This is a genomic window from Acinetobacter sp. ACIN00229, from assembly GCF_016106645.1.
Taxonomy (GTDB): Bacteria; Pseudomonadota; Gammaproteobacteria; order Pseudomonadales; family Moraxellaceae; genus Acinetobacter; species Acinetobacter oleivorans.
The window spans coordinates 1-49,285 of the sequence record NZ_JADWOM010000023.1; the positions used below are offsets into that span (position 1 = coordinate 1).

At 36.7% G+C, this 49,285-nt stretch carries 48 protein-coding genes and 1 tRNA gene; 34 read left to right on the plus strand and 15 right to left on the minus strand.

Translation table 11 applies throughout. The annotated features are described in order from the left end of the window. The first annotated feature begins 33 nt into the window (after positions 1–33). The 7 genes from I7H67_RS17240 (at position 34) to I7H67_RS17270 (ending at position 7,584) form a co-directional block, all read left to right on the plus strand. On the plus strand, positions 34–606 hold the full coding sequence (locus I7H67_RS17240; RefSeq protein ID WP_013198119.1) for a fimbrial protein: 573 nt from the start codon (positions 34–36) through the stop codon (positions 604–606). A 73-nt stretch (positions 607–679) separates the two neighbouring features. Continuing rightward, on the plus strand, positions 680–1,423 hold the full coding sequence (locus I7H67_RS17245; protein ID WP_198308426.1) for a molecular chaperone: 744 nt from the start codon (positions 680–682) through the stop codon (positions 1,421–1,423). A 134-nt stretch (positions 1,424–1,557) separates the two neighbouring features. Next, positions 1,558–4,020 carry a fimbria/pilus outer membrane usher protein gene (locus tag I7H67_RS17250; RefSeq protein WP_198308442.1) on the plus strand — a complete coding sequence of 821 codons (2,463 nt, stop codon included), beginning with the start codon at positions 1,558–1,560 and terminating at the stop codon, positions 4,018–4,020. Then, positions 4,017–5,036, plus strand: coding sequence for a fimbrial protein (locus I7H67_RS17255; protein WP_107880118.1), 1,020 nt, complete (start codon positions 4,017–4,019; stop codon positions 5,034–5,036). The genes I7H67_RS17250 and I7H67_RS17255 overlap by 4 nt, the downstream gene beginning before the upstream one ends. A gap of 555 nt (positions 5,037–5,591) precedes the next feature. Next, complete coding sequence (locus tag I7H67_RS17260) at positions 5,592–5,771, plus strand: hypothetical protein (RefSeq protein WP_034596619.1); 180 nt, start codon at positions 5,592–5,594, stop codon at positions 5,769–5,771. Between the two features lie 88 nt (positions 5,772–5,859). Continuing rightward, entirely contained in the window at positions 5,860–6,858 is a 999-nt protein-coding gene (locus I7H67_RS17265; RefSeq protein ID WP_192454209.1) for an AraC family transcriptional regulator, read from the plus strand. Between the two features lie 99 nt (positions 6,859–6,957). Then, positions 6,958–7,584 (plus strand): sterol desaturase family protein, encoded by a 627-nt coding sequence (locus I7H67_RS17270; protein WP_151987922.1) that lies wholly within the window; start codon positions 6,958–6,960, stop codon positions 7,582–7,584. A 63-nt stretch (positions 7,585–7,647) separates the two neighbouring features. Here the strand turns inward: I7H67_RS17270 and I7H67_RS17275 are convergent, their stop codons facing one another. Further along, a complete protein-coding gene (locus I7H67_RS17275) occupies positions 7,648–8,499 on the minus strand; it encodes a LysR family transcriptional regulator (RefSeq protein ID WP_198308427.1) in 852 nt (283 codons plus the stop codon). Between the two features lie 94 nt (positions 8,500–8,593). Here I7H67_RS17275 and I7H67_RS17280 point away from each other — a divergent pair, with 94 nt between their 5' ends. From I7H67_RS17280 to I7H67_RS17290, 3 genes are all read left to right on the plus strand, one after another. Then, positions 8,594–9,523 (plus strand): DMT family transporter, encoded by a 930-nt coding sequence (locus I7H67_RS17280; protein ID WP_198308428.1) that lies wholly within the window; start codon positions 8,594–8,596, stop codon positions 9,521–9,523. Between the two features lie 244 nt (positions 9,524–9,767). Continuing rightward, positions 9,768–10,232 carry a hypothetical protein gene (locus I7H67_RS17285; RefSeq protein WP_198308429.1) on the plus strand — a complete coding sequence of 155 codons (465 nt, stop codon included), beginning with the start codon at positions 9,768–9,770 and terminating at the stop codon, positions 10,230–10,232. A 245-nt stretch (positions 10,233–10,477) separates the two neighbouring features. Further along, positions 10,478–11,893, plus strand: a complete 1,416-nt coding sequence (locus I7H67_RS17290; protein ID WP_198308430.1) for a purine-cytosine permease family protein — start codon at positions 10,478–10,480, stop codon at positions 11,891–11,893. Positions 11,894–11,955: 62 nt separating this feature from the next. On the opposite strand, the gene I7H67_RS17295 is transcribed toward I7H67_RS17290, so the two are convergent. After that, entirely contained in the window at positions 11,956–12,393 is a 438-nt protein-coding gene (locus I7H67_RS17295; RefSeq protein WP_198308431.1) for a PACE efflux transporter, read from the minus strand. Positions 12,394–12,482: 89 nt separating this feature from the next. On the opposite strand from I7H67_RS17295, the gene I7H67_RS17300 reads away from it, so the two are divergent. Further along, the gene (locus I7H67_RS17300; RefSeq protein ID WP_005304566.1) at positions 12,483–13,367 is read left to right on the plus strand and encodes a LysR family transcriptional regulator; all 885 of its coding nucleotides are present in this window, start codon (positions 12,483–12,485) and stop codon (positions 13,365–13,367) included. Between the two features lie 1,182 nt (positions 13,368–14,549). Then, positions 14,550–14,626: transfer RNA gene (locus tag I7H67_RS17305), tRNA-Ile, on the plus strand. A 181-nt stretch (positions 14,627–14,807) separates the two neighbouring features. Here I7H67_RS17305 and I7H67_RS17310 read toward each other — a convergent pair. Further along, a complete protein-coding gene (locus tag I7H67_RS17310) occupies positions 14,808–15,671 on the minus strand; it encodes an iron-containing redox enzyme family protein (RefSeq protein ID WP_013198131.1) in 864 nt (287 codons plus the stop codon). Positions 15,672–15,949: 278 nt separating this feature from the next. Here I7H67_RS17310 and I7H67_RS17315 point away from each other — a divergent pair, with 278 nt between their 5' ends. The 3 genes from I7H67_RS17315 (at position 15,950) to I7H67_RS17325 (ending at position 18,152) form a co-directional block, all read left to right on the plus strand. After that, the gene (locus I7H67_RS17315; RefSeq protein ID WP_005304556.1) at positions 15,950–16,522 is read left to right on the plus strand and encodes a TetR/AcrR family transcriptional regulator; all 573 of its coding nucleotides are present in this window, start codon (positions 15,950–15,952) and stop codon (positions 16,520–16,522) included. Positions 16,523–16,695: 173 nt separating this feature from the next. Beyond that, positions 16,696–17,241, plus strand: coding sequence for a 1-acyl-sn-glycerol-3-phosphate acyltransferase (locus tag I7H67_RS17320; protein WP_016138428.1), 546 nt, complete (start codon positions 16,696–16,698; stop codon positions 17,239–17,241). Positions 17,242–17,402: 161 nt separating this feature from the next. Further along, the gene (locus tag I7H67_RS17325; RefSeq protein ID WP_005304550.1) at positions 17,403–18,152 is read left to right on the plus strand and encodes a YebC/PmpR family DNA-binding transcriptional regulator; all 750 of its coding nucleotides are present in this window, start codon (positions 17,403–17,405) and stop codon (positions 18,150–18,152) included. Between the two features lie 43 nt (positions 18,153–18,195). Here the strand turns inward: I7H67_RS17325 and I7H67_RS17330 are convergent, their stop codons facing one another. Continuing rightward, a complete protein-coding gene (locus I7H67_RS17330) occupies positions 18,196–18,666 on the minus strand; it encodes an Lrp/AsnC family transcriptional regulator (protein WP_004642558.1) in 471 nt (156 codons plus the stop codon). A 344-nt stretch (positions 18,667–19,010) separates the two neighbouring features. Here I7H67_RS17330 and I7H67_RS17335 point away from each other — a divergent pair, with 344 nt between their 5' ends. Next, complete coding sequence (locus tag I7H67_RS17335; RefSeq protein WP_192454204.1) at positions 19,011–20,324, plus strand: DcaP family trimeric outer membrane transporter; 1,314 nt, start codon at positions 19,011–19,013, stop codon at positions 20,322–20,324. 53 nt (positions 20,325–20,377) lie between these two features. Here the strand turns inward: I7H67_RS17335 and I7H67_RS17340 are convergent, their stop codons facing one another. The 5 genes from I7H67_RS17340 to I7H67_RS17360 form a co-directional block, all read right to left on the minus strand. Continuing rightward, positions 20,378–21,121 carry an amino acid ABC transporter ATP-binding protein gene (locus I7H67_RS17340; RefSeq protein WP_004792844.1) on the minus strand — a complete coding sequence of 248 codons (744 nt, stop codon included), beginning with the start codon at positions 21,119–21,121 and terminating at the stop codon, positions 20,378–20,380. A 13-nt stretch (positions 21,122–21,134) separates the two neighbouring features. Then, a complete protein-coding gene (locus I7H67_RS17345; protein ID WP_005304545.1) occupies positions 21,135–21,812 on the minus strand; it encodes an amino acid ABC transporter permease in 678 nt (225 codons plus the stop codon). Between the two features lie 2 nt (positions 21,813–21,814). Beyond that, on the minus strand, positions 21,815–22,657 hold the full coding sequence (locus I7H67_RS17350; protein WP_005304542.1) for an amino acid ABC transporter permease: 843 nt from the start codon (positions 22,655–22,657) through the stop codon (positions 21,815–21,817). 92 nt (positions 22,658–22,749) lie between these two features. Next, entirely contained in the window at positions 22,750–23,643 is an 894-nt protein-coding gene (locus I7H67_RS17355; RefSeq protein WP_005304540.1) for an amino acid ABC transporter substrate-binding protein, read from the minus strand. A 538-nt stretch (positions 23,644–24,181) separates the two neighbouring features. Next, positions 24,182–24,946 (minus strand): glutathione S-transferase family protein, encoded by a 765-nt coding sequence (locus I7H67_RS17360; protein ID WP_151822568.1) that lies wholly within the window; start codon positions 24,944–24,946, stop codon positions 24,182–24,184. Between the two features lie 344 nt (positions 24,947–25,290). On the opposite strand from I7H67_RS17360, the gene I7H67_RS17365 reads away from it, so the two are divergent. The 8 genes from I7H67_RS17365 (at position 25,291) to ychF (ending at position 33,773) form a co-directional block, all read left to right on the plus strand. Beyond that, positions 25,291–26,526: an SfnB family sulfur acquisition oxidoreductase gene (locus I7H67_RS17365; RefSeq protein WP_198308432.1), complete on the plus strand. Its 1,236-nt coding sequence runs from the start codon at positions 25,291–25,293 to the stop codon at positions 26,524–26,526. A 12-nt stretch (positions 26,527–26,538) separates the two neighbouring features. Then, complete coding sequence (locus tag I7H67_RS17370) at positions 26,539–27,762, plus strand: SfnB family sulfur acquisition oxidoreductase (protein ID WP_198308433.1); 1,224 nt, start codon at positions 26,539–26,541, stop codon at positions 27,760–27,762. Beyond that, positions 27,762–29,174: an LLM class flavin-dependent oxidoreductase gene (locus I7H67_RS17375; protein WP_057076090.1), complete on the plus strand. Its 1,413-nt coding sequence runs from the start codon at positions 27,762–27,764 to the stop codon at positions 29,172–29,174. Before I7H67_RS17370 ends, I7H67_RS17375 begins: the two co-directional genes overlap by 1 nt. 14 nt (positions 29,175–29,188) lie before the next feature. Then, positions 29,189–30,019: a MetQ/NlpA family ABC transporter substrate-binding protein gene (locus I7H67_RS17380; protein WP_005304526.1), complete on the plus strand. Its 831-nt coding sequence runs from the start codon at positions 29,189–29,191 to the stop codon at positions 30,017–30,019. 13 nt (positions 30,020–30,032) lie between these two features. Continuing rightward, the gene (locus tag I7H67_RS17385) at positions 30,033–30,866 is read left to right on the plus strand and encodes a MetQ/NlpA family ABC transporter substrate-binding protein (RefSeq protein ID WP_198308434.1); all 834 of its coding nucleotides are present in this window, start codon (positions 30,033–30,035) and stop codon (positions 30,864–30,866) included. A 5-nt stretch (positions 30,867–30,871) separates the two neighbouring features. Next, positions 30,872–31,948: a methionine ABC transporter ATP-binding protein gene (locus I7H67_RS17390; protein ID WP_198308435.1), complete on the plus strand. Its 1,077-nt coding sequence runs from the start codon at positions 30,872–30,874 to the stop codon at positions 31,946–31,948. Next, a complete protein-coding gene (locus I7H67_RS17395) occupies positions 31,929–32,588 on the plus strand; it encodes a methionine ABC transporter permease (protein ID WP_004792864.1) in 660 nt (219 codons plus the stop codon). Before I7H67_RS17390 ends, I7H67_RS17395 begins: the two co-directional genes overlap by 20 nt. 93 nt (positions 32,589–32,681) lie before the next feature. Next, positions 32,682–33,773, plus strand: coding sequence for a redox-regulated ATPase YchF (ychF, locus tag I7H67_RS17400; protein WP_004642544.1), 1,092 nt, complete (start codon positions 32,682–32,684; stop codon positions 33,771–33,773). Positions 33,774–33,819: 46 nt separating this feature from the next. Here the strand turns inward: ychF and I7H67_RS17405 are convergent, their stop codons facing one another. Further along, positions 33,820–34,341, minus strand: coding sequence for a DUF962 domain-containing protein (locus tag I7H67_RS17405; RefSeq protein ID WP_198308436.1), 522 nt, complete (start codon positions 34,339–34,341; stop codon positions 33,820–33,822). A gap of 91 nt (positions 34,342–34,432) precedes the next feature. Between I7H67_RS17405 and I7H67_RS17410 the strand changes: the two genes are divergently transcribed. Together I7H67_RS17410 and I7H67_RS17415 are read left to right on the plus strand one after the other, a co-directional pair. Then, positions 34,433–35,140 (plus strand): Crp/Fnr family transcriptional regulator, encoded by a 708-nt coding sequence (locus tag I7H67_RS17410; RefSeq protein ID WP_198308437.1) that lies wholly within the window; start codon positions 34,433–34,435, stop codon positions 35,138–35,140. A 171-nt stretch (positions 35,141–35,311) separates the two neighbouring features. After that, complete coding sequence (locus tag I7H67_RS17415; protein WP_004792870.1) at positions 35,312–35,638, plus strand: hypothetical protein; 327 nt, start codon at positions 35,312–35,314, stop codon at positions 35,636–35,638. Between the two features lie 74 nt (positions 35,639–35,712). Here the strand turns inward: I7H67_RS17415 and I7H67_RS17420 are convergent, their stop codons facing one another. Continuing rightward, a complete protein-coding gene (locus I7H67_RS17420; protein WP_176564279.1) occupies positions 35,713–36,183 on the minus strand; it encodes a hypothetical protein in 471 nt (156 codons plus the stop codon). 121 nt (positions 36,184–36,304) lie between these two features. Between I7H67_RS17420 and I7H67_RS17425 the strand changes: the two genes are divergently transcribed. The 6 genes from I7H67_RS17425 (at position 36,305) to dapC (ending at position 43,097) form a co-directional block, all read left to right on the plus strand. Beyond that, positions 36,305–37,027, plus strand: coding sequence for an AzlC family ABC transporter permease (locus tag I7H67_RS17425; protein ID WP_081402146.1), 723 nt, complete (start codon positions 36,305–36,307; stop codon positions 37,025–37,027). A 1-nt stretch (position 37,028) separates the two neighbouring features. After that, positions 37,029–37,370 (plus strand): L-valine transporter subunit YgaH, encoded by a 342-nt coding sequence (gene ygaH, locus I7H67_RS17430; protein ID WP_151767955.1) that lies wholly within the window; start codon positions 37,029–37,031, stop codon positions 37,368–37,370. A gap of 130 nt (positions 37,371–37,500) precedes the next feature. Further along, the gene (locus I7H67_RS17435) at positions 37,501–37,890 is read left to right on the plus strand and encodes a tautomerase family protein (protein WP_005304505.1); all 390 of its coding nucleotides are present in this window, start codon (positions 37,501–37,503) and stop codon (positions 37,888–37,890) included. Between the two features lie 103 nt (positions 37,891–37,993). Further along, positions 37,994–39,211, plus strand: coding sequence for a formate-dependent phosphoribosylglycinamide formyltransferase (gene purT / locus I7H67_RS17440; RefSeq protein WP_198308438.1), 1,218 nt, complete (start codon positions 37,994–37,996; stop codon positions 39,209–39,211). 27 nt (positions 39,212–39,238) lie between these two features. Beyond that, positions 39,239–41,902 (plus strand): [protein-PII] uridylyltransferase, encoded by a 2,664-nt coding sequence (gene glnD, locus I7H67_RS17445; RefSeq protein ID WP_005304499.1) that lies wholly within the window; start codon positions 39,239–39,241, stop codon positions 41,900–41,902. Between the two features lie 25 nt (positions 41,903–41,927). Continuing rightward, positions 41,928–43,097 (plus strand): succinyldiaminopimelate transaminase, encoded by a 1,170-nt coding sequence (gene dapC / locus I7H67_RS17450; protein WP_198308443.1) that lies wholly within the window; start codon positions 41,928–41,930, stop codon positions 43,095–43,097. Positions 43,098–43,155: 58 nt separating this feature from the next. Here dapC and I7H67_RS17455 read toward each other — a convergent pair whose 3' ends face one another. The 4 genes from I7H67_RS17455 to msrB all read right to left on the minus strand — a co-directional run bounded on the left by I7H67_RS17455 (position 43,156) and on the right by msrB (position 45,599). After that, on the minus strand, positions 43,156–43,788 hold the full coding sequence (locus tag I7H67_RS17455) for a LysE family translocator (protein WP_198308439.1): 633 nt from the start codon (positions 43,786–43,788) through the stop codon (positions 43,156–43,158). Positions 43,789–43,852: 64 nt separating this feature from the next. After that, on the minus strand, positions 43,853–44,698 hold the full coding sequence (locus I7H67_RS17460) for an AraC family transcriptional regulator (protein ID WP_198308440.1): 846 nt from the start codon (positions 44,696–44,698) through the stop codon (positions 43,853–43,855). After that, a complete protein-coding gene (locus I7H67_RS17465; protein ID WP_005304488.1) occupies positions 44,698–45,183 on the minus strand; it encodes a glutathione peroxidase in 486 nt (161 codons plus the stop codon). Before I7H67_RS17465 ends, I7H67_RS17460 begins: the two co-directional genes overlap by 1 nt. Then, positions 45,180–45,599, minus strand: a complete 420-nt coding sequence (gene msrB, locus I7H67_RS17470; protein ID WP_004792889.1) for a peptide-methionine (R)-S-oxide reductase MsrB — start codon at positions 45,597–45,599, stop codon at positions 45,180–45,182. Before msrB ends, I7H67_RS17465 begins: the two co-directional genes overlap by 4 nt. Positions 45,600–45,837: 238 nt before the next feature. Here msrB and I7H67_RS17475 point away from each other — a divergent pair, with 238 nt between their 5' ends. After that, entirely contained in the window at positions 45,838–47,268 is a 1,431-nt protein-coding gene (locus I7H67_RS17475; protein WP_198308441.1) for a pyridoxal phosphate-dependent aminotransferase, read from the plus strand. 476 nt (positions 47,269–47,744) lie between these two features. Next, complete coding sequence (locus I7H67_RS17480) at positions 47,745–49,052, plus strand: dicarboxylate/amino acid:cation symporter (RefSeq protein WP_013198151.1); 1,308 nt, start codon at positions 47,745–47,747, stop codon at positions 49,050–49,052. Positions 49,053–49,285: the final 233 nt, after the last annotated feature.

Below are 49,285 nucleotides of genomic sequence, written 5' to 3' on the forward strand. Positions count from 1 at the left end.
CTTACTTAAGCAGAATAAACTTGCTGAAAAGTAATGGATTTTATTTTAAAAGGCTATTCTGGGGATTTTATGAAAAAGTTTATTTTTATAGCAGCGGTTTCTCTCTTAAATATAACAAATGCACAAGCAGCAGATGGCACAATTACTATTAATGGCCTTGTTACAGATAATACTTGTACTATTGATACTGGAGATAAAAACCTAACAATTAATCTACCTACAGTTTCATCTCAGACTTTAAAAAATGCAGGTGACGTGGCTGGTCGTACCCCTTTTCAAATTAATTTAACGAACTGTGCTTCTGCTGGTAAAGTAGCCACTTATTTTGAACCGGGCGCTACCGTTGACTTTAATACTGGTCGTTTATTAAACCAAGCAACCTCGGGTGCGGCAACAAACGTGAATATCCAGTTGCTAGGCAGTAATAATGCTGTAATCCCCGTACTTGCTACAAGCACGAATAGCACGCAGACCAACTCGCAATGGGTAAATGTTTCAGCAGGTGGTGATGCTGACCTTAACTATTATGCTGAATATTATGCTACAGGTGCTTCTACTGCTGGTACGGTAACGTCGCAAGTCAAATACACGATTATTTATCAATAAAATTAAAACTGAAGCTTCTATTTCTAAATAGAAGCTATCTCCTATCTATTATTCATTATTGAGAATATGGCTCATGCTTTTTCGTGGTCGTAAGTTTTTTTGGGGATTAGTTTGCCTACAGGTAGCACTGACTACCACAGGTCATACTGAAATTGTTTTGCATGGAACTCGTGTCGTTTATCCTTCAAATGCACGTGAGATCACATTACAACTAAGCAATAACGGCACAGCTCCGTCTCTTGTTCAAGCTTGGATTGATGATGGAAATGCAAAATCAACTCCCGATGAAGCAAATGTGCCTTTCATTATTACTCCCCCGATTTCACGAGTAGAAGCAACTAAGGGCCAAACTTTAAGAATTACAGCTCTACCTAATTCGTCTCAATTAAGTCAGCAACAAGAATCAATTTTCTGGCTTAATGTTTTAGATATACCTCCTAAACCCGAAGGAAAAACTCAACAAGACCAAAGTACCCCAATTTCTAATAATTTTTTACAGCTCGCTGTTCGTTCGCGAATTAAATTCTTTTATCGTCCTATAGATCTAAAAGAAAATATTGAACAGCTAAGTGAAAAAGTTCAATGGAAAATAAATGATCAATATCTAGTAATAAAGAACCCGACTCCCTTTTTCCTCACTATCACTTCTATTTTACAAGGAACTGAAGGCCATAAAGCAGACTTGTTACAACAAGGTTTAATGGTTGCCCCTTTTTCTGAAGATAAAATAAAACTTAAAAATAAAAATGTAGCAGATATGAGCTTTGTGTATATCAATGATTACGGTGGAAGAGTTGAGCATCCAATAAAGTTCTAACCTTAATATATTACTTAAAAAAACCTAAATACCTATCATGAATAGGCTCTAAAACTATGTCTAAATGGTTTATACCTTATATATGTTTAAAAAGCCCTTTTACTTGTTATGTGGCCTCAAGTATTGCGTTATTTATGCCTTTGGCAGCATATACACAAAATAATGTTGATGTTTCAGGTTTCTCAAAAGCAGAATTTGATAGCAATTTTTTAGTAGGTAATGCACAAAAAATTGATATTGGTCGTTTTAAATATGGAAACCCCATCTTAGCTGGCGAATATAGCTTAGATGTCTATATTAATGGTCAATGGTTTGGTAAACGACGCATGCGCTTTAATGCCAGCTCTCCTAACGTAAATGCCGAAACCTGTTTTACAGAAGCCATGTTACTAGAATATGGCGTAAAAGCTGATGTGCTTAGCCAACATTCTCATACTTCCTCTCTTTCTTGTGATGCACTAGGTCATTGGATAGATAATGCTTTTTATCTATTTGATAGTTCTCGTTTAAGAATTGATATCTCTATCCCCCAAGTCACATTAGAAAAAAATGCGCAGGGCTATATTGATCCACATCTTTGGGATCGAGGTATTAATGCAGCTTTTTTGACATATAACGCGACTGCTTATCGAATAGTTAACGAACAACATGAAAGCGCATATGCTTTTATGGGGACTAATCTTGGAGCAAATTTAGCGAGTTGGCAATTTCGCCATAATGGACAATGGAAATGGCAAGACCATACTGATTTTCAATCTGATAATTCTTCTTATACTTCAACAAATACCTATATACAAAAAGCATTTCCGAAAATTCATGGTTTTGTGACTTTAGGCGATTATTTTACTAATAGTGATTTTATCGATTCTTTACCGTATCGCGGCGTAAATATTTCAAGTGATGACCGAATGCTTCCAAACAGTATGCTCGGTTATGCTCCTCGAGTGAGAGGTTATGCAAAAACCAATGCGAAAGTCGAGGTTAGGCAACAAGGCAATTTAATTTATCAGACAACAGTACCACCCGGAAACTTTGAAATTAATGATCTTTATCCAACAGGATTTGGGGGCGAGCTACAAGTTTCGGTAATTGAATCTAATGGCGTAATTCAGAAATTCGCTATTCCCTATGCTTCTGTCGTCGAAATGTTACGCCCGCAAATGAGTCGATACTCTTTCACATTAGGACAGTTTCGAGATTCAAATCTAGGTCTAAATCCTTGGCTAATACAAGGTAAGTATCAACGGGGAATTAATAATTACCTCACAACTTACACCGCACTTCAAGCAACGCAACAATATCTCTCACTCTTACTAGGTACGGCTTTTTCAACACCCATTGGAGCCATTTCTTTTGATGCGACCCAGTCAAAAACTGAGTTTGATCATCAACCTAAAATGACTGGGCAAAGTTATCGTTTAAGCTACAGTAAGTTATTTTCCCCAACAAATACTAGTTTAACATTAGCGACTTATCGCTATTCAACAGAAAACTACCTCAAATTGCGTGATGCAATTTTAATTCAAGATTTACAACAACAAAATATTGATAGCTTTTCCGTAGGCAAACAAAAAAGTGAATTTCAGATTACTTTAAATCAGGTGCTTCCAAAGCAATGGGGAAATTTCTACCTAGTTGGTTCATGGATAAATTATTGGAATCAACCCAAGACCAATAAACAGTTCCAATTAGGTTATAGCAATCAATTTAAAGATTTAACTTATAGTTTATCTGCGATGAGCAGCGAAATTGAAGAAGACGGCGCTCGCACAGGGCAAGATACCCAGTACCTTGCTTCTTTCTCTTTTCCATTAGATTTTAAGAAAAATTCTCTGACTTTTAATAGTGTTATTGGGGATGACAGACAGATTTTAAGCTTCAGTGGCTTTACAGGAAATCGCTTAAACTACGGCGCATCAATTTCTAATCAGGACCATGATCAAACCAACCTAAATATTAATGGCACCTATAAAACAAACTATACAACACTTGGTGCTTCATTCAGTCATGCAGATTCATACCAACAAGAAATGCTTAGCTTTAGTGGCAATGTGGTTGCACATTCTCAAGGAATTTTGTTTGGGCCAGATCAAGCCCAAACCATGGTGTTGGTCTATGCGCCGGATGCTACTGGAGCACAAGTCGGTAATACACCTGGGCTAAGTATTAACAAAAAAGGATATGCCGTTATTCCCTATGTTACGCCTTACCGTATGAATGACATTAGTCTTGACCCACAAGGCATGTCTACCCAAGTTGAACTTGCTGAAAGTAGTTTACGGATTGCGCCCTATGCAGGCTCAATCACTAAAGTCCAATTCTCAACAAAAAAAGGTTATGCACTTTTTATTAGTACAACAACATTAGATGGTTCACATCTACCTTTTGCCGCACAGGTATATAACCAGAATAACGAAGTAATAGGCATTGTCGCACAAGGCAGTCGCATTTATTTACGAACACCCTTAACCCATGATCGTTTATATGTGAAATGGGGAAATACGAGTACTGAAAAATGCGAGATTGAATACGATATAGCGGATCAAATAAAGCATAACAACCAACCAATTATTATGACAAAGGCAGTCTGTAAATGAATAATATTTTAAAAAAAATTGGATTTTTGGCAGTGAGTCTATTTGCTTATAGCCATACAAATGCAAATTGCAATTTAAGTAAAGGATTTACTACCGTCGATATTCCGATGACGATAGGTAAAATCGTAGTAAAACCAAACGATCCAATAGGAACGATCTTACAAAAGAATACTTTTACAATATCTCCTAATAATTCGACTGCAACTTGTAATCGTGCGAGTGATCAAATTATTGCAGCTCTCCCCTTAAATTATCCAATTAGCCCAATAGGCAATAATGTTTATGCCACCAATATTCCAGGTATTGGTATTCGACTTTATCGCGAAGCTGCCGATGCTTCAGATTTTTCAGGATATTATCCTTATAGACGTACATTAACACCTAATCAAACATATACACTTTCCCCTGGATATTTTGTTATGGAAGTTATTAAAACTGCCATGACAACTGGTTCTGGTGCACTAGTTGCAGGCCGTTACAGTACCTATTACGTATCAGGGCAACAGAACCGCCCATTTTTAACCACTACTGTATTAAGTAATGCCCCTATTCTTATTGCGTCTTCATCTTGTGAAATTCAAAATGGTGTAGATTCACCAGTTCAACTTCCAACCGTGATGAAATCAGGCTTTAGAGCGATTGGATCAACCCAAGGGGAACAGAATTTTAATCTATCAATCTTATGTAATGGTGGTGAAAACAACTCTGGTATCGCTACGAGCAATACGATCAGCTTAAGTTTTGATTATAATTCTGATACCTCCAATAATCAGGTAATTAACAACAGTGCTGCAAATTCAATAAAAGCTAACGGTGTTGGTGTTGAACTGTTATGGAATATGAGTGGAGCAAATAAGCCAATTCAAAAAGCAACCAAACTCAATATAGGTAGCGTGAGCTCCAACCAAACTGTTGAATATGATATTCCTTTAACTGCCCGTTATTATCAGACCGCCACCAATGTGACCGCAGGTGAGGTTAAAGCCACAGCGACGGTGACGATTCAATATGATTAACTATTCTCTATAAAACTACTAAACAAGTAAGCTTAATGCTATCAAAGGAACACAAAGGCTATTTTTTTAAACTTTGTAGTTCTATTAAAAAATCACATAAAAAAATGCTCATAAGCAAAAATAGCAAATGAGCATTAGTGATAACCACTTAACCTGAAATACAAATTGTGGGAAATAGATCACAATTTGCATGACTATAATTTCAAAAAATTGCTTAAAGATCAAGTCTTTTTTTTAACAAAGATTCTAATACCCAACATAACATATTGTTTTAAATAAATTAAAAAAATAAATTTAATTCATGAGCACTATTTTATAGTGTTTCTAAAGAATTATCATTCTATTAATTAATAAAAACTTAATTTTAAGAAAAATTAAAATTCACTCATCAAGCCCAGTAAAACAAAAATCTATTTATTTTCATAATGTTATATCAAAACCATAAAAATTAAAATTTTACTGAATTACATAATTTATAATAAAAAAAACATAAAAAAATTTAGAATTCCCCTTCAATTGCAAATAATATCTTTAGACTTTTTATCAGAACGTAACATGCTCATTTTTTGGAAAATATTATGTATCTTATTACTAAGTCTAGGCGCTACAAGTATAGGTTTTGCGATTAGTAACATTGATCTTTTTCTTTTCTTTATAGGTTTCCTTTTATTAATCTGCTTTATCTTAGCTTTAAAGCAAGCACGTGAAGATGCTGGTTTCTTTCCCGATAATTAAAATACTATGAATTTCTAGGATATAGCATCAATAGTAAAATCATGATTGAATGCACCATAGAGTCTATAGGGATGGTTGTAATCAAAATATGTCAAAAAGTTCTTCAGATGCTGGAATTTTTTTGTGGATGACTTATCAGACTATGCAAAAGATGGGCTTAGATGCAGCATCTATTTTTGCAAGTGTAAATTTACCCAATCAGCCTCCCGATAAAAATATTCGTAGAGATAATTCGACTCAACAACGGTTTTGGACAGCAGCTGAAGAAATAAGTGAAGACCCTGATATTGGCTTGCATGTAGGTAGTCAAATGCCACCATTCAGGGGATTGGTAATTGAATATCTATTTTTGAGTAGCTCAACTTTTGGAGAAGGTTTACAGCGTACCCTAAGATATCAAGCCATACTTACAGATGTATTTGACCTAAAATTAACAATTAAGGAAGATCAAGCAATACTGTCTGGTTTTAAGCACCCCGTAAGACATTATCTTGAATGTGCCATAGGTATTTTTCTTAATTTTTTTAAATATATTACAAATAAAGAGTTCAGACCTACTCAAATTATCTTGCCCCATCAAGAAGGTGCATCAGCAGAAATATATGAGGAAATATGGAATTGCTCCGTGATTTTAGGGCAAATCGAAGGTTCTATTATTTTTCCTAGCGTACTTTTAAATAAAGCTTCACCAGCTGCTGAACCAGAATTATTAAGAATTCATGAAACGCTTGCAGAACAACAGTTACTGACTTTAGAAAAGCATCAACTCGTTTATGCTATTGAGCGTTTGCTTAGCAATGGATTACTTGAATCTGGGCATTTTGATCAAAAATTTATTGCTGAACAATTAAATCGTAACCCTCGTACCCTTCGAGCAGATTTACAAGCAATTAATATAAATTATGAGAAAATTTTAAATCAGCATCGGGAAAAACTAGCCAGACGTTTACTTGCTCACACACAAGAAACAATTGATCAAATAGTTTATCTAACTGGTTTTTCTGAACCCTCTGCTTTTACGCGAGCTTTTAAACGTTGGACTGGTGAGACTCCTAGTGCTTATCGCCAGCGTAAACAAAATAGTTAAATTGATTCTAATGACACTTATTTAGCTGCCTGTTAAGTCAAAGGGATAAAACATTCTTCTTTTACAATCATTTTAAATTGTAATTAAGAATTTCCCAATATGCTTGGTTTCCCTGTAGGTGTTTTTGTTGCTAATGGTCTTGAATGGTACTTTCATAAAGTCTGGTTACACGAATATCCAAGTCAGTATCGTAATAGCCCATTTTTCACTCACATCGCTCATCATAAGCGCGCTCGCTTAAATGGTTTTCAAGATGAAGGTTATGCTGAATCGATGTTTAAAAATGCTGAAATTTATAATGAAAAAACAGCATTAATTGGATTAGCTGGAGCTGCTACAATTTTTTTGCCTGTCGCTCCATTTTTTACAGCTGGGCTCTATTATGGTTTATGGAATTATTGGCGTGTACATTCAAAAGCACATTTAGATTCAGAATATGCAAAAAAACGTATTCCTTGGCACTATGATCATCACATGACAAGTAATCAAAATGCTAATTGGTGCGTTACTAAACCTTGGTTTGACTATATTATGGGAACTAGAGTCACTACCGAAGTGTCTCAAACCGAGACCAATCCACTTGGTATTAAATTACCAAAGTTTTTAGAAAAACCAATTAATTTTACTGCTAGACGTATACTCACCAAATCCTATGCCAAAATTGATTTAAATTCTGTTCAGGATCAATCTAATTTACGCAACGGAATAGAAGTCAGTTTAACCTAAATATATCAAAATAAAAAAGCTGCGGACTCCAGCAGCTTTTTATATAAATCGATAGTTAACAGCTTAAACTTTAAAAGGTTCGAAACAGCTCACAAGAAAGTCCATTACTACTCTTATTGCTGGACTGTGCCGTAAATCTTCATGTGTAACTAACCAAATTTCAGCACTCATCGGATGATCATCTTGTAATCTAACTAAATTGCTAAGAGCGCCTAAAAAATCCGGTAAGACCGCTAAACCTACTTCTCCACATGCAGCTCTCCACTGTAACTCAGGATGGTTGGTCACCATAATGGGTTCTTTATGATTTAATCTTTCTTTTAATTTTTGCTGTTTTTGACCATGTACTCCCCCTACTTCCACACTAATCCATTCATAATTTTCAGGAGCCGTTGAAGCCAAATAATTTGGACCCGCATATACTCCAAAAGGAATTTCACCTACTTTACGAGCTACTAAATTTTCATCTTTAGGACGGCCAAATCTTACCGCAATATCAGCCTCACTATGCTGTAAAGAAACATAATGAACATCACCGAGCACACGCAATTTTAATTGAGGATAATGACGATAAAATCTGCCCAAATGAGGCATGATGAGATGTGCCGCAGTTAAAGGAGGCATACTAATAGAAACACTTCCCATCACTTCTTGCTGACCAGCCTGAGTTAAACGCTCAATAGAAAAAGTTTCTTCCATCATACGAGCAACCACCTGCGCAAGGCGTTCACCATCAGGTGTTAGGATGTAGGTGCGTGGTCTACGATCGACTAATTTAAGTTTTAAATTTTGTTCTAGCTGGGCAATTCTTCTAGATACAGTTGCATGATCTACTCCCAATTTGCGGGCAGCCGCTGACAGTGACTTTTCTTCTGTAAAAACTGAAAAGTAATGTAAATTTTCCCAATCAATCATTGTGCAAATTTTCACATTAGAAGTGTATTAATATGGAATTGTACACCTTTATGTAATTGCCCAGAATAAAACCTTTCTTGATGGGAGCCTATCCATGAACAGAACGGTGGCGTATGCCTATGCTGGTGTTGTCTTAACAATGTTTTTTTGGGGATCAGCATTTAATGCAATGTCTTATATCATTCAACATATGCCTCCGCTATCTGCTGCATCTGAACGGTTTTCAATTGCAAGCCTAGGCTTACTTCTGATCTTTTCAATAACCGGCCAATTAAGATGGGCAGCCTTAAGCCAAAATTTAGTTATCTATCTTGTGATTGGGGTAATTGGAATTGCAGGTTTCAACATAGGCTGTTTTTACGGCTTAAAAACGACATCTGCCGTGAACGGTGCTTTAATTATGGCAACTACCCCCTTAATGACTCTATTAATGACAATCATGCTAGATGGTGAAAAACTTACCACTAGTAAATTTTTAGGCGTTTTATTTGGCTTAAGTGGCGTATTACTTGTGATTAGTCAAGGCCATATAACAACTTTACTTCACCTAAAAATAGACATTGGAGATCTATTTATATTATTGGGTGCATTTGGATTTTGTTTCGCAAATGTCCTGTCTCGCCGTTATGTAAAAAATGCTACTCCGCTAGAAACAACGACTTTTTCTATGATGTTCGGAGCAATAACACTTGGTTTGTTGAGTATGATATTTGAAAATCCTCTTTCAGCCATTGCATCTGCACCTGTAAATGCACATTTAGCCATGGGATATGTTGTTATCTGCTCTACCATGATTGCTTATTTATTCTGGTTTAATGGCATACAAAAATTAGGTGCTGGCCGCGCTTCGGTATTTTTTAACTTTGTACCAGTGTTCAGTATGATCATTGCTCTGCTTGCTGGCCAGACGCTTAATATCTGGCAGTTAGTAGGAACCGCTTTAGTGATGCTTGGTGTAATGAGTAGCGGAGGTTTTTTAAAAATTAAAAGTACTCCACTTATGGCAAAACATTGTACAAAATAAGAAATATGCTGCTACATTAAAATTCTATTATTAATATGTAGCAGCATTTTCAAATATAAAATACAAAATCACCTCCCGACAATCTCTTTAAGTTCCTATATTTTCGAAAATATTTTTTACATTTTTGAAGTTTTATACAAAAGCTCATCTTAATTATTCCGTTGTAACAAATACTGTATGTTTCTTTAAAACTTAATAAAAGATTGCCATATATAGTTTTAAAACAACCAAAGGAGATATTAAAATGAAGCTAGATTTTACAACTATTGAAAAGCAAGCCAAATTGCTACAAGAAGAACAAGAAAAGATCGAGCAACGAGATCATGAATTTCAACTTGCTTTAGATAAACACCGAGAATCCCTGAAGAGTTTATTTAAAGATCTTTTCTCTGACCGAGAAGTTAAGACAGAAAATGGAGGCCACTTTTGTGTAAATTTTGGTGATTTCAAAATTTCTTTGTTGATTGAAACTGCTAAATTTGAAAATGGTGTTCCTGTAAAATTAAATTCGGTAAATCCTGTTATTATTAAATGCAAGAAAGATAAGCCCATTGCAAAAGCACAGTTTACTGATGCAACACAATATCTAGATAACCATTTAGAAACTCCAAATTATCAATATTATTTTAAGCAAGAAGATAAAACCCAACTTGTGCAATTTTGTGAACTTCCTACTTATTTCCAAATCGTTTTAGATGCAAACGCATAAAGTTGAGCCCTCTATAGAGGGCTTTTTCATATATTATTTTTCCATTATTTAACTTTTTAAAAAATAAAATTCGTCAAATACTTTTTCTATTTATCTATGAATTATTTAAGCCACTTTTAGCTTTTACAGACTCAAAAACTGTTTGATTATTTTTCAAATTACTTGTATATACATGTTTATATTTGTTTGTACAAATATTGAATTAATAAAAATAGAGTGGACTCTTAAAGGACAAGGAGAGTGAAATGGACTCATCGGCTGAGAAACCAAATAGTAGTTTTATTGAAAACCGAAGTATTGACTTTATTCCAGAAAATGAAAGACATGGCGGAGTGTTTGCTCAATTTACCCTCTGGTTTGGTGCTAATTTACAAATTACAGCCATTGTGACGGGTGCGCTAGCAGTTGTATTAGGCGGGGATGTTTTTTGGTCTATTATTGGTTTATTCGTGGGACAATGTTTTGGTGCTGCCGTTATGGCACTACATGCTGCCCAAGGTCCTAAACTTGGCCTTCCTCAAATGATTTCAAGCCGTGTGCAATTTGGGGTATATGGTGCTTGTATTCCAATCATACTTGTTTGCCTCATGTATATTGGCTTTACAGCAACTGGAGAGGTATTGGCTGGTAAAGCAATTGCACATCTAGCACATGTCAGCAATACAACTGGCATCTTAATTTACGCATGTTTAATCATTATATTTGCAACAATTGGATATCGTTTAATTCATTTGGTAGGCAAAGTAGCCAGTATTATTGGTTTGATCGCTTTTGTGATTATTTTGACTCAAATTTTAGCACTTTCTGATTTATCTGAACTCTTAGCAGTACGTCATTTCAGTTGGTCTTCATTTTTATTAGCAGTTTCACTTTCTGCTTCTTGGCAAATTTCTTTTGGGCCCTATGTTGCAGACTACTCCCGTTATCTTCCAACTAAAACGTCTTCATATCGTGTATTTTGGGCCGTTGGTTTAGGTTCTCTATTGGGTTCACAAATTTCCATGAGCCTAGGTGTTTTGATTGCTCAAGTCGCAAACGGCAATTTTGTCGGAAATGAAGTTCAATATGTTGTGGGTATGAACCCAATTGCCCTCGTCGTGACCTTTTTATATTTTAGTATCGCTTTTGGCAAAGTTACTCTGACAACCTTAAATGCTTACGGTAGCTTTATGTGCATTGCTACAGTTTGGAATAGTTTCAAATCGACAAATCAAATTTCAAAAATAACAAGATTACTCATTGTCTTAGCTATGGTTGTGATTTCGACATTTATTGCAATTATAGGTGAACATACTTTTTTAAGTGCTTTTAAAGCATTTATTTTGTTTTTACTTACCTTCTTTATTCCATGGAGTGCTATTAATCTGGTTGATTACTACTTTATCTCTAAAGAAGAATGTGATGTAGATGCGCTCTATGATCCAAATGGCAAGTATGGCCGTTGGAATCGAATTGGTATCACCTGCTACTTTCTCGGTATTTTGATCCAACTGCCCTTTATTGATAGTAAATTTTATACGGGACAAATTGCTGCAATGTTAGGAGGGATCGACTTATCATGGCTGGTAGGACTGATTTCTACAGCAGTGATTTATTATATTTTCGCCAAGAAAGCTCAACTTAAGTTTTCAAAGCAGTTAGTCATTGATCAAATCAAATAATTAAACTAGAGATAAGCTATCAGAATCACACACCTTGATAGCTTATTAAGTTGATTTAGTGACTATTCTTGCAATGCTTTAGCTTGTGCCGAAGCAGGCAATCCAAATAACTTATCAAAGCTCCAATTAAATATAAAAGTATAGATAGGAATAATGATAATAAAAGCCACATCTAACCAAAAAGCAGCAATCAGAGAAATATCCATCCACCATGCAATAAGAGGAATCAAAAATAGGACTAAGGTAAGCTGGAAACCAATAGCATGTCCAACTCTACGCTTAACTGTACGAACATTACTGCTCTGTCTAGCCTCCCACTTCTCATATAAAATATTGTAGATAAAATTCCAAGTTACAGCGATGGTCGTAATCATGACAGAGAGTGGTCCTGTATGTTCAACACTATCACCTGCCAAAATCGCTAAACCTATTGATGAAATAATCATTCCGATGACTTCATAAGAAGAAACATAGACAATTCGACGCTTTACACCTTGCATAATAGGCAAACTCTAATTAATTCTTTATATTTTAATTTCAGTCAAAATCATATATAAAGTTAATAGCTTTCAGTTCTACTGATATCAAAATGAATTTTAACAGCGAAAATATTGAACTCTTTATTACTGTACTCGATACAGGATCTTTCTCTGCGGCCGCCCGTAAACTAAATCGAGTACCTTCAGCAGTCAGTATGGCAGTTGCTAATCTAGAAGCAGAATTGGGTTACACCTTATTTGAACGTACTCCACGCAAGGTCATTCCTACACCTACCGCATTAGCTTTGGAACCTCAAGCACGAATTATTTCTGAACAACTTAGGCTATTTAGTACTCATGCCCATGAACTTTCTTTAGGACTAGAGAGTAAATTACGTATTGGTGTGGTCTCAGACGTAAATACAAAACTATTATTTTTTTCAATAAAGAAGTTAGCTGATAAATTCCCCTTACTAAATATAGAGGTTATTACTGCACCTCAAGATGACATTCTTAATTTACTTTATAGGGAAGAAATTAGTCTTTGCTTAGCTGGTTCAGACCTCAATATAAAAATGCGTGAGAATCTGCAATTAGTAATGACTGAAACAGTCGTTGCTACTATCTCGTCTAGTCATACTCTTCTACAAGAAAAAACAAAGCATTTTTCTATTGAAGAGTTAATCAATATTAGACAAATTGTAGTGGCGAGTAGCGACCATGAAATGACAGATTCTCGGTCAATTATTGGTGCTATGTACTGGAAAACGAATAGTCTACAAACAGCAATTAATATGGTTGAAGCAGGACTCGGTTGGGGAAACTTCCCGTTATCGTTAGTACAAGAAAAAATTTCACAAGGTCATTTAGTTCTTTTAGATTTTAAAAATACTAAAAATCATTTACCTCTATCCATTTACTTAATTTGGCTTCAAGACCGCCCCTTATCTAAAGCAGCTCGAGAACTCATTCAGATTATTCAAGAAAATTTATAATTTCTTATACTGTAGCTCTCTGAGCACACATGATCTTTTTATAGTTTTATTTCTAATTATATACTTACTTTTAAAATTCAGATTATTGCTCTTTCCTATTTTCTCTATATTACAAAAAGCAAGAAGCCTACTTTAAAAAGCAGGCTTCTTACTGTATTTCAGGACTAAGCAATAGTTTTTTATTTTGGGAAAATACATTTGTACTTTATTAAAACCTAGCATTTTAGTCAAGAATAAATTCAATAAAATACAATCATTTGTATCGAGCGTGAAAGTAGTCACACTTTAAGTTTTGTATAGAAAACACATGAGAAAAAGAAAGAAATTTCAATTAAAAAATTTCCAATTCTCCCACTAAAAAGTTCTAATTTTTTAAAAATCAGATAAAGGTCTTAATTTTAAGGAAGCTCACTTTACTCCCTTATTTTTGTATTTCCTCGTTAAAACTTATGGATTTTTTCCCTATGCGCTAAACAAAATTAATTTCATAAATATTATCTTTGTATTACTAGTTTTTTAAAAATTAATTAGAATTTTGGATTCACCTTACTCAAAAAAATAATCACTTTCACTAGATTTATTACAGTAACTATTAGACTGCAAAGAATAACCTCTCATTAAAATGATATAGAATTGACTATGATAAGAGTACATCATTCTATAAATAGGATTTTATAAAGTTATACGTTTTCTAAATATTTAGCGTAGATAAATATTTCTTAAATTAAGTTTATTTAGAATATTCTATAGTCGTTATTGAACAAATATTTATAAATTCTGTGTAAGACATAAATGTATAAATTATGTTTGTAAACTTTTTTGAAAAACCAATTTTGGTCACATTTCAAGCAATATTCAATCAACCTGAAATTTGATTACTCTTCAAACAAAAGATGTTTTTAAAAGAATTAACTATTCGAACTGATAATTAACTAAAACCCAATCACTATAAACTTCTGACTGACATAAGTTCTAATTGATCGATAAATAACTAAGTTCACTTTACTCATGAGCTACTCATACGCTAGAATCACTCTCGCTCGTAATATTTAACCAAAATAACACAATATTTTTTAGGTCTAGTATGTGCCTAGTTTAGAAAATGACTTGTGTTTGATTAAAAAATTGATTAGTATTGCACGCACTGAAAGGCCTTGAGATTTAAAGCTTTTCTGACTTATAGGGCCTATAGCTCAGTTGGTTAGAGCAGCGGACTCATAATCCGTTGGTCCCGTGTTCAAGTCACGGTGGGCCCACCAAATTCAAACCTCATAAACTAAAAAGTTTATGGGGTTTTTTAATGCTTATCTAAATAGAATTCGTTTTACCGTTATAAACAATATTCAAAATTTAATTATCAAAATGTAAATTTTATTTTATCTTAAAATTTTAACTGCTTTAAAATACGTTTTTCTAAACTTAATACTTCTATTTCTTCTATTAAGCTAAGATTCTCTTCCGCATAAGCTCTGTATGTTCTAATTGAGCGTCCCAAAATTTTTCCCATAAATCACAATACTCTAAGCATAACTTTTCGATATAGTTATAATCTTCTTCTGTACAAGCTTGCATTAAGACATACCATAAGTCTTCTTCATGATCATCATCTGCGGCTTCGGCACTTTCATCTTCAGAAATACCATGCACATGATAATAACCACCACCCTCTACCTCTAAACCTACAGCTTTAGTCGCTTTACGTAACGGTGGACTATAAAGAATCACCTCTTCTTCTGCGACTGCTAATAAGGCTGAAACAGCTTTATAGTCATCATAAGCATTTTCTAAAAACACTCTAACTTGATTTGCAATTTCAGTCGGCTGATAAGTCAGACGATCTTGTTCTGTAATACCAAAATCATTTAATACGTCTTCAAATAAAGGATAGTGAGCATATTCAGGATTTCCCTGATAATAACCATCTTTGTCTAAACCTGGACGAAATCCAAACTCATCAAAAATATTTAGGCTCAAAAGAAAGCGCGGAAACATTTTCGCACCGGCATGCAATCTTGGCTCTAGTTGTTTAGTTTGAAATTGGGCCATGAGCAATGCATCAGTAAAAGTTTGTACAATTGCATGGCGGTATTCTAAGTGTATTTTTTTTAAATTTTCTTTATTAATTTCTCCGTTATTTAAAATATCAATTGCAGGATGATGTGACACCGCATGTTTAGCAATTTTTTCTCTTAATTGGGTCAAAAAGTCTGAATTTTTTTCCCATAGTTCAGTAGAAATGCTTTGCTTCATCCCTGCGAGTGCTTTCTTTCTAGGATTATTAAAATTCTCAAATTTCTTAGGCATATCTACTCTCATTAAACTTATTGAAGCCTGATCGATTTTTACATATTTTATTATAAAAACAATGACTTAAATTAATATTTAAATATGTTCCCTTATCAATCCATATTAGAATTAAAATCGTACGAAATCAAATAGAAAATTAAAAAAAACTTATGTTAATGATTATCATTATCACAATATCAACTTGAATCCAATCCCTTTTTTTATTATGATCATTAATATTAAAATTTTAATTTTTTCGATTAAGTTATAATTAGTTCTAACTATATGGAATAGTAATGTCAAAAAAAGAAGATATTATAAATACTGCTTTAAATTTATTTAATCAGATTGGCTACAATGCAACTGGTGTTGACCGTATTATTGCTGAATCTAATGTTGCAAAGATGACCTTTTATAAATATTTTCCTTCAAAAGAAAATTTAATTATGGAGTGTTTGCAACATAGAAACTTAAATATTCAAAATTCAATTAATGAACAATTAAATTTACGTCAAGATGCTAACCCGCTTGAGAAAATTCATATTATTTTTAATTGGTATATTGAATGGATCAATAGCGAAACATTTAATGGTTGCTTATTTAAAAAAGCATTTATTGAAGTATCTAAACAATATACTTCAATTCGTGAACCATTTTATGAGTATACAAAGTGGTTAACTCATTTACTACAAGACCAGCTCACTCAATTAGGTATAGAAAACCCTACTCCCCTTACTCATATTATTATTTCTATTATTGATGGGATGATTATTGATGGAACAACAGATAAAAAACTAATTAATGCTGAAAAAATTTGGCAGTATATTGAGTTTTTAATTAATGAAGAAATACCTCAACAGGTTTCTTAATTTTAAAATTATCTAAGTTTATTATGTTTAAAGAAAAATAAAAAAGAACTTTTTAAATCTTCAAGCTTAGATAATCTTCATTTTTAATTGGCTACTTTAGCTTTCATAATTTTTCTAGGCTTTTTTACAAACTCATATTAGAATCCTGCAAATTTATCACCTTGCACTGATCTATGAAAAAATTTCTAGCTAACTCTATCTTTAAAGCTGCTGGTTGGACCTATAATGTAGATCCCGAAATTCTTGAAAAAAAACAAGTTATTATTGGATTTGAACATACCTCAAATCTAGATGCAGTGCTCTCTATTGCTCTCTTCCAAATTTTAGACATTAAGATTCATACTTTAATAAAGAAAGAACTCTTTAAGGGTCCCCTTAAGCCAGTTTTAGAAAAACTTGGTGGCATTCCCGTTGACCGCAAAGCGAGTAAAGATATTGTTTCTCAAATGGTTGAACAATTTCAAACTCATGAAACTTTTAACTTGGTGATTGCTCCCGAAGCTACTCGTGCGAAAGATGGCTCAGAACGTAAACCTATCCGTACAGGTTTTTGGCATATTGCGAAAGCCGCTAATGTTCCAATTGTACTCATGTATGCCAATGCTCGAAGCAAACAAGGCGGGATTCTAGGTAAAATTTACCCGACAGACTTACAAAAAGATTTGGAAACGATTAAAGAGCTATATGCGCAATTTGACATAGATGTCAAAATTAACTAGATCAAATTGGATTTGATTCGGCCTGATCTCACTCATTAGGCCTTAAGGTTATTATTCTTATTCAATTGACTAACAAAACGCAGGGCAACAGTTTTCAACAAAACCAAGCCTATGCTAATATTCCAGCACTTTTGCATTTTCTTTTTTTGGAGTTCACGTCCATGGCGGGTCATTCTAAATGGGCCAATATTAAGCATCGTAAAGCGAAACAAGATGCAAGTCGCGGTAAAGTTTTTACTAAATATATTCGTGAAATTGTGACTGCTGCCAAACTTGGTGGTGGAGATGCTGCTAGTAACCCTCGTTTGCGTGCAGTAGTTGAAAAAGCTCTTTCAGTTAATATGACACGTGACACCATCAACCGTGCAATCCAACGTGGTGCCGGTGGTGAAGATAATGATGATTTAAAAGAAGTAACTTACGAAGGTTATGGTGTTGGCGGTGTTGCTGTTCTTGTTGAGACAATGACAGATAACTTAAACCGTACAGTACCAGATGTACGTCACTGTTTTAGTAAAACAAATGGTAATCTAGGAACTGCGGGTTCTGTCGCTTATTTATTTACTAAACGTGGTGAAATTACTTTTGAAGATGTTTCTTTAGAAGACAAAATCATGGAAATTGCTTTAGAAGCTGGCGCTGAAGATATTGAAGTTTCAGAAGATGAAATTTTGGTAATCACTTCACCAGAAACTTTTGGTGAAGTTCAAGATGCTCTAACTGCTGCTGGTTTAAAATCTGACAACGCAGAAGTTGTTATGAGTCCATCAACTAAAGCTGAAATTACTGATGTCGACCAAGCAAAACAAATTCTTAAAATGATTGATATGTTTGAAGATCTTGATGATGTACAAAACGTTTATACAAACGTTGAGTTCACAGATGAGGTTTTGGCTCAACTTGATGCCTAAATCAAACATTTGAATTAAAAAACGCACCATTTGGTGCGTTTTTTTATAGTTTATTGAGTAAGTTATAGCAGTTAAAAACATTATATTTTTTAATCACAAAGCTGGAATGCAGCGCAACAACATTGTCAATTTTTCCAATACGTCTTAATAAAATTTCACTGTAGTCATCCATGTTGCGTGCTACAAGTTCTAAAATAAAATCGGCACTTTGCCCTGTCACAAGAAATGCATTGGTCACTTCTGGAATTGCTTCTATTTCAGAAAGAAACTTATCAAATGTTTCGGTGTCATGCTTACTCAATGAAACTTGCAATAAGATGTGTAAGGTAAATCCAAGTTTACTAAAATTAATTTCCCTTTTGAGCTGCCCCATAACGTTGGCTTCAATCAGATGCTTAATCCGGCGATGCACAGAACTGACTGACAGATTGATCCGTTCTGAAAGTTCATTCAAATTTAAGTCTTCATGAGACAAAATTTCTAGAATTTGTTTATCAAAACGATCTAACTCCATTCCTATCTCCAGCCAGAATTTTACAGTGAGGACAGTATACCCTATACAACTTACCTGTATTTAAAATACAAAGGTTTAAAAATAGCTAAAACGTTTAATTCTTTTACACATTTTATTGCAGACGTGCATTTTAACCGTGCAAATAATGGAGGATATGGCGCATTTTAGAAAGTCAATTTCATGCTCTCATTTATTTTTTTCAATATAAGATATTACTCGCCCCATTATTTACACATAGGACTATGATAATTATAGATATTTTACCATTTTTCTAAATTCTTAAAGTTGGCATTATTATTGTTATGTATTTGCAGGAAAATTTTTATCCATGTCGGGGAGTTCCTGTGAATAAGATCAAAACACTCGTGCTAGCAATGAGTTCTTTAGGCGCAATTAGCGTGACGATGCCTGTGCATGCCGCTACAGATGCTGAAGTTAACGCCTTACGTGATGAAGTAAAGGAGTTAAAACAACTCGTCCAGAAACTATCTGATCAACAAAAAACAGCTTTGTCGGTTAGTGCTCCTGCAACAATTCCCGTAGCACCAGCTACACCTACACCTCCTGTATCAAAACCGGGTTGGATGGCGATGGCAGATGGGCAAACCCAAATTAAGCTTTATGGTAGTGTCCGCGCAGATGCAACCTATGACTTTAAAGGTTCAAATGGCAGCATTTCAAATGGCGCTAACTACCCATTAAATAAAGATGATCCGAAACAAGACTCACTAAATGTATCTGCTGCAACTTCAAGAATTGGTCTAGACATTACTCGACCTACTCAGTACGGAGATTTAACCGGCAAAATTGAAGCCGATTTCATGGGTGGAAATGGCGATAATGGTAATGGTACTTTCCGTGTTCGCCATGCCTATATGTCTTTAGGAAAATGGTTAGCTGGTCAAACAACCTCACCTTTTGTAAACACTGATACATCACCAGAAACAGTAGATTTTAATGGCGCTATTGGTACAGGTACTACACGTACAGTACAGGTTCGGTACACTCAGCCAATTAATGCACAACAGAAAATATTGGTTGCCTTAGAAGGCGGTGATGTTGAAAAAGCCGGTAATGCTGCCGGTGGAAGCCGCTTTCCTGCTTTAACAGCACGATATGATTTCAAAACTACAGATAATAAAGGCCTATTACAGTTACACGGTCTTGCCCATGAAAACCGTGTAGCTCCCAAAGATAGTACTTCTGAAGAAAAATTTGGTTGGGGTGTAGGGATTGGCGGTAAATATGATTTAACGCCTCAAGATAGCTTGGTTGCTAATTACTATCATGTTAAAGGAGATGGCCGCTATTTACTTTATAGCAACTCAGCTTATGCCTATGACACAACAACTCAGGATATTAATTTAGGTGAATTTGATAGTGCCGTTATTGGCTATCAACGGAAATGGAGCCCTATCCTCCGCTCTACTTTTGCAATAGGCGGTATTCAATACAAAGATGATAGCATCTATGCAAATAGCAATTTAACCAGCACTAGCTATAACAAAGAAATTTATAATGCCTTGGTCAATTTAATCTGGAATCCGGTTAAAAATATTGATTTAGGTGCAGAATATACATATGGCCAACGAGAAACTTTCGCAGGCGATAAGGGTGATTACTCTCGTGTCAATTTATTAGCAAAATATAGTTTCTAAAAATTGGACGTAAAAAAAGAGCCTTTTTAAAGGCTCTTTTTTTATTAATGGTATTAGTGCATGGCTTGAATTTTTTCTAAGAAGAGTTTCGCGCGCTCGTGGCGAGCATCTAAATTATCAAAGAATTCATGCGTTGGACAGTCTTCTAAAATCTTACCTTCATCCATAAAAATTAGACGGTTAGATACTCTTTTAGCAAAACCCATTTCATGTGTAACACACATCATGGTCATGCCCTCATGTGCAAGTTGCACCATCACTTCAAGTACTTCCCCGACCATTTCTGGGTCAAGTGCAGAAGTTGGTTCATCAAACAACATACAGATTGGGTCCATAGACAAACCACGAGCAATCGCTACACGTTGTTGTTGACCACCAGACAATTGGCCCGGAAACTTATCTTTGTGCGCAAGCAAACCTACACGTTCTAAATATTTCAAACCTTTTTCACGAGCATCGGCAACTGAACGCTTTAACACTTTAACTTGAGCAATGGTTAGATTTTCCAAAACAGTCATGTGCGGAAAAAGCTCAAAGTGTTGAAAGACCATTCCTACTCGTGACCGGAATTTAGCAAGATCCGTTTTTGGATCTTTCAGAGAAACTCCATCAACAATAATATCACCTTGTTGAAATGGTTCTAACGCATTTACTGTTTTAATGAGTGTTGATTTTCCTGAACCAGACGGTCCGCAAACAACAACGACATCACCTTTTTCAATACTCGTCGTGCAATCTGTTAAAACCTGAAAATCACCATACCATTTAGAGATATGTTGGATGTCTATCATTGGCATTTAAAATCTCCAATTAGCGAATGATGGCAATTTTTTGCTGTAAGCGTTTGACTAATTGCGACAGCACAAACGAACTACAGAAGTAAACTACAGCGACGATTAAATAGAATGTTGCTTTGGTTTCAGGACCATATGTATTAGCCAGTGTATCTGCACGACCTAAAAAGTCTGGTGCACTAATCACATATACTAATGAGATATCCTGAAATAAAATAATTGTTTGAGTTAACAATACTGGGAGCATGTTACGAAAGGCTTGAGGTAAAACCACGTAGCGCATTGATTGACCATAGGTAAAACCTAGCGCGTAGCCTGCATTGACCTGACCTCTTGAAATAGACTGAATTCCGGAACGTACAATTTCCGAGAAAAATGCAGCTTCAAAAATAGCAAAAGTCACAACACTTGAAAACAATGGCCCCCAATACGTATCAGATTGAAACTCAAATATTTTTGGCAACAGAAAGTAGAAAATAAAGATTACCTGAATCAGTGGAATACCACGAAACAGATCGACATAAAATTTTGCGAAATTACTTGCGATGGCATTGTTTGATAAACGCATCATTGCCAATGGGGTTCCGATTAGGATACCGCCCATCATCGCCAATACAGTCACGGTCAGGGTAAAAATGAAACCTTCTTTGAGTGCCGCGATCACGTCAGGGTTATGTAATAAAGAAAAATCCATAATTACTTCCCTCCTGAGCCTAAGCCAGGCACAGCCATTCGTTTCTCAATCCATGCCATGATAAATTTAATACTATAAGTAATAATTAAATAAACAGGTGTAGAGAGAATAAGAATAATGATGTCCTGAGAAGTTTCTTCCCGCATGGTTTTTGTATAAGCGAAGAAGTTCAAAACACTCAAAGCATATAGAACTGCCGAGTTCTTGAAAACGTTCATTGCTTCAGAAGTAATCGTTGGCCACACTGTACGATATGCAACAGGTAAAATAACATAACGATAGCTTTGTGCAGTGGTAAAACCCATTGCAGAAGCTGCAAACTTTTGTCCACGAGAAACAGTATTAATACCGGCACGTATGTGTTCAGATACACGTGCAGCAGTGTAAAGACCTAATGCAAAAACACCAATAACTGCAGGTTGCTGATTTAAAATATTTTTCCACCATCCACCTGCAACAACGTCCCCACTACCTGCACTTAAGCTGTCCGGTAAAAACTCCGGAAAAACAAATGCCCAGAAGAATAGCTGTACAATAAGTGGAATATTACGGAAGATTTCAACGTAACAATTGCCAATAAATGCGAGAGGTTTGTTAGGTAATGTACGAATTACCCCTAGGAGAGAACCTAATAAAAATGCGATAAGAAAGGCTATAACAGCTGTCCAAACCATAGTAAAGACGCCTGAACCTAACATTTGTAACCATGTGGGCGCTTCAGCATGAGCATTGTAGCTTGTACTACCAATTGCTCTACAGACTGATTCTGCCCATGCGGCTTTATCGACACCATATTCATTAGACTCCGCACAGAATATAGTCCAGTTTAGCGAGCCGACTGACATGTTTGCCCCTTAAATGAATATCTTTAGGAAAATAGACCGCTTAAGCAAGTGAGTCTCACTTGCTTAAGTAAATTTAGGACAAAAAGATCTTGTTAGATCCCTGCATCTGTTGGGTGAGCTTTTAGTTTTTTATAAGATGAACTTTGTGGCATGTTCAAATTTGTATTTTTTGGTGGAATTGGCGATAAGAACCACTTCTTATATAAAGCGTCCATTTGACCAGTTTTCCATAAATTATTTACAGTACGGTCTGCAATCGCTTTAAATTTTGGATCATCTTTAGCAAGCATAATACCGTAAGGTTCAGATGAAAGTACTGGCCCTACAATTGCAAATGCCTTAGGTGTAGAAGACTTGGCAACCAAACCAGCTAAAATATTATCATCCATTACAAATGCGGCAGCACGGCCAGATGCCATCATGGCAAAAGAGTCTGCATGATCTTTACCATAAATATTTTGGACATTAATTGACTGACCCTTTTCATTCATCTTAATGTATTTATCAGATGTTGTGCCTTGAGTTGTTACAACCGCCTTGCCGTTTAAATCTGCCAAACTCTTAATGCCAGAGTTGGCTTTAACTGCCATACGTACTTCTGTTGCATAATAGTTAGTTGAGAAACCCACTTGTTCTTGCCGTTGCTTAGAGTTTGTGGTCGTACCACATTCCATATCGATATTGCCTGCTAAAAGTTCAGGAATACGTGTTGATGAAGTTACTGCCTTGTATTCAACTTTTAGCCCAGGCATTTTCAATTCTTTTTTAATGTCATTTGCAAACTGGTTACAGATATCGACTGCATAACCTACTGGTTTACCTGCAACAACATATGAAATTGGGTCAGAAGATTCTCGGTGGCCAATAACGATTTTTCCGCTGCTTTTAATTTTAGCTAATGTATCTGCTGCCTGAATTTGAGAAGTAGCACCAACCGTACAAAGCATAAATGTTGAAATAATGAGAGAGGTTGCAGAACGTTTCATAAGAACTCCTTGATGATCATTCTCTCTATTTATCTATAGAATCATTCATATAGAGCAATAGAGTGATTTATTATTAAATTGCAATTATCGCGCCAACTTTTCCAAGTAGGACACATCCATTTGCTTCACTTATTTTATTCAGTCTGTTTTGCAGAGTTAATACCTTTAAAACTGCTAACATGTTTCTACTTTAATCTATGTTTTAATCTTCTGTCTATTATTAAGCTCATCTATTTACACTTAAATGTGGCAATTATTGATTACAATGTAAACACATGCACAATAAAGTGGCTTAACTTCAGCTAAAAACTGTTTTTAGAAAAATAGGATTTTGCAAAAAATTATAAAAATTAAAATTATTAAGTATTTAGAATAAGTTTGAATAATGAACTAAATAAAGAAGTTGCAGGAGTAAAATAATATATGCAAATGGTTTAATAAAAATCATTTATAAAATTGATAGTAATATTTAAGTTAATGACTGAACTTAGAAATATTACAAAAAAGCCCTGAGAAAAATCAGGGCTTTTTATAAAGTTTAAATTCCTCGCCAATCTACGCGTGCGTTTCTTTCGGTTTGATATATTCTTAAAACATATTGGCCTAGAGGTAAATCAAGCAAATATTTTTGATAGTTGCTCCATTCCTCAGAAACTTCTTCTGCTTCTTCACGCTCCCATGGCGTACCCTTCACCTCTAACAATGGTGCAAGCATCGAACACACAGAAATATCAGCAAGACTTAAGCGATCACCCACCATGTAGCGCGCTTGATTTTCTATTAGATAGCGGTTTAATTCATTTATGAGTTTGTCCATCTGCTCTTTGGACTGACCCACCAACTCCTCTTCAAGTTTATAGTTCTTCTTTACGAGTGTTTTGAGAAAAGGTTTCGATATTTTTTCAAACTGACGTAAATAGCCTTGTTCACCCATCATAATTTCTAGAGCATGGTCTCCTTGTGCCAACGTATGAGCTAAAGCCCAACGACGCACATGTATACCAAGCTCATCAGCTAAACTATCAATTTTAAGAGTTTGTTGTCTAAGTTGCTCATCACGACGCAAAAGCGCATGTTCTGGGTAGGTATCATCCAGATAAAGTGCAATCTTGGTTGATTCAGCAATCCATTGATGGTCATCTTTCAAAATTGGCAATAAATTTTGGCCTGTTTTGAGTTGTGCAAAAGCACGATGAAACCCTGGAATTAAGTTATGAGCCACATAATCAAGTTCTTTATGGTCTAACAACCAGCGAGCTTTTTCACAATAATGGGACAAAGGAAACTGATACAAAACCCGCATAAAATCTCCACGTTTATTTTTATTTGACTATTTGTACAAAAATGGTCGATGGTAAGTAGATACTTTAGAAGCTATTTTTATTTAAAACAATGGATATTGTGCTCATTTTTTGCTGACAGTTAGGTCTATTTTTTTATATCTTTTTTTACCGTACTTATTGCTCTTTTTCATATTAAAACTAATTCTATTATCAATTTTTCGCATAAAACAGATAATTTATTGATTTATAAAAACTTTTAATATCTTTATTTCTCAATTAAAAATCAAAAAAAATGCTTTGCACTTTATTTCATAAGCTGAGCATAAGTCCTCGTTTAGTGGAAAAATATTTCTTTTGTAAGGTAATGACAGCAATACAAGGTGTCATTATGTCTAATTCTCTATCTAAAACGACGGCATACGTCCAAATCATTCAAAATGATCAACAAGCCATTAATGCTGCTTATCAAGTGGCTGATTATGCTTTAGAGGGTCGTAATACACGTGATCAACAACGCTTATTACCGCATGAGCAAATCGAAAGCTTTAGCCAAAAAGGCTTAGGCGGAATTCGAATTGCAAAAAAATATGGCGGAGCTTTTGTTTCCAATAAAACACTCGCTCAAGTTTTCCGTATTTTAAGTAAAGGTGATGCGAACGTTGGTCAGATTCCACAAAATCAGATTAGCCTTTTAAACCTGATCGAAATTATGGGCACAGAACAACAAAAACAATTTATCTTTTCAGAAATATTGGCAGGCAAACGTCTTGCTAACGGTGGGCCAGAACGTAATACACATGACTCAAAAACATTAAAAACCACACTCACCATTGAAAATGGTAAATATATTTTAAACGGCGAAAAGTTTTATTCGACAGGTACAAGTTTTGCGCATTGGCTCGCAATTAAAGCGGTTCATCCTGAAGGTCATGTGGTTTTAGTTATTGTGAATCGAGAAGCTCAAGGTATTGAAGTCATTAATGACTGGAATGGATTTGGTCAACGTACTACAGCGAGTGGTACAGTTAAATTAAATCAAGTTGAAGTTAATCCAGAACTCATTTTTGATGAACGCTTATTAACTAAAGCCCCTACTTATCGCGGTGCTTATTCTCAGTTATTACAAGTTGCCATTGATGTGGGGATTGCAGAAGCCGCTTTTGACGATACGTTATCGACTATTCATAAAGCACGTCCAATTATTGATGCAAAGGTTGAAAAAGCCAGCTTTGAACATTACACCCTGCAAGAAGTAGGTAAGTTAAATATTTTACTCGATGCTGCAATTTTACTGCTTGATGAAGCTGCTGAATATTTAGATGAACTTGATCAACTTGAAACTGTGACTGACGAACAGGTAGCAAAAGCTTCAATTTTGGTCGCAGAAGCAAAAGTCTATGCCAATGATGCTGCTCTACAAATCTCTGAAAAATTGCTGGAACTAGGCGGTAGCCGTTCAAGTTTAAGCCAACACAATTTAGATCAACATTGGCGAAATGCTCGTGTACATACCTTACACGACCCCGTTCGTTGGAAATTACATGCCATTGGCAATTATTACCTTAATGGTCATTTCCCTGCCCGCCATGCCTGGATTTAAGGAGAAATTGTCATGACTTCATATCAATCGGTTCAAACTAAACAAACATCGGCATCTGGCCAAGCGCACATTATTCAAAATGATGCTGAAGCTTTAGAAATTGCAAAACAGTTTGCTGAGCAATTTAAAAAAACCGCAGTTGAGCGAGACTCTAAACGAATTTTACCCTATACCGAAATCGATGCATTGAGCCAATCTGGTCTTTGGGCAATTACAGTGCCAAAGCAATATGGTGGTGCCGAAGTTTCAAGTCATACAGTTGCTAAAGTGATTGCACTTTTAAGTGGTGCAGATGGTTCAATCGGACAAATTCCACAAAACCATTTTTACGCTTTAGAAGTCTTGCGCAATACAGGTACAGAAGCTCAAAAACAACGTTTATATAGCGAAGTATTAAATGGCACTCGTTTTGGTAATGCACTTGCTGAGTTTAAAACTAAAACTTCAACCCATAAACAAACCAATATCCGTCCGCATGAAAATGGTTATCTCATTCAGGGTGAAAAGTTTTACTGCACAGGAAGTTTATTTGCTCACCGTATTCCAACCTTAGTTCTAGACGATGCAGGTCGAGAATATCTAGCCTTTGTAAAAAGTGGTTCACCAGGATTGAAACTTGTTGATGACTGGTCTGGCTTTGGGCAGAAAACCACAGGCAGCGGCACAGTTAAATTTGATCAGGTTTTTGTCGATGCAGATGATGTTATTCCTTTTGATACTGCATTTTTACAACCAACCTTAGTGGGCCCTTTTGCTCAAATTATGCATGCATCAATTGAGGTAGGCATTGCACGTGGAGCCTTTGAAGAAAGCTTGCAAAGAGTGCATCAAGCCCGCCCATGGATTGATTCAAATGTAGAAACGGCCAACCAAGATCCTTTAACGATTTATGAGCTAGGACGCATTGCTGTCGATGTACGGGCAAGTGAAGTGTTATTAAAGCAAGCTGCGCAATCAATTGATGCCGCAAAAATTGAAACCACGCCTGAAAGCATTGCAAAAGCTTCAATTGATGTGGCCAAAGTACGTGCTCATAGTAGCGATATTGCACTAAAAGCATCGTCTAAGCTGATTGAACTTGCTGGAAGCCGTGGTAGTCAGTCGCAAGATGGTCTAGACCGTTTCTGGCGCAATGCACGTGTGCATACGTTGCATGATGCCGCACGATGGAAATATTACTTTATTGGGAACTATGTTCTTAACGGTGTTCTACCACCTCGTCGGGGGACATTGTAATGGCAGATTTCAAAGCGAAAGAGATTTTACTCAATGCTTTTGATATGAACTGTGTTGGGCATATCAATCATGGCTTATGGACACATCCACGTGATGAGTCACACCGCTTTAATGAACTGAGCTATTGGACAGAACAAGCCAAAACTCTAGAAAGTGGTTTATTTGATGGTTTATTTATTGCGGACATTACAGGTGTGTATGACGTCTATCAAAATGGTATTGATCTGACTTTAAAAGAGTCCATTCAGCTTCCGAGCCATGACCCATCTACACTCATTTCAGCAATGGCGGCAGTCACTCAAAACTTAAGTTTTGGGGTCACTGTGAACTTAAGCTATGAGCATCCATATCAGTTTGCCCGCCGCTTTGCGAGTCTCGACCATTTAACTCAAGGTCGTATTGGCTGGAATATTGTGACAGGTTATCTAGATAGTGCGGAACGCTTAATTGGTCAAAAAGGTTTAAAAGACCACGATGCCCGCTATGAACAAGCTGAAGAATTTTTAGAACTTTGCTACAAGTATTGGGAAGGTTCATGGGAAAACGACGCAGTAAAAAAAGATAAAGTACAGCGTGTTTTTACAGACCCTTCTAAAGTTCATACCATTCACCACCACGGAAAATATTATCAGAGTGAAGGTGTTTTTCAGGTGTCTCCTTCTGTGCAACGCACCCCGACACTATTTCAAGCAGGTGCTTCACCAAAAGGTATGCAGTTTGCGACTCGTCATGCTGAGTGTGTATTTATTGGTGGCGACAAACCCGAAAAAATACGCGAACAAGTGAAAAAGATTCGTGCTCTTGCCGAACAGCAAGGCCGTTCAGCAGATGACATTAAAGTCTTTGTCGGTATAACCGTTGTTGTTGCCGAAACACATGATCTGGCTGTACAAAAACTTAATGAATATCGTCAGTATGCAAGCCCTGAAGCAGGCCTCGCGCATTATGCGAGTTCAACTGGTATCGACTTAAGTAAATTTGCCGACGATGAAGCGATTCCTTACCAAAAAAGTAACAGTATTGTTTCGATTACCGAAAAATTTAAAGAGCAACAAATCACGAAAAATGACTTAAAAGCTCAGCATGTTTTAGGTGGTCGTTATCCCCTCATCGTGGGTAGTGGCGAAGAAGTTGCTGAATACTTAATTCATCTTTTAGATGAAACAGATATTGATGGCTTTAATTTGACACGTACAGTTGCACCAGAGTCTCACCACGACTTTATTCGCTTGGTCATTCCTGAGCTACAACAACGTGGTCGCTATAAAACTGCATATAAAACGGGTTCACTGCGGAACAAAATTTTTAATCGGGGTGATCAATTACCAAAACAACACCCTGTTCAAGCATTCCGATGTAGTCCCTATAACAACAGCAAAAACCTAACAACAATTGAAGAAATAACCGCTTAAATTTGGAGATAGACATGGCTCAAACAGCCTCTAAAAAATGGCTAGGCGTAGGCTTAGTCGTTGTAGTCCTTTTTGTTGCTTTATTCTTTTGGAATAAACACCGTCAAAGTGGCTCAAATGAACTTGTGATTGGCATTAGTCCACCATTTGCAAAAACTTTACAAGCTGCTGCCGATGAAGCAAAGCAACAAGGTTTAAATGTGAAACTAGTTGAGTTTTCTGACTGGAACACACCAAACATTACTTTAAATCATGGGGATATTGATGCGAACTTTTTCCAGCATCAACCGTTCTTAGACAATGCAATTAAAGAAACTGGCTTTAAATTAAAAGCATTTGCAGTAGGTGCAGCATCACATGTGGGACTTTATTCAAAGAAATATAAAAGCCTTGATGAATTGCCACAAAACGCACGTGTAGTCATTCCAAATGATCCTGTGAACCAAGGTCGTGCCCTACTACTTTTACAACAAGCTAAACTAATTACGCTTAAAGATTCAAACAACCATTTATCTGCACTTAAAGATGTTGTTTCAAACCCTAAAAACTTGCAATTCATTGAGGTTGAAGGACCGCAAACGGCTCGTGCAATTGATGATGTTGACTTGGCTTTTGGCTACCCACACTACTTGCGCTTAGCAAAAACAGCTGATCCAGATAGTGCTCTTTTACTTGATGACAATACCAATAAACGTTATGCAATTTTGTTTGTAGTACGTGACGACTATCAGGACAAGGGCGACAAATTGAAGAAATTTGTTGAGATCTATCAAAACTCGCCAAAAGTTAAAGCTGTGTTAGATGCTGAGATTGGGCCAAAACTTTGGTTCCCTGGCTGGAAGTAATAACGGAAAGATTATGGCGATTCAGTTCAAACAGCATAAGCCTTGGTTACTCGGAATTACGATTGTTATCGTAGTTCTGGGTCTTGTCGGTTACCGTTATATTAAAAATAAACAAGCCGATGATGTTTTAACGATTGGCATTAGCCCACCGTATGCTGAGTTATTACAAAGCGTTGCCAATGAAGTAGAAAAGCAAGGCGTTCATGTCAAACTCGTTGAATTTTCTGACTGGCGAGCACCAAATGTTGCCGTACAAAACGGCGATATTGATGCAAACTTTTTCCAGCAAAGCGTATTTCTACGTAATGCTGTTAAAGAAACGGGTTATGACTTACATGCATTTGCCGTGGGCTCAGGAAGTCATGTGGGTCTATATTCAAAAAAATATAAATCACTTAAAGACTTACCTTCAAATGCACGTGTTGCTATTCCAAACGATCCCGTCAATTTAGCTCGCGCTTTAATTTTATTGCAGCGTGCAGGTTTAATTCAGCTTAAAGACATTAATAATGAACTTTCAACTACTCAAGACATTATTGCTAATCCCAAACAGCTGAGCTTTGTTGAAGTTGAAGGTCCTCAAACAGCACATGCATATAACGATGTCGATTTAATTTTCGGCTTCCCTCACTACTTAAAAATGGCAAAGGTAACCGACCCACATAGCGCATTATTTTTAGATCCAATCGATAAAAAATATGCAATTTTGTTTGTGACCCGTCGCGATTACCAAGATAAAAACCAAAAACTTGCAACCTTTGTTAAAGCATTCCAGAACTCAAAACAAGCACAAGATATTCTGGATAAAGACTTTGGCCAAGGTATGTGGTTTCAAGGCTGGAAATAAGGAGAATGACAATGGTGAGTTTTGGATCACAAGTTGATTTTTCTCTACCTCATATCAAAATTCGTGGTTTAAATAAGTTTTACCAATCGCAGGGTCAAAAACTGCATGCTTTAAAAGAGATTAACCTTGATATTCCTCAAGGTAAGATTTTAGGCATTATTGGTAAAAGTGGTGCAGGAAAATCTTCCCTACTCCGCACTTTAAATGGCTTAGAAAAAGTAAATACAGGCAGTATTCATATTCATCAACAAAACATTGCTGAATTGAGTCATGCCGAGCTTATTCAAACTCGCCAACGAATTGGAATGATTTTTCAACATTTCAATTTGATGTCTGCAAAAACGGTCTGGGAAAATGTGGCATTACCCTTAAAAGTTTCCAATTACAACAAAGCAGATATCGATCAACGTGTAAATGAAGTTCTAGCACTAGTAGGCCTTGCAGATAAGTCTAGTCATTATCCATCACAACTTTCAGGCGGACAAAAGCAACGTGTCGGTATTGCACGCGCACTTGTTCACCACCCTGAAATTTTACTGTGTGATGAAGCAACCTCAGCACTTGACCCAGAAAGTACTGCCACTATTTTGGCTTTACTTAAAAAGATTAATCAGGAACTTGGTCTAACGATTGTACTCATCACTCACGAAATGCAGGTCATTCGAGAAATTTGTGATCAAGTCGTGGTGATTGACCAAGGTGAAATTGTCGAGGCTGGGCAAGTCTGGTCTGTATTTTCACGACCAGAACAACAAATTACTCAAGAATTGTTGAACCTTGAGCAGATCACTCTGCCATTTAAAATCACTCCACTTCCCGATGAAGATTCGACTCATATTATTGTAAAACTGAAATATGAAGCTGAAGCACATCAAGTACCCGATATTCAAGAACTACTTGCTAGATTTAAAGCACCCGTCAATTTATATCAAAGTCAGGTCGATACCATTCAAGGGCACATTATTGGTTCTCTTTTAATCGGTATTCCTAACGTAGAAATTGATCTTTCATCTATACGACAAGACGCATCAACTGCAATTGCACAATTTGAGGTACTTGGCTATGCACGACCAGCTCATTGATTTATTAATTACTGGAACCGTAGATACCTTACTCATGGTAGGTGCATCTGCATTTATTGCTTTTTTAATTGGCTTACCTATTGCTGTTGTTTTAGTTAGCACTTCTGAGCATGGCATTCATCCGTCACAAAAGATTAATCAGGCTTTGGGTTGGGTCATTAATATTACTCGTTCTGTGCCCTTTCTTATTTTAATGGTTGCACTTATTCCGCTTACTCGCTGGATTGTAGGTACAAGTTATGGCGTTTGGGCAGCCGTTGTTCCATTGACGATTGCGGCAATTCCCTTCTTTGCTCGTATTGCAGAAGTCAGCTTACGTGAAGTCGATCAAGGCTTAATTGAAGCTGCACAAGCCATGGGTTGTAACCGTAAACAAATTATTTGGCACGTGCTTTTACCAGAGGCTTTGCCGGGTATTGTGGCAGGCTTTACCGTGACTATTGTGACTATGATTAACTCCTCTGCGATTGCTGGTGCTATTGGTGCAGGTGGCCTAGGAGACATTGCATATAGATATGGTTATCAACGTTTTGATATGCAAATTATGTTGGCTGTAATTTTTGTGCTCATTGTTTTAGTCATGTTAGTACAAGCAACTGGCGATGCATTAGCCCAGCAACTTGATAAACGTAAAGTTTAAAAGCAATACAACCCTGCTCTAGCCATGACTTTGTCATGGCTTTCATGTAAAATCAGCGACAATTTTTAATTTACACATTTGTGAGTGGTTTTCATGGGTTTTAATTGCGGTATTGTTGGTCTGCCAAACGTAGGGAAATCTACCCTTTTCAATGCATTAACGAAAGCAGCGATTGCAGCGGAAAACTTCCCTTTCTGTACCATTGAACCAAACACAGGCATTGTTCCTGTACCGGATCCACGTTTAGACAAACTTGCTGCGATTGTTAAACCACAACGTATTTTGCCAACTACAATGGAATTTGTGGACATTGCAGGTCTTGTTGCTGGTGCATCAAAAGGTGAAGGCTTAGGTAACCAATTCCTTGCTAACATTCGTGAAACTGATGCAATCGCTCATGTTGTACGTTGTTTCGAAGATGAAAACGTAATTCACGTAAATGGTAAAATTGATCCATTAGACGACATCGCAACTATTAATACTGAACTTGCGCTTGCAGACCTTGAAACTGTTGCTAAAGCAATTTTACGTTTAACTAAAGTTGCTAAAGGCGGCGACAAAGAAGCTGTAGCAACTAAAGCAGTTTTAGAGAAAATCCAACCGTTACTTGACGAAGGTAAACCAGCTCGCGCGGCTGATTTGTCTGATGACGAACGTAAATTAGTTCGTGGTTTTGGTTTAATGACTTTAAAACCAACCATGTATATTGCAAACGTTGCAGAAGATGGTTTTGAAAATAACCCGCATTTAGATGCAGTAAAAAAACTAGCTGCGGAAGAAAACGCAATTGTTGTTCCTCTTTGCAACCAGATCGAAGCTGAAATTTCATTATTAGAAGATGAAGATCGTGCTGAGTTTTTAGAAGCAATGGGCATGGAAGAACCAGGCTTAAATGTGGTTATTCGTGCAGGTTATGCGCTTTTAGGTTTACAGACTTATTTCACTGCTGGTGTACAAGAAGTTCGTGCATGGACAGTAAAAGTTGGCGCAACCGCTCCTCAAGCAGCTGGTGTGATTCATACTGACTTCGAAAAAGGCTTTATCCGTGCTGAAGTTGTTGCATATGACGACTTTGTACAATACAACGGTGAAAACGGCGCTAAAGAAGCTGGTAAATGGCGTTTAGAAGGTAAAACTTACGTTGTTCAAGATGGCGATGTAATGCACTTCCGTTTTAACGTTTAAGTTAAAGCTCATAAAAAAGCCCCATCATATTGGGGCTTTTTTATGTTTAATGACTTAAATCCATCGCCTCTCGTTTAATGCGCGCCTCTTGTAAAATACGCGCATGCAAAGGCTTTCTAAAACCTAGCATAAATATAAATTCTGCCAATACAAATAACGGCCCTATGGCGAGTCCAATCACATCATCAACAAAAGCTGGTTTTTTCTTTTCGAAATAATGCCCAACAAACTGAAAGACCCAACCCACCACAAAGAATCCAATACTTGCTGCTAACCATTGCCCCAAAGATAACTGGGCAATTTGGCTCGCCAGTGGATACACGGCGGCTAAAAGAATCAGCATAATTACGCCAAAAACTTTATCTAAAATGAAATAATAGATCGTACTAGCTGCAATCAACACAATGGCTAAAGTTAGTTTAAAACTGCCAATATCGACTCCAGCTCTCGCAGTTAAACATAAAATTGAAAACACGATGAGCGGAATACCGATAAAATGCGTCAAAATATTTTTATGATTTAAGTGGTAAGCTGCATATTTGCTAAGCTGTTGCTCCAGATTTGACATGAGTTGTTCCCTATTCATCTATCTATAGTCATACTGTACAAATAAGGAAAACTTAAAGTTGTCAGCTATTTGACAAAGTAATGATTTTTTCATGGATGGGCTGATATTGGATCTTATTTATATTAATCGACTAAGAGAAAATACATGGTTTAGTTTGCTTCCAGAAGCATTCCAAAACTTTATTCTAGAGCATGGTAAGCAAAGAACCTTTGAAAAAAACAATTATGTGTTCCGTGCCCAAGATGTATTTGATGGCATTTATACTGTGCTTGAAGGCTCAATTAGCTTAGGTTATGTCGATGTAAATGGTAATGAAGCTCTTTCTGCAATTGCTGAGCCAATTATGTGGTTTGGTGAAATATCGCTGATTGATCATGAACCACGTTCGCACGATGCGATTTCTTTGAAAAAAAGTACCGTTCTGCATATTCCTGCAAAACCATTAAATGAATTACTCAAAGACAATCCATATTACTGGTATTACTTTGCTCGTTTAACCAGCCAAAAACTCAGGTACGTTTTCTTAGAACAGATTGCTATCCAAACACGCAGTATTTCTCAAAGGCTTGCTCAACGTCTTCTATTTATTTTAGAAGGATATGGAAATCATACTCTTATTCAAGATCATCACATCCATATTTCTCAAGAACAATTGGCAAATATGCTGACCACATCTAGACAGACGATCAACCATGAGCTGAGTCTGCTTGAAAAACAGAAAATCATCAAAATTGCTTTTAGAAAAATTGAGATTCTAGATATTGAGAAATTGAAAGTAGTTGCTCAAGTCCATTCCTAGTCTTTGCACAACCAGCTATATGATAAAAACTTAAAACCAAATTAAAAAAATAGATAACGCTGCAAAACAACACATTGTTCAAACTCTATTTCACAAAATAAATGTTTTAAAGCAGATATTTTCATTTTACACTCAAGCTGAGCAATAATACTCAACAAGGCGCTGATTAACATGAAAAAATTATCAACAATTCTTACAGCTGGCGTATTGGCTATGTTAAGTGTTTCGGCATTTGCATGTCCAAAAGGAACTCAATTACAAGGTGGTACAGGGCCAAATCATAAAGGCGGAAAATGTGTTGCTGCACACGGCAAAGCAACTGCTAAAAAAGAAGCAGTAAAAGCAAAACAAGATGTTAAAAAAGATATGACTGAACAAAAGCATGAAGCAATGATGAAATCTACGCATGCTCAACATGAATCACAGCAAATGACTCATCAAATGAAACAAGATGCAGTGAAAACAGCAAACACAGCTAAAGCTGCGACAAAGCCGTAATTAACATTCACTCATTATCGTTTTAAAAGCAAAAAAGCGAGATTAATCATCTCGCTTTTTTATATTTATAAATTTTATTTTGGAGATGTGTTTCCAAGATTCGGCGTATTGATCGCATCCTTACATTGCGCTTTATCTCGCTCATAGTCTGCTTGTTTCTTAGCAACTGAATCATTATTTTCAAGCGTTTCACGAGCCCACACATCTAAACTTGTCAGGGCTTTACGACAAAGGGCATATTTCCCTTCTGTCACGGAATCAGTCATTTTCACATTAATGCGCCAGTCCGTACTCAATTGACGTAAAGGTTTACGAACTTTGTCATCGATTTGGCTCAACTGCTTTTCATAAACCAAATGCTCAACCGTATTAATCAATGTCCATGCTTTTTGAGCATAAACAGTTGCGTCATTGGTCAGTTTAGGTGCTGGCTTAATTTCTACTTTTTTTTCTGCCTCATGATTACCATTGTCACAGCCCTGCAATGTAAAAATACCTGCACTCAACATGGCGATATAAACTAAACGAATCTTTGCGTTGAACATAGCAAACTGCCGATTAAACATTTCGGCACTATGCTATTAAATTCGGCTACAATACTCAATCTTTCAAGTATTTTTATCATTTGGTTTATTGCCAAGGTGTATTGTGTCCGAACAACAATTGATGCCTGCCCAAACGGCAACTTTTTGGCAAGGCGCCAAAGATAGCCAAGCTATCGTACTCACCTATTTACCCGTTTCTTTTGCCTTTGGCGTTTCTGCATCTCAGTTTGGTTTTACACCATGGGAAGCATTTTTTCTATCTTGTTCAATGTATGCTGGAGCCAGCCAGTTCTTAGTTGTCGCACTTTTAGCCAGTGGTTCATCTATCTGGTTAACTGCATTAACAGTCATTGCACTGGATATTCGCCATGTGCTTTATGGACCAGCTTTATATAACCTGATTCCAAACAAATTAAATCTAAAAAAAACGGCGGTATGGGCTTGGGGCTTAACCGATGAAGTTTTTGCAAGTGGAATGATCCAACTTTCACAGCGTAGACAACAATGGTCCGAGTCTTGGATGTTAGGCTTGAGTCTATTTAGTTGGATGGCTTGGGCAACTGGCTCATTGTTAGGGGGATTATTTGCAGATCAAGTGTCTCATCTTCCAAAGTTTTTACAAGCAGCCTTAGACTTCTTATTGCCTGCTTTATTCTTAAGTTTTTTATTAGCAGCATTTGAGCGAAAGCATAGTCTTGTAGTTGCTGTATCTTTGGTTGTTTCAGCGTTGTCCTGCTATTGGATTAACCTATCTGCGGCTATTTTTATTGGTATTCTTTCAGGCATTTTAGCCGGCTTGTTTAAACATTATGTGCTGAAACAACAAGAAGAGGTCGAAGTTTAAAATGAATCTAGAGATTATTCTGGTTGGTATCATTGTTGGTATTGCCAATTTTGCCTCACGTTTTGGACCATTCTTTGTTATACAAAAGCTACAAGGGACACAGCAAAGACGTGGTTCAGTCTGGCTAAAAATTGCTTTGGGAAGCATTGGTATATCAGCAATTAGCGCCATGCTTATTGTTGCCACTCTTCCGCCACTTCTTGAGAATCCAGATAAAAGCTTAGCCATGCTTATCGGTTTTTTAGTGCTAGCAGGTCTTTATTTTAAATTTAAGAAAATTGTTCCGGCAACGTTAACTGCCGCAATTGTTTATGGTCTGATCTATACTTATTTACCTTTATAAATAGATAAACTGATCTTCCTTATATAAAATAAAACCTAGCCAGAAGCCTTTAAGATTGAAACTTCTGGCGTAAAAATCTAATTTTTGAATTGATTAAAAAGATAATCTTACCTACTTAATAGAGATAAAAATGTCACAAGTTAAAATTTACGCAAATGAACAAACGATTATGCAGTATCGAGAATTACTTTCTCATGCAATCCATCAAGCGCTCATTGAAGAATTGAAATATCCTATCGAGAAAAGATTTCAGCGTTTTATCAGTCTTAAGCCTGGAAATTTTATCTATCCTTCTGACCGCAGCCAACACTACATTATTATCGAACTCTCAATGTTTGCAGGACGTAGCGCGGCTACTAAGAAACAACTCATTCAAACTTTATTTCGCAATATTGAACAACAATGCAAAATAGCTCCGCAAGATATTGAAATTACGATTTTTGAAACCCCTAAAGAAAATTGGGGTATTCGCGGCAAAAATGCAGATGAGTTACTTTTAAACTATCAAGTTAATATCTAAAAAAGTCACATCTTAATTGTCCGACAAAATTAATTTTTTTATGTGTGATAAAGCTTAACTCCCTCATAAGTTCTGCTATGCTTAAAAAAATAATTTTGTCAGGATGATTCGCATGAGCGTGACACTCGGTACCCCCCTTCAATCTTCTGCATTTAAAGTTTTATTGTTAGGTTCAGGAGAGCTTGGCAAAGAAGTTGTAATTTCTTTACAACGCCTTGGTGTTGAAGTACATGCAGCCGACCGTTATGATCATGCGCCAGCCATGCAAGTTGCACATTTTTCTTATGTGTTAAATATGGCTAATCCAACTGAGTTAAAACAGCTCATTGAGAAAATTAAACCGAATTTAATTGTTCCAGAAATTGAAGCCATCGCTACAGAAGTTTTGCTTGAAATTGAAGCGAGTCAAACTGCAACTGTTATTCCTTCCGCTAAAGCTGTAAACCTGACCATGAACCGTGAAGGCATTCGTCGTCTTGCGGCTGAAGAACTTGGTTTACCTACTTCTGCTTACCGCTTTGCTGACTCACTAGAAAGCTTCCGCGCTGCTTCTGATGACATTGGTTATCCAAACTTTGTAAAACCAGTAATGTCATCTTCAGGTAAAGGTCAGTCTCGTGTAAAAAGTTTCGATGAAGTCGATGCGGCTTGGCAATACGCCATGCAAGGTGGTCGTGTTAACCAAGGTACAGTCATCATTGAATCTCAAATTGATTTTGATTTTGAAATTACATTACTTACCGTTCGTGCTAAAAATCCTGAAACTGGCGAAATCGAAACTCACTACTGTGACCCAATTGGTCACCGTCAAGATGCAGGTGATTATGTAGAAAGCTGGCAGCCTCAACCAATGACTGCAGCTGCACTTGAAGAAGCAAAACGTATTGCAAATAAAGTGACAACAGCACTGGGCGGTTGTGGTATTTTTGGTGTAGAGCTGTTTATTAAAGGCGACAAGGTCTGGTTTAGTGAAGTTTCGCCTCGCCCACATGATACTGGTCTAGTTACTCTAGCGTCACAATTTCAAAGTGAATTTGAACTGCATGCTCGTGCAATTTTAGGATTGCCAGTAAATACAGCTCGCCATAGTGTTGCGGCTAGTGCAGTTATTTATGCTGGGGTCGATGCCAACAATTTAAGCTACAGCGGCTTAAATACGGCATTAGCTAACCCAAATACCGATTTACGCCTGTTTGGTAAACCAGAAGGTTTCAAACGACGTCGTATGGGTGTGGCAACTGCTCGTGCAGAAAATACTGATCTTGCTCGTACTTTAGCGAAAGAAACCGCTGATCAAGTAAGCGTAAAAACCAACTCTTAATATTTACTTTTTGGTAGACCCATTTTCATGATCAATACATCGCCATTGCTGAACTACGTTACAAGCCATCATGATATTAAAGCCATTAATCAATGGCGAACGGATGTAGAAAAGCAATTGCAGGATTCATATGAAAATGGGCAATCTATTCGGGAAGTCATTAAAGCACGCTCAGACCTCGTTGACGAAGCACTGATCTTTTTATGGAAACATGCTGAACTTGATCAGACAGGGCTAGGTCTTTTTGCTGTAGGTGGTTATGGGCGCCGTGAAATGTTGCCCTATTCCGATGTTGATATCATGATTTTATCGGAACATGAAATTAACGAAGAAAATGAAAAACGCATTTCTACATTCATTTCCTCTTTATGGGATGTTGGCAATTTCAAACCCGGTATTAGCGTTCGCACCATTCAAAGTTGTGTTGAACAAGCTGCTACCGATTTAACTGTTGCAACTACACTCATCGAAGCTCGTTTAATTACCGGTAATAGTCAACTTGCAAAATGGCCGCGTCGTATTGTTTCGCAAACGTGGACAGACAAAACCTTTTTTGATGCAAAAATGGCTGAACAAGCTAAGCGTTACCATCAACACAACAATACTGAAAGCAACTTAGAACCCGACATTAAAAATGCGCCTGGCGGTATTCGTGATATTAACCAGATTGGCTGGATTGCTAAGCGTCATTTCCGCGTAAACCGCATTTATGACTTAGTTCATTTAGGCTTTATTTCAGAATTCGAATTAAACGTTTTAGAAGAAGCTGAAAGTTTTCTTTGGGAAATTCGTCACCATTTACATCGTTTAGCGAAGCGTGATGAAAACCGTCTTCTGTTCGATCATCAACGAGAAATTGCGGCTCAATTTGGTTACGCTCGTCAAGAAGGTCAGCCTGTAAACTACGGTGTTGAGCAGTTCATGAAACGCTACTACCGTACAGCTCAACAGGTTTCAACACTTAATGAAATGTTATTGGCCTATTTTAGCGAATCAGTTATTACTCCGCGTTTACCAAATTACGAACGTAAAATTGAAGTCGTTAATGACCACTTTAAGATTGTCGACAATAAACTTGCCGTACAGCACCACAAAATCTTCGCAGAACATCCAAGTGCTATTTTAGAACTATTCTATATTTTGGCTAATCGACCAGATATTGAAGGTATTCGCGCTCGTACTTTACGTTTACTTATTCTTGCTGCAAAACGTATTAACCAAAATTTTCGAGATAATCCTGAGCATCAAGCCCTATTTATGTCGATTATTCGCTCACCTTATCGTCTATACGATACTTTGGTAGCGATGAAACGATATGGTGTTTTAGGAAACTATATTCCAGCCTTTGGTCAAATTATGGGTCTCATGCAATATGACCTATTCCATATCTATACAGTCGATGCTCACACATTATTATTACTGCGCAATTTAAACCGTTTTAAAGAACCAGAATTTGCTAAAGAGTTCCCTGTTGTAAGTTCTGTTTTCCAGCGTCTTGCACGTCAAGATATTGTGTTTATTGCTGCATTATTTCATGACATTGCTAAAGGCCGCGGTGGAGACCATAGTGAACTTGGTGCAGAAGATGCGATTGAGTTTGGACGTGCACACGGCTTTACAGAGCGTGAATGTAAATTAATTGCATGGCTCATTCACAACCATTTGCTCATGTCGCTAACAGCTCAGAAAAAGGATATTTCCGATCCAGATGTTGTTAAAGATTTTGCCGAAAAACTTGGCGATATGGAACATCTTGATTATCTATATACTTTAACAGTCGCAGATATTAATGCGACAAATCCAAAACTGTGGAACACATGGCGTGCGTCGCTTATGCGTCAACTTTATACGCATGCCCGTGATGTCATTCGTACAGGTTTAAGCCGTCCTGTTGACTATCAAATGCTAATTGAAGACACCAAATTTGCAGCAAGTGAATTACTGGTGAATAATTTCTCATTGGCAGACGTTGAAAAAGTATGGCAAGAACTGGGCGATGAATACTTCATTAAAGAATCGGCAGATGAAATTGCATGGCACACTCAAGCAATTTTGAAACACGGCGATAATCCAGAGCCATTAGTACTGTTGCGTGCTCATCGTAAAGCTGCCCAAGATGCCGTGCAAATCTTTATATACACGCGTGACCAACCCAACCTTTTTGCAACGACTGTGGCAGTTTTGGACCGCATGAACTTAGACGTTCAGGATGCAAAAATTATCACAGCAAGTACCGCATTTAGCTTAGACACCTATGTTGTTCTCGATCGCTTTGGTACATTGCTAACCGATCCTGAACGCGAAGAAACAGTTAAAACTGCATTGGTGAAGGCGCTTAGTCAGCCAGACCAATATCCGGGACTTATGCAACGCCGTATTCCACGTCAACTACGTCATTTCGATATTGAAAATACAGTTGACGTAACATTGAATGAAGCGTTACAGCAAAACATGGTTGAAATTTCAACACTCGATCACCCTGGCCTACTTGCACGTGTAGGTGGCTTATTTATGATGCAAGGTTTAGACATCCATTCAGCTAGAATTGCAACTTTAGGTGAACGTGCAGAAGATATTTTCTTTGTCACGAAAAAAGATGGAAAACCGTTAAATAATGAAGAGGTTAAACTCTTCTCGGAAAAGCTTAAAGCTGCATTAGATGAAGCATCTAATCAAATTTGTCAGCACTGAAACTCAACTAATTGGTAATTGTTTAATGAACTCTAGCTTGTCGTTATTGCACCCATATCCATTTGAAAAGTTAAACCAGCTTTTTAAGGATACTACTCCTGCTAACCTTCCCTTGATTCCTCTATCAATTGGTGAACCAAAGCACCCAGCACCAGAGTTTGTTAAACAGGCAATTATTGACAACTTCAATCACCTCTCAACTTATCCAAACAGCAAAGGCTTACCTGAACTTCGCCAAAGTATTGCAGACTGGCTCACTAAGCGCTTTAAACTTAATAGCATTAGTGCTGAAAACCACATTTTGCCAGTATCTGGTACGCGTGAAGGGATTTTCTCATTTGTTCAGGCGCTCATTAACCGTGAAGACGCACCGTATGTGGTAATGCCGAATCCGTTTTATCAAATTTATGAAGGTGCCGCCCTACTTGCCGGCGCAAAACCATACTTCATTAATTGCACCGAAGAAAATGGTTACTTAGGCGATTTTGATGCTGTACCCGCAGAAGTATGGGAAAAAACTGCCCTTCTTTTTGTATGTACGCCGGGCAACCCAACTGGTACTGTGCTTTCTAAAGAACAATTCAAAAAGTTAATTGCCTTATCTGATCAATATAATTTTGTTATTGCTTCTGACGAATGCTATTCAGAACTTTGGTTCGAGCAAGCACCTACTGGTTTATTAGAAGTATGTGCAGAACTTGGTCGTGATGACTATAAAAACTGTGTCGTATTTCATTCACTTTCTAAACGCTCAAACTTACCGGGTTTACGCTCAGGTTTTGTAGCGGGTGATGCAGAATTATTAAAACCATATTTGCAGTACCGTACCTATCATGGTGCAGCAATGCCTGTTCAACATCAACTTGCATCAATTGCAGCATGGAATGATGAAAACCATGTTGAAGAAAACCGTAAGCAATATCGTGCAAAGTTTGATTTATTCCAAAATGAACTAGGTCACTTATTACCTCTACAAAAGCCAGATGCGGGTTTTTATTATTGGTTAAAAGTCGATAACGATGAAACTTTTGCCAAGATGTTGATGGAAAAAGCCCATATTAAAGTTTTACCGGGTCGTTATTTATCTCGTGACACAGATCAAGCTAACCCTGGCGAAAATCATGTGCGTATGGCTTTAGTCGCCGATTTAGCGCAATGCGAAGAAGTAGTTAAGCGTTTAAAAGCAATTCTTTAAGCATAGATAAGTTGTATAGCCTTCACGATTATTTAGCATGAAGGCTATACAACCGACATTAACTATAAGTAATAAGTAAGATTGCAAAACATATAAAAGCCAGACTAGAACAATAATACAAGCCTATCGCTGAACGTTTAATCTGTTCTAGAACTCGATTTTGAAGCAATAGCCGAACCAACAGTAAGTTCCAACCAAGTACGACTCCAGTCATCCACGTACTCATCAGTAATTTTTGAACTAAACTAAATTGATGCTGAATAAGCAACATCAAGCTACTATAAAACATAATATTTTTGGGATTAAGCAGACTAGATTGTATTCCCAACATGAAACTCTTAACTTTATCCTGATGTTGATGCTCTTGATCAATCAAATCATTTTTTTCAGTAGCAAAAGTTAAGTTGCCAGACCTAGCAGCCTTAAAACAAAGATAACTCAAATAAACCAAATACCCTGCCCCAAACCACTTAAGTACTAAAAGAATGGTCGTACTCAAATTTCCAAGTAACATAAATCCGAACATACATGCCATTAAGATTAAGGCATTGCCAAACGTAATTCCTGCAATGACACCATATGTATAGCGCGAACCCTTTTGCAAAAGACTGGTGAGAATAAGAAAAAAATCAGGTCCCGGAGATAGCAACGCTAAAAAGTGGGTAAAGGCGATAACAAAAAAAACTTCCATAACGATTTCATCTTTAAAACTGTATGGAATAGCTTAAAAATAGAGAAAAATAATTTATTGTAAATTATTGCGCGGCTGCAAGTTGAAACTGACGAGGAGTGATTCCAGTATGCGCTTTGAAAGCTTTATGAAAATGGCTCTGATCACTAAAGCCCAAATTTACTGCCAACTCCACAAGCGAAATCCCTTGTTTTAATTGAGCTCTGGCTTGATTAATCTTTAAATTAATTTGAAATGCATGGGGCGTTAAGCCAACATTAGCTTTAAATAGACGAATAATTGCATATCGACTAAGACCTACCTGCTGTGCAAGCTCTTCTAGAGAAATAAATCGTTCGGATGATTTAATAATATGAATTAAGTCCAAGAAATCCTCATACAAATATTGAGTTTTCTGTATTTCTTCTAATATAAAATGAGGTAGTAACAACTGAGTAAGGCAATAGATAAGCGACTGTTCTTTTTCAATAATCAATTTTTCAGAATCAAATAAAGTTTTATTCATACTAGAAAAAGCTTGATATAAAGACTCATCTTTAATAATAAGAGGTTTATGCTGAGGTAAATTTAAATCAAAGCCCTCTTTTTGAAACTCAGCGTACCATTGATTAAGCCAAGATATATCCATATGCAACATCTGGTAACTCCAAGCCTGATCAGGTAATGGATTACAAGAATGTTCTATGTGGGCAGGTACAATGACTAAGGTACCTGCAGAAATCTTTTGTGCTGTACCAAATGAACTTTGAAAAACGCTATTCCCTTCATCTATAGCTCCAATAGAAAATGTTGGATGACTATGAGACTTATAACATGTTCGACTAAAACAAGATCTTCTGGCTTCAGCATAAGGCATTCGCCCATCTTGCCAAAACTCAAATGCTTGAGGAATAGCGCTCATTGAATTCATTAACTTGCTAATGCTTTTTCAATATCAGCTTCTAATGCTTCTGGTTTAGTCGTAGGTGCATAGCGATTAAGCACTGCGCCATCTTTCCCTACCAAAAATTTAGTAAAGTTCCATTTAATCGTGCTGCTTCCTAAAATGCCTTTAGCTTCACGTGTCAAATATCTAAAAATCACGTGGGCTTCTGGTCCTTTTACATCTACTTTCGCAAACATCGGGAATTTAACCCCATAGTTGCGCTGGCAGAACGTACCGATTTCTTTATTGCTACCCGGATCTTGCCCACCAAACTGGTTGCAGGGAAACCCTAAAACTTCCAAGCCTTGATCTTTATATTTCTCATAAAGCTTTTCAAGGCCAGCAAATTGTGGTGTAAAACCACATTTACTTGCAGTATTTACAATTAGTAAAACTTTACCTTTGTAATCAGCTAATTGCTTAACTTCACCCTCTAACAGTTCAGCTTCAAACTGATAAATATTACTCATGGATAGGTTTCCTCATCATTTTTTTCTTGTGATTTAAGTTGTAATGATGCCGAGTTTACACAATAGCGTAAACCAGTCGGCTGTGGTCCATCTTCAAAAACATGCCCTAAATGGGCTTCGCAATCATGACAAACAATTTCTGTTCTGACCATACCATGCGATAAATCGTCATGTTCTTCAATTGCAGTTGGCTCAATCGGTTTAAAGAAGCTAGGCCAACCACAACCACTGTCATATTTAGTATCTGATGAGAACAATTCTGCACCGCAGCAACGGCAGACATAGGTACCATGTTGCTTAGTATTCCAGTATTGCCCCGTAAATGCAGGTTCAGTGCCCTTTTGTCGTGTGATCCGATACTCTTCTGGTGATAACTCTCTTTGCCATTCCCGGTCTGTTTTATTGACTTTTCCCATGACATGCACCTTTATTCTGAAGTAAACATTTCTGATGATTGAGTTTTATATTTACGCCATTCCTCGCAAAAACACTAGTCTCTGAACGTAAAATTTGTTGGAATTTAATCACCTAAGCCATAGAAAGCAAAAAGTAAGCAAAATTCAAAATTAAAAGTAAGCAAATTTATGTTTTATTTTCTTCCAAGGAAGCAAAGATGGTGCTATGCTTGTTCGGCACGGTTGTATAGGACAAAACATGTCTCAGAAAAAAAGTGTGCTTTTCCAGCAACTATTACCAGTTATCAAACAGTATCAGCAATCGGGCTTTACCCATGAAAAAATTGTTGAATTACTAAAAGATCAACACGATCTGAATTTGGTAACAGTTAAAACATTTAAAAGTTATTTATACCGATATGCAAAAGTGAATCCAGCTATGTCTAAAAATACTGCTATCCTCCAATCCATGCCAACTTCTCGAGAAATAAAGAAATCATCGAAGCTTGAGCATGTTTGTTATGACATTCGTGGACCAGTATTACGAGCCGCCAATGAAATGGAAGAGCAAGGACATAAAATCATCAAGCTCAATATCGGCAACCCTGCTCCATTTGGTTTTGAAGCCCCACAAGAAATTATTAATGACGTTGCTTTAAACCTACCAAATGCGATTGGTTATGTTGACTCAAAAGGTATCTTTCCAGCACGTAAAGCTATCTGCCAATATTACCAACAAAAAGGCATCCTAAATATGCACGTGAATGACGTGTATATCGGTAATGGTGTGTCTGAACTTATTGTAATGGCGATGCAAGGCTTGCTTGATGATGGCGACGAAATGTTGATTCCAATGCCGGATTATCCGCTTTGGACAGCAGCTGTTAATCTTTCAGGTGGTACAGCAATTCACTATAAATGTGATGAAGAAAATAGCTGGTATCCAGATATTGCTGACATTGAAAGCAAGATTACATCGAATACTCGCGGTATTGTCATCATTAACCCGAACAACCCTACTGGTTCAGTTTATCCACGTCATATTCTTGAACAAATTGTAGCGCTTGCAAAAAAATATGATCTAATTTTATTTGCTGATGAAATTTACGACAAAATTATTTATGACGGTATTGAACATGTTTCAGTAGCATCATTAGCTGGCGACCAGCTTTGCGTATCTTTTAATGGTCTATCAAAAGCTTATCGCATTGCAGGTTTCCGTTCAGGCTGGATGGCAATTACCGGAGATAAAAGCCGCGCTGCTGACTATATCGAAGGTTTAGATATGTTGGCATCAATGCGTCTATGTGCAAACGTTCAGGCTCAATATGCGATTCAAACTGCTTTAGGCGGTTACCAATCAATTAATGACCTGATTCGTCCGGGTGGCCGTTTGTACGAACAGCGTAATATTGCTTGGGAAATGCTAAATGAGATTCCTGGTGTAAGCTGCGTAAAACCAGATGGAGCAATGTACTGCTTCCCTCGCCTCGATCCAAACATCTATCCAATCGAAGATGACGAAAAATTAATGCTTGATTTGCTACGTGCAGAAAAAGTGCTATTGGTCCAAGGTACGGGCTTTAATTGGCCAACTCCAGATCATTTCCGTGTGGTTTTCTTACCAGCTGAAAATGAATTGCGAGAAGCAATCACTCGTTTAGGCCGTTTCTTAGCCAATCGTCGTTAAAAAAATGCATATCAAAAAAGGCATCTTAAATTAGATGCCTTTTTTGATAATTTTATTTAACTAATTTAAAAAAAGAATAATTACAAACTCTTCCGCACTTCCACTTACATTTAAATAACTATTTGAATTTAAGAAATTTTAATTAAAAATTTAATTCATTTAATCTTTAAAATCTGTTTAACAATTCATTTCTATATTTTTTACCATACGTTTAAATTTGTGCGTAATTTCACATTTCCCGCAATCTTCATTATGCAAAAATTGCATGGATCAATATTTTTTTGCATTTCACACTGCTTCAAAATCGAGCAACAATCCCTTCCCATAACAACATCACCATATTCGATTCGGTTAAAACAGATTCAGATATCTAGGAAGATAAAATCGGTAGAACGACCGGACTGAACTAACAAGGAAAGCTTTCAATCATTCAAATCCCATCAAAGAATGATTGAATCAAATGGATAGAGGTTCATATGAAGCAAAAGAAATTGCTCAAATATATTGTTATTGCTATTTTACTTGGCGTACTGACAGGCTGGATTTGTCACCACTTTTTTAATGAAGGTGACCAACTCAAACAAATCGCTTCTTATTTTAGCATCGGCACAGACATCTTTTTACGCCTCATCAAAATGATTATTGCTCCATTGGTATTTGCCACAATTGTTTCAGGCATTGTATCAATGGGGAAATCTACATCGATTGGTAGTATCACACTTAAGTCAATGACTTGGTTTATTACTGCTTCGTTTGTATCGCTTGCCATCGGCATGGGTTTAGCAAACTTTTTCCAACCGGGGGCAGCTCTAGATTTAGCACTACCAACAGCTCAACAACTTAGTGGCGCTTCTCTCCCAGAAACTACTGGCTTTACACTGCAATCATTCTTAAGCCATGTGTTCCCACGCAGCATTGCAGAAGCAATGGCAAATAACGATATTTTACAAGTACTTGTTTTCGCTATTTTCTTTGGCTCAGCACTCGCTTTTGTAAATCAAGGCAACGAAAAAGATTCAGTTATTGTTCGTTTGACTGAAGAACTTAGCAAGATCATGTTCCGTATCACCGATTACGTCATGATGTTTGCACCTTTTGCAGTATTTGCTGCAATTGCTTCAGCAATTACAGTACAAGGTTTAGGCTTAATTGTTGACTACGGTATTTTAATCGCTGAGTTCTATTTCGGTCTTCTGTTACTTTGGATCATTTTGTTCTCTGTTGGTGCAATCGTACTTAAAAAAGATATCTTCCGCTTAGGCAAATTAATTCGCGAACCTGTAACTCTTGCTTTTGCGACAGCTTCAAGTGAGTCTGCCTACCCTAAAGTAATGGATGCACTCAATAAATTTGGTGTACCTAAAAAAGTGACTAGCTTTGTATTACCGTTGGGTTATTCATTTAACCTAGATGGTTCAATGATGTACACCACGTTTGCAGTATTGTTTATTGCTCAAGCTTACAACATCGATCTTAGCTTCACTCAACAAATCTTAATTCTGTTAACTCTGATGGTGACAAGTAAAGGTATTGCAGGTGTATCACGAGCTTCAATTGTGGTTATTTCAGCAACACTCACCATGTTCCATTTACCTGAAGCTGGCATTCTCTTATTGCTTGGTATCGATCAGTTCCTTGATATGGGTCGTACTGCAACAAACGTAGTAGGTAACAGTATTGCTACCGCAGTTGTTGCTAAGCTTGAAGGCGAAAAAGTAGCAGATACTGAAGAGCTACCAGAGCCAGTATTAATTAAATCAACTCAAGAACAAACGCCCGCTTAAGTTTCTCTTTTCTCCCACTCTCCCAACTTAAGAGCAATTTTATATGACCTTATAAAATTGCTCTTCTTTTTATTCTAAAATTAAACAATAAAAATTTATGTGTATTTCCATATTAAATAATGAACCCAATAATGTATTTTTACTGCTATTAAATTTTCTTAAAACAAACCTTAAAAAGAGAATAAAATTCACCCAAACAGAATTTATATCCTTAGAAATAAACATCAATTGAT

Bases quoted from the DNA above. Each gene is read 5' to 3' on its own strand.
- I7H67_RS17295 (WP_198308431.1), bottom strand. From the start codon at position 12,393: ATGCAAGGTGTAAAGCGTCGAATTGTCTATGTTTCTTCTTATGAAGTC.
- I7H67_RS17355 (WP_005304540.1), bottom strand. From the start codon at position 23,643: ATGAAACGTTCTGCAACCTCTCTCATTATTTCAACATTTATGCTTTGT.
- I7H67_RS17280 (WP_198308428.1), top strand. From the start codon at position 8,594: ATGAACAGAACGGTGGCGTATGCCTATGCTGGTGTTGTCTTAACAATG.
- I7H67_RS17290 (WP_198308430.1), top strand. From the start codon at position 10,478: ATGGACTCATCGGCTGAGAAACCAAATAGTAGTTTTATTGAAAACCGA.
- I7H67_RS17345 (WP_005304545.1), bottom strand. From the start codon at position 21,812: ATGGATTTTTCTTTATTACATAACCCTGACGTGATCGCGGCACTCAAA.
- I7H67_RS17435 (WP_005304505.1), top strand. From the start codon at position 37,501: ATGTCACAAGTTAAAATTTACGCAAATGAACAAACGATTATGCAGTAT.
- ychF (WP_004642544.1), top strand. From the start codon at position 32,682: ATGGGTTTTAATTGCGGTATTGTTGGTCTGCCAAACGTAGGGAAATCT.
- purT (WP_198308438.1), top strand. From the start codon at position 37,994: ATGATTCGCATGAGCGTGACACTCGGTACCCCCCTTCAATCTTCTGCA.
- I7H67_RS17275 (WP_198308427.1), bottom strand. From the start codon at position 8,499: ATGATTGATTGGGAAAATTTACATTACTTTTCAGTTTTTACAGAAGAA.
- I7H67_RS17250 (WP_198308442.1), top strand. From the start codon at position 1,558: ATGCCTTTGGCAGCATATACACAAAATAATGTTGATGTTTCAGGTTTC.
- I7H67_RS17370 (WP_198308433.1), top strand. From the start codon at position 26,539: ATGACTTCATATCAATCGGTTCAAACTAAACAAACATCGGCATCTGGC.
- I7H67_RS17350 (WP_005304542.1), bottom strand. From the start codon at position 22,657: ATGTCAGTCGGCTCGCTAAACTGGACTATATTCTGTGCGGAGTCTAAT.
- I7H67_RS17265 (WP_192454209.1), top strand. From the start codon at position 5,860: ATGTCAAAAAGTTCTTCAGATGCTGGAATTTTTTTGTGGATGACTTAT.
- I7H67_RS17425 (WP_081402146.1), top strand. From the start codon at position 36,305: ATGCCTGCCCAAACGGCAACTTTTTGGCAAGGCGCCAAAGATAGCCAA.
- I7H67_RS17465 (WP_005304488.1), bottom strand. From the start codon at position 45,183: ATGAGTAATATTTATCAGTTTGAAGCTGAACTGTTAGAGGGTGAAGTT.
- I7H67_RS17320 (WP_016138428.1), top strand. From the start codon at position 16,696: ATGAAAAAATTTCTAGCTAACTCTATCTTTAAAGCTGCTGGTTGGACC.
- I7H67_RS17395 (WP_004792864.1), top strand. From the start codon at position 31,929: ATGCACGACCAGCTCATTGATTTATTAATTACTGGAACCGTAGATACC.
- I7H67_RS17460 (WP_198308440.1), bottom strand. From the start codon at position 44,698: ATGAATTCAATGAGCGCTATTCCTCAAGCATTTGAGTTTTGGCAAGAT.
- I7H67_RS17310 (WP_013198131.1), bottom strand. From the start codon at position 15,671: ATGCCTAAGAAATTTGAGAATTTTAATAATCCTAGAAAGAAAGCACTC.
- glnD (WP_005304499.1), top strand. From the start codon at position 39,239: ATGATCAATACATCGCCATTGCTGAACTACGTTACAAGCCATCATGAT.
- I7H67_RS17405 (WP_198308436.1), bottom strand. From the start codon at position 34,341: ATGTCAAATCTGGAGCAACAGCTTAGCAAATATGCAGCTTACCACTTA.
- I7H67_RS17385 (WP_198308434.1), top strand. From the start codon at position 30,033: ATGGCGATTCAGTTCAAACAGCATAAGCCTTGGTTACTCGGAATTACG.
- ygaH (WP_151767955.1), top strand. From the start codon at position 37,029: ATGAATCTAGAGATTATTCTGGTTGGTATCATTGTTGGTATTGCCAAT.
- I7H67_RS17480 (WP_013198151.1), top strand. From the start codon at position 47,745: ATGAAGCAAAAGAAATTGCTCAAATATATTGTTATTGCTATTTTACTT.
- I7H67_RS17300 (WP_005304566.1), top strand. From the start codon at position 12,483: ATGAATTTTAACAGCGAAAATATTGAACTCTTTATTACTGTACTCGAT.
- I7H67_RS17420 (WP_176564279.1), bottom strand. From the start codon at position 36,183: ATGTTCAACGCAAAGATTCGTTTAGTTTATATCGCCATGTTGAGTGCA.
- msrB (WP_004792889.1), bottom strand. From the start codon at position 45,599: ATGGGAAAAGTCAATAAAACAGACCGGGAATGGCAAAGAGAGTTATCA.
- I7H67_RS17415 (WP_004792870.1), top strand. From the start codon at position 35,312: ATGAAAAAATTATCAACAATTCTTACAGCTGGCGTATTGGCTATGTTA.
- I7H67_RS17390 (WP_198308435.1), top strand. From the start codon at position 30,872: ATGACAATGGTGAGTTTTGGATCACAAGTTGATTTTTCTCTACCTCAT.
- I7H67_RS17365 (WP_198308432.1), top strand. From the start codon at position 25,291: ATGACAGCAATACAAGGTGTCATTATGTCTAATTCTCTATCTAAAACG.
- I7H67_RS17375 (WP_057076090.1), top strand. From the start codon at position 27,762: ATGGCAGATTTCAAAGCGAAAGAGATTTTACTCAATGCTTTTGATATG.
- dapC (WP_198308443.1), top strand. From the start codon at position 41,928: ATGAACTCTAGCTTGTCGTTATTGCACCCATATCCATTTGAAAAGTTA.
- I7H67_RS17285 (WP_198308429.1), top strand. From the start codon at position 9,768: ATGAAGCTAGATTTTACAACTATTGAAAAGCAAGCCAAATTGCTACAA.
- I7H67_RS17380 (WP_005304526.1), top strand. From the start codon at position 29,189: ATGGCTCAAACAGCCTCTAAAAAATGGCTAGGCGTAGGCTTAGTCGTT.
- I7H67_RS17330 (WP_004642558.1), bottom strand. From the start codon at position 18,666: ATGGAGTTAGATCGTTTTGATAAACAAATTCTAGAAATTTTGTCTCAT.
- I7H67_RS17340 (WP_004792844.1), bottom strand. From the start codon at position 21,121: ATGCCAATGATAGACATCCAACATATCTCTAAATGGTATGGTGATTTT.
- I7H67_RS17360 (WP_151822568.1), bottom strand. From the start codon at position 24,946: ATGCGGGTTTTGTATCAGTTTCCTTTGTCCCATTATTGTGAAAAAGCT.
- I7H67_RS17455 (WP_198308439.1), bottom strand. From the start codon at position 43,788: ATGGAAGTTTTTTTTGTTATCGCCTTTACCCACTTTTTAGCGTTGCTA.
- I7H67_RS17240 (WP_013198119.1), top strand. From the start codon at position 34: ATGGATTTTATTTTAAAAGGCTATTCTGGGGATTTTATGAAAAAGTTT.
- I7H67_RS17260 (WP_034596619.1), top strand. From the start codon at position 5,592: ATGCTCATTTTTTGGAAAATATTATGTATCTTATTACTAAGTCTAGGC.
- I7H67_RS17325 (WP_005304550.1), top strand. From the start codon at position 17,403: ATGGCGGGTCATTCTAAATGGGCCAATATTAAGCATCGTAAAGCGAAA.
- I7H67_RS17315 (WP_005304556.1), top strand. From the start codon at position 15,950: ATGTCAAAAAAAGAAGATATTATAAATACTGCTTTAAATTTATTTAAT.
- I7H67_RS17475 (WP_198308441.1), top strand. From the start codon at position 45,838: ATGTCTCAGAAAAAAAGTGTGCTTTTCCAGCAACTATTACCAGTTATC.
- I7H67_RS17245 (WP_198308426.1), top strand. From the start codon at position 680: ATGCTTTTTCGTGGTCGTAAGTTTTTTTGGGGATTAGTTTGCCTACAG.
- I7H67_RS17410 (WP_198308437.1), top strand. From the start codon at position 34,433: ATGGATGGGCTGATATTGGATCTTATTTATATTAATCGACTAAGAGAA.
- I7H67_RS17270 (WP_151987922.1), top strand. From the start codon at position 6,958: ATGCTTGGTTTCCCTGTAGGTGTTTTTGTTGCTAATGGTCTTGAATGG.
- I7H67_RS17255 (WP_107880118.1), top strand. From the start codon at position 4,017: ATGAATAATATTTTAAAAAAAATTGGATTTTTGGCAGTGAGTCTATTT.